Raw genomic sequence first — 54,913 nt, 5'->3', positions numbered from 1 at the left:
AGCTGCCCGGCCCGCTCGGGCCGGCCCTGACCAGCGCCAAACGGCAGCAGCCCGAGAACTTCGGGATCGAGGAGTTCTACCGCCGGGTGGCGGAGCGCACCGGTGCCCGGCCCCGTACCGCCGAGTGGGATGCCGGCGCCGTGCTGACCACTGTTGCCGAGGCCGTCTCCGGCGGCGAGCTCAACCAGATCATCAGCCAGCTCCCCTCCAGCTTCGCCGTCCTGTTCGGCAAGGCCGACGCGGACTGACACGGCAACGTGCGCACCCGGGGCACACCGTCGGCGACTCGCCCTGGCTCGGCCGCGGACCTCGGTGCTGATGAGCCGATCGAAGCAGTCCGCCGCATCGGCGAGATGCCGCAGAAGCTGCCGCAGTTCCGCCGCCACGTCGCCGGAGTACACGGGTTCTCGCTTCCGCGCGATTCGGCGAGCTCAGCAAAGGACGGCACAGGAGCGCATACCCACCGCGCAGTGCTCGAGGGTGTCCAGGCCGCGGCGCAGGATCAGCCTCGCCCCGAGCACTGGGCGTCCTCGTGGATTCAGCCGCAGGCTCTCCTCGGCCCTGGCCAGGGCCGCGTCCACGCTTTCGGCCAGCTGATCCAGCCGGCGCGCCTCCTCCACCCAGCGTGCCACCTGGGTGGAGGAGGCCCCCCGCACCAGCTCGTCGCCGATGCGCAGAAGTAGCCGGCGCAGCCGCGCGGCAAGGTCACCGATCGCTTCCCCTGCGGGCTGGACGTAGACGGGAGGGGCGACCACGACGTTCAGCAGGACGCCCACGGCGGCGCCGATCAGCGTCTCGACCACGCGCCCGACCGCCTGGGCCGGCTCTCCGCCGACACCGAGGACGAGAATGCCGGTGACGGCGAACCTCCTCCACCCAGGGAGCCAGGTGGAGCAGGTGGCCGATGGAGAGGCAGGCGAGGATGAGCAGGCCGAGGCTCCACCACGTCAGTCCCACGGCGTCGGCGAAACCGACGGCGATCAGCACGCCCGCGACCACGCTGGCGATCCGCCGGATCCCGACAGTCAGGGTCGCGTATTGACCTGTACGACCAACACCGCGGTCAGCGGGGCGAGGAGGGGCTGCGCATTGCCGGACAGCCACAGCCCGGCGAGGTAGGCGAGGACAGCGGCGAGGTCGAGCGCAGCGTGCGTACGACCACGGGTTCCTTGCGTCGCCTGACCAGGCCCACCACCGGGGGCGGGGATGCGGGCACCGTACCGACCCGTGCTTACAGGGTTCCGTCCCGGCGGCCCCCCGGTGTTCTGCCGGCTTCGTCGGTTCGGCCTGTCGGGGCGTAGACATCGTTCGGCAGGCGCCTCGCGCGACCGCCTCACGCAGGGCCCGGCGGAAGCGTCCGGGACCCCAGGACCGGCCGGCGACGGCCGTTTCGAGCCGGTCGCGGCTGGTCGGACCACTGTGTTCGAGCTCCTGGGCGACCTGTTCGATCTCGTCGTCGAGGCGCTGCTCGGCCATCGCGGACGTACGGCTCGCCGTACCCGTGGTGCCGACCATGCCCGGCGAGTAGAAGGAACTGCCCGCTCCGGTGCCCGGGCGGTACCGTCGTGCCCCGGCGCGCTCCTGCGGCCCGTAGGGGGCCGCACAGCAGCAGACCGCGGTGCACGGAGGTGACGGCCAGCCTTCATTTTATGGCCTTTGCCGTACATATGTAGAAATCTGCGGCCCGCCCGGCGTTGGCCTCGGAGGCCGAGGGAGAGAGCCGGTTCCACCTGGCAGGCGGAAGCACCCGAGCGAGCTGCTCGCCACGCTGGAAGGAGCGACACGACATGGGTGCGCTGCCTCTGGCCGGGGCGTCGGCATGGTGACGGTCAACCGCATCGCAGTCGGACGCGGAAGCCGACGGCCCGGTCAACAAGGGGCGACCAGGAACCCGGCATGCGTCGCGGCGCCATCGAACCAGCACGCCCCAGGCGAGGCTCCGAGCAGCGGGAACACGACACAGGCCGTCAGCAAAGTTGGCGCTGGGTCAGCAGAAGACCGGACAGCGCTGCACGCCTACAACTTGGCCGCGTGTCCCCCTGGGGCAGCTCCATGGCGTCCCAAGCCAGCATCGGACGCGCCGCCATCGAGCCAACACGCTCCAGACGGAGGTCCGAGCAGCGCACACACGACCCGAACACCACCTGATGGACCGTCAGCAAAGTCAGCATTGGGTCAGCATGAGGCTGGCCAGAGGTGCCCACAGATGCCCACATCCTGGAATCGCGGACATCTTCACTGATGCCCCGCGGAGGTCTACGGCCAGACGTCCTTCAACGATCGGAGGACTCACATGCAGGGCCGAGCGGCATATCTGATAGGAGCTGGCACTTGCCGAGACAACCTCAGGTCAGCGCACCCTTCCCCGTGGTTTCAGCGGTACGGGCGGCAGTTCGGGGGCGGGCAGCGGGTCGCCGTCGTAGCCCTTCACTTCGCCGAAACGGGTGCCTGTCATCCAGTCCGTACGAGCCTGCGCGATCTCTTCCTGGGACCGTCCGATGAAGTTCCAGAACATGATGAGCTCCTCCTCGAACGGCTCGCCACCCAGGAGCATCAGGCCCGCGTCCGACTCGGCGCGCAGCGGGAGTTCGGTGCGGCCGCAGCCGAGGTAGAGCATCGAGCCGGGCAGCACCGGCACGCCGTCGACGTGGGTCTCGCCGGACATGGACAGCACGGCGTACTCGAAGTCCGGCTCCAGGGGGAGGTTCAGGTCCGCACCGCGAGCCAGGGCCAGGTCGGCGCCCACGATGGGGGTGTACGTCGTTCCCGGCGAGGTCGCGCCGTCGAGGTCGCCGAGGATCAGCGTGGCCCTCAGGCCCGGCGCCGTGACGACCGGCAGCTCGGCGTGGTGTTCGAAGCGCGGGTCGGTGTGCCGGTGGCCGTCCGGGAGGGCCACCCACAACTGCGCCCCGTGCAGGAAACGGGCGTGCGGCCTGGGGCTCTCCTCGGAGTGGCTGATCGCCCGCCCGGACGTCATGAGCCCCAGCTCTCCGGGGCGGATGAGCTGCAGGCTGCCGGTCGAGTCGCGGTGCAGCACCTCGCCTTCGTGCAGCCAGCTCACCGTCTGCAGGCCCATGTGCGGGTGCGGCGGCACCTGCATGCCGGGCTCGTCGGCGATGTCGTCGGGACCGTAGTGATCGACGAAGCACCAGGCGCCCACCATGCGGCGGCCCAGGTTCGGCAGCAGCCGGCGGACCTCGGTGGACTCACCGAGCTGGACGTGTCGAGGACTCAGCAGCTCCCGCACGGGCTCGGCGACGACGAACCCCCGGCCGCCGCACACACTGGGCACCGCCTGGCGCTCAAGATTGCTCATGCTGCTCAACCTAGCCCCTGGTGCGGCGTCACTGGCAGCCCACGCCCGGCCCGGTCACACCGGCGAGGCAGCCCCAAGGACACGCGGGCACAAGGGGCAGGAAGAGGCAGGCACCCAACCGCCTCGGTTGTCATCCGCTGCCCTTCGCTGTCATCCGCCGAGCAAATAGTAGCCATGGACATAGCAGTCATGGACATAGTAGCCATGTACTGTATCTGCCATGAGTACGGCATCCGAGGGCGCGACGCCCGGTTTCCTGGTCTGGCGGCTGTCGATGAAATGGCGGGTCGCCGTCGACCGGGCGGTGGCCCCGCTCGGGCTGACGCACGCGCAGTATTCGCTGGTGGCGTCGCTGTACGGCATGCAGCGGTCCGGACACCGCCCCAGTCAGCGCCGGCTCGCCGACCACACCGGGCTCGAACCCCTCTACGTGTCCAAGCTGGCGCGCAGTCTCGAAGCCGCCGGACTCCTCGAACGCGCCCGGGATCCCCGCGATCCCCGCGCCGTGCAGCTCGCCCTCACCGAGCAGGGCCGGGACGTCACACGGCGCGCGATCAAGGTCGTCCAGGGGCTGCTCCAACAGCTGCTGGAGCCGCTCGGCGGGCTCGACAGCGCAGGGACGCGGGAATTCACCCGCAACCTCGCGACCCTGCTCGACGCACCTCTTGATCCCTTCAGCGAGCACGAATCGTTCAGCGACAGTGAGACGGAGCAGTCATGACCACCACCGCACCCCTTGTCGACGGCCGGGTCATCGGCCTGGCCCACTACGCCGGACGTGCGGTCCTCGAAAGCGTGCTGGCCCGCCACGGCGTCACCTTCCAGCAGTTCGTCACCCTTCGACTGGTTGTCGTCGCCGACGGGCCGGTCGAGCGTGAGCGGCTCGTCGACGGCGTCGTCGGCACGCTGAAGACCAATGCGCAGGACGTGCACCGCGTCATCGAGGAGCTGGTCGGCGCCCAGCTCCTCGCCCAGGAGGAGCCCTCCCGCCTGCGGGTCACGGACGCCGGACGGGAGCTGTACGACACCGGCTCCGCCGAGACCGGCGCCATCTCCGCCCGGATCTACGCCGGCATTCCGGCCGAGGACCTCGCCGTCGCCGGCCGTGTACTGACCCTCGTCACCGAGCGGGCCAACGCGGAGCTCGCCACCGCGGGAAAGTAGTGGAATATTCAACCACCGGGTTCTGTTGTCGGCCTCGAAGGAGGTCAGGAGTGGACACGACGTACTACGACCACGGAACCCCGGCGGAGCGCTGGGAGCGTGCGCGGATGTTCTTCGACGCCAAGGACTACGCCGCCGCGGCGCGCGTCCTGGGCGGACTGGTCGAGGAGGTGCCGGAGCAGACCGGACCGCGCCTGCTGCTGGCACGCGCCTACTACCACTCGGCCCAGCTGCGCCGCGCCGAGGCCGAGTTGCGCGTCATCGTCGAGCGCGACCCGGTGGAGCACTACGCCCGGCTGATGCTGGGGCGCACCCTCCAGCGGCAGGGACGCCACGACGAGGCCGAAACGCACCTGCGGATCGCCTCGGCGCTCGCGGGCGACTTCGAGCGCGTCTGAGACACGGCTGTCAAGGCCCGGTTCCTGACGACGGGGACCGGGCCCTGACGCATCCGAGGACATCGCCGCCACGAGCCCGTCGGCGTCAGCGCCTCACGGGGCGGCAACGCCCCGCGCGGTGACGCCGACCGCCGTCACTTCACCCCGGCGCCGCTCGCGTCGTCCGCCGCCCCCGCCGGTGGGCGATCTCGCCGAGCACGACGTCCACGGCGACGAACGCGGCGAGCGGAATGCCGAGCAGCGGCACGAAGTAGCCCAGGACGGCGGCCGCCGCCATCAGCGGGACCAGGAGCTGCGGGGGCACCTGCTGCCACGCGCCGCGCGGGATCGGCCGGCCGAAGGCGGAGCCGCGGCCGCGCTGCCACCACATGCGGTAGCCCCAGACGATCAGCAGGATGAGGGCGAGCAGCAGCATCAGCGCGATCTGGCTGACGAGGCCGAACAGGATCCCGGTGTGCAGGTCGATGCCCCAGCGGGTGAGCTTGGCGAGGGCCGGGTAGTCGGCGAACCGCAGGACGTCGGTGACCTCGCCGGAGGCCGGGTCGACGGCGACGGAGTCCTGCTTCTCGGGCCAGCTGCGCTGGATCTGCCTGACGACGTACGCCGACTGCGCGTCCGCGGGCGGCACGATCTCCACGGGGTCGCTCAGGCCCTCGGCGCGTGCCGCCGCCAGCACCGTGTCGAGGCCGACGTGCTCGGCGCCTGCGGCCGAGGCGGACGCGCCGTGACCCGCGTGCTCGCCGCCCGCCGCCGCGGACACCGACGGGGTGGCCTGGCCGAGCGAGGTGCGCAGCTCGCCGATGTTCGCCTCGGCGTACGTCGACCAGGTCAGGCCGGTCGCCGAGAGGAAGAACAGCCCGGCCGCGGCCCAGACGCCGACAGTGCCGTGCAGGCCGAGGGTGCGGCGCCGCCCGCCGGCCCCGCGCACCTTCCGCAGGGCCCGGCGCCGGGAGAACCACAGCACCAGGCCGCCGCCCGCGATCACCCACAGCCAGCTGGCGGCGAGCTCGCTGTAGAGCCGGCCGGTGTCGCCGAGGTGCAGGTCGCGGTGGAGTTCGTCGATCCAGGTGCGCAGCGGCAGCGCTCCGGTCGAGCCGTACTGCTCGAGGGCGCCGCGGACCTTGCCGGTGTACGGGTCGACGAACACGGCGAGGGTGTGGTCGGCCGCTGTGCCCTTGACCCCGGACAGCAGCACCCTGGTGGTCGCGTCGGGCTCCGGCGAGGGGCGTACGGCCGAGACGGTTCCCTCCGGGTGGGCCTTGCGGGCGGCGGCCACCTGCTCGGAGACGGGCAGCTTCGTGTCGCCGACGGGGACGGTCAGCTCATGGGCGTACACGATCTTCTCGGCCTGGAACGACGCGGCGTACAAAAAGCCGGTTCACGGCGGCAACGAGCAGGAAGGGCGCGACGAGGACGCCGGCGTAGAAGTGCAGGCGCAGGATCAGCGGGCGCAGCAGCGTCCATCTGCTCTGCGACGGCGCGGGAGCGGCGGGTTGCGGTGCCTCGTCCGTGGTGGTGGAGTCAGCGGTGGGCATCTCTGCTTCTCCGGGGTCGTTTCTCAGCGGTCGTGGTCCAGTGGTCGGGCCGCGCAGGTGCCGAGTTCCGGGAGACGCGAGAGTGGCCTGCGTCATGTGGGAGGGGCGGCAGGCCGTGGCATGCTGACGCGATGGCACCTCCGAGTGATCGCACGCCCCTTGCCGAGCAGGTCGAGGAACTCCTCGCCGCCGACGGCCCGTTGCCCATCGTTGCGGCCGGTGACCCGGTGCTGCGGCGCGGCGCCGAACCGTTCGACGGCCAGCTGGAGCCCGCGCTGCTGGCCCGGTTCGTCGAGGCCCTGCGCGTCACCATGCACGCGGCGCCGGGTGTGGGCCTGGCCGCGCCGCAGGTTGGTGTGCCGCTGCGGATCGCGGTCATCGAGGATCCGGCGCCGGTGCCGGAGGAGGTGCGGCTGGCGCGCGGGCGGGCGCCGCAGCCGTTCCGGGTGCTGGTCAATCCGTCGTACGAGCCCGTCGGCACCGCCCGGGCCGCGTTCTTCGAGGGCTGCCTGAGCGTGCCCGGCTGGCAGGCGGTGGTGGCGCGGCACGCGGAGGTGCGCCTGCGGGCGCACGACGAGCGCGGGCGCGCGGTGGACGAGGTGTTCACCGGCTGGCCCGCCCGGATCGTGCAGCACGAGACGGACCACCTCGACGGCATCCTCTACCTCGACCGCGCCGAGCTGCGTTCCCTGTCCTCGAACGAGGCGATGGCACAGCGCTGGGCGCAACCGACGCCTCAGGAGGCCGCGCAGGCCCTGGGCTTCGAGCTGCCGTAGCGAGGGGTGGCCGGGGCGACGTGCGCACGGGCGCGCGTCTGCTGCTGTCCGGCAGCTCCTTCCATGTCCTCCCCCGGCGACCGCGCCGGCCTGGTGGGCGGCCCGCAAGGCGCCGGGAAAGGCACCTTGTTGACACCCTGGCAGGCACGCTGCCTCCCGCCGCCGGGACGGTCACCCGCACCGACGCCGTCGGCCACCTGCCGCAGGACTCCCGCGCCGCCGACCAGACGGTCACCGTCACCGATCGGATTTCCGGGCGGGGCGTGGACACCGCCGTACGCGCCTGCGCCGTGCCGAGGCGGCGATGGCCGACGGGTCGGAACCGGGTGATGAACGCCTACGTGCGCGCCGAGGCCGAGTTCCAGGCGCGCGGCGGGTACGCGGCCGAAGCCCAGGCGGCCCGGATCGCCGCCGGTCTCGCGCTGCCCACCCGGGTGATGAACCGACCTGGCGGGAGCGGCTCGCGGTCGGCCGACTTGGCGTCACGCGTCCCGGTAGGCCTCCAGCAGCCGCAGCCACGCCTCGCTGATCGTCGGGTACGACGGGACCGCGTGCCACAGGCGGTGGACGGGGACCTGCCCGGCGATCGCGACGGACGCCGAGTGGATCAGTTCGCCGACGCCGGGGCCGACGAAGGTGACGCCGCGCAGGGTCTCCTCGTCGACGTCGACGACCATACGGGCGCGGCCACGGTGGCCCTCGCCGTACAGACCCGCCCCGGCGACCGAGGAGAGGTCCACGTCGACGGCGCGGACGCGGTACCCGGCCTGTTCGGCCTCCGCCAGGGACAGGCCCGCGGCGGCGGCCTCCGGGTCGGTGAAGACGACCTGGGGGACGGCGTGATGGTCGGCGGTGGCGGCGTGCGCGCCCCAGGGGTCGGATTCGAGGAGGGGAACCTTGGCGGCGCGGGCGGCGATGACGGCGCCCGCGATCCGCGCCTGGTACTTGCCCTGATGGGTGAGCAGGGCACGGTGGTTGACGTCGCCGACCGCGTACAGCCAGGTGCTGCCGGAGACCCGCAGGCTGTCGTCGACCGACAGCCAGGAGCCCGGCTCCAGGCCGACGGTCTCCAGGCCAATGTCGTCGGTGCGCGGGGCGCGTCCGGTGGCGAAAAGGATCTCGTCGCCCTCGATGCGGTCACCGGTGCCGGTGACGGCCACGACGGTGCCGTTCTGCCGGGTCACCGACTCCACCGAGGTGCCCGTACGGACTTCGGCGCCCGCCTCGGTCAGCGACTCGGCGACCAGCTCGCCAGCGAAGGGCTCCATGCGGGACAGCAGTCCCCTGCCGCGGACCAGGACGGTGACCTTCGAGCCGAGGGCTTGCCAGGCGGTGGCCATCTCGGTGGCGACCACGCCGCCGCCGACCACGATCAGCCGCCCCGGCACCTGTTTGGCGCTGGTGGCCTCGCGGCTGGTCCACGGCCTGACGTCGGCGAGGCCCGGCAGGTCGGGCAGCAGGGCACGGCTGCCGGTGCAGACGGCGACGGCGTGCCGGGCGGTCAGCACCTTCTGCATACCATCAGGGCCGGCCACCGTCACCGTGCGCGGGCCGGACAGGCGGCCGTGCCCGCGGTGGAGATCGGCGCCGATGCCGTCGAGCCACCGGACTTGGCCGTCGTCGTGCCAGTGGGAGGCGTACTCGTCCCGACGGGCGAGGACCGCGGCCGCGTCGAGGGGCCCCTGCACCGCCTGGCTCAGGCCCGGCAGGCGGCGGGCGTCGGCGCGCGCGATGACCGGGCGCAGCAGGGCCTTGCTGGGCATGCAGGCCCAGTACGAGCACTCACCGCCGACCAGCTCGCTCTCCACGACCGCGGTGGACAGGCCGGCCGCGCGGGTGCGGTCGGCCACGTTCTCCCCCACCGGGCCGGCACCGAGCACCACGACGTCGTACGCGATGGATTCCGTTTCCGTCATGGGGTCAGTCTGATGGGTGGTGTGCGTGGTGACCACACGGGTACGTGCGCGGAATACCCGTAGGGTCGGCCGTGTTGTGCCGACGGCTTCGCCCCGACACCAGGAAGAGGGAATACGCCATGAGCAGCACCGTGGAGCTCACCAAGGAGAACTTCGACCAGACGGTCATGGAGAACGACTTCGTTCTCATCGACTTCTGGGCGTCCTGGTGCGGGCCGTGCCGTCAGTTCGCCCCGGTCTACGAGAAGGCGGCCGAGGAGAACCCCGACCTGGTGTTCGGCAAGGTGGACACCGAGGCCCAGCCGGAGCTGGCCGCGGCCTTCGGGATCCAGTCCATTCCGACGCTGATGATCGTCCGTGAGCGGGTCGCCGTGTTCGCGCAGCCCGGCGCGCTGCCCGAGGCCGCCCTGGCGGACGTGATCGGGCAGGCCCGCAAGCTGGACATGGACGAGGTGCGCAAGGCGGTTTCCGAGCAGCAGGCGCAGGCGGAGCAGAACAGTCAGTAAGGCCCGTACGGCCGGCAAGGCCCGTGACCCGCAAGGCCCGTGACCCGCAAGGCCCGTATGCGAATAGAGCGTGGATAAAACCCCTGAGAGCGACAAAGCCCGTGAGGGCTTGGACCAGACGGACGCGGTGGGCCTCTTCCCGATGGCGGAAGGGGCCCGCGCTCTTGTCGGGCCAGGTCAGCTGGACTCGCGGGGGACCACCGTGGCGCCCAGGACCCTGTGCGTCTCAGGCACGGCGCCGGGGTTGCGCACGGCGCGGTCGACCAGTTCGGCGAGGTCACGGCCCGACGGCAGCTCGAGGTGGACCGTGCTCAGCCGGGGCCGCAGCAGCCGGCCGAGCATCAGGTCGTCGGCGCCGATCACGGCCGTCTCCTCGGGGATGCGGACGCCCTCGTCCTGCAGGGCGCGCATCAGGAGCATCGCGTACTCGTCGTTGTAGGCGAACACGGCGTCGAGGCCGAGGTCGCGCCAGTCGGCGGCGAGGCGGGCCGCGGCCTGCTCCTCGTAGGCGAGGGGCAGGTCGGTCACGGTGCCGTCGGTGCCGTGCAGGGCGCGCCGTACGCCGTCGAGGCGGGGCCTGGAGAAGACGTCCAGCCCGGGCTCCTCGGGCACGACCACGCCGATGCGGCGCCGGCCGCGGGCGTACAGGTGGGCGCCTGCGCAGTGGCCGACGCTCTCGTGGTCCATGAGCAGGGCGTGGGCGCCCTCGACCGACTCGGGACCCAGGGTGACCACGGCGCGGGTGCCGGAGCGCTTGAGTAGCGCCACCCCTTCCGGGCCGAGCCCGGAGCCGGGCACCAGGACCGCGACCGGCCGCAGTTCGGCCCAGGCCCGAGCGGCGTCGTCGCCGTGCAGGCCGATGGTGCCGTACTGCACGACGGTGTAGTCGAGGCGGCTGAGCGCCCACTGGAGTTCGTTGATGAACCGGCTGTACAGCGGGCCCACCGGGATGGCCGGCGCGGGCATGAGAACCATCAAGCTGTGCCCGGCGCGCAGACTGCGGGCCGCCGCGTGCGGCACGTACCCGAGCTCCTTGGCGGCCTCGTGGACCCGGCGGCGCGTGGGCTCGCTGATCCGGACGGCGCTGGTGTTGTTCAGGACGTAGGAGACGGTCGCGCGTGAGACGCCGGCCAGGCGCGCCACATCGGCGCTCGTGGGCACGGAGCGCGGTGCGGGCGACGAGGGCGCGGAGGGTTCCGGTATCTGCACCATGACGTACCGCATCTTGGCAGAAGCCGGGTCGGGCGGTCGGGGCGGGGGAAGCGGAGGATTCCGGCCTGTGTTGCGGCAGTTACGAACGCGTTCGTGACGAACTTGTTCGCAACGAACATGTCGTTAGGATGCGGCATGACCGCTCGTCCCACCACCCCGCGCAGCCGGCGCGAACGACCGGCCAAACCAGCCCTGACCAAGGAGGGCATCGTCGCCGCCGCCGTCTCCGTACTGCGCACCGAAGGGCTGGAGAAGGTGACCATGCGGCGTCTGGCCCAGGAGCTCGACACCGGTCCGGCCTCGCTGTACGTGTACGTGCGCAACACCGCGGAGCTGCACGCGGCCGTCCTGGACGAGCTGCTCGGCACGGTCGGACCGGCTCCCGCCGAGGGCACCTGGCGCGAGCGTCTGGAGCGGGTACTCACCGCGTACACGGCGATGCTCTTCGAGCACCCGAGCCTGGCCCGCTCCGCGCTGACCGCGCGGCCCAGCGGTCCGAACCACCTGAACCTGATCGAGACGCTGCTGGCGCTCCTCGACGAGGGCGGCGTCCCGCCCGCGCAGGCCGCGTGGGGCGTGGACCTGCTCCTGCAGCACGCCACGGCGACGGCCGCCGAGCACACGGCGCGGGACGCGTCCGCCACCAGTCAGGAGGAGTGGGACGCACTCACCCGCGCCCTGCACGGCGCGTCGGAGCGGGCCCACCCGCACATCGCCGCACTCGCCGGCCCGCTGTTGTCCGGAGCGCCCGAGGACCGGTTGTCGTGGGGTTTCCAGGCGCTGATCAACGGCATCGAACGGACCGCCGTTCCCGACTGACCCGAGGAGGGTCCCCATGACCACCCCCCATCACCCCGTAGCCGTGATCGGCGCCGGACTCGGCGGCCTCACCCTCGCCTGTGTCCTGCACGTGAACGGCATCGAGGCGGCCGTCTTCGACCTCGAAGCCAACCCCGCCGCCCGCACCCAGGGCGGCATGCTCGACATCCACGAGGACTCCGGCCAGGAGGCGCTGCGCGCCGCCGGTCTCCACGAGCGGTTCCGTGAGCTCGTCCTGCCGGGCGGCGAGGCCACGCGGATCGTCGACAAGGACGGCTTGATCCTGCTGGACGAGCCCGACGACGGCACCGGCGGGCGCCCCGAGGTCGACCGCGGCGAGCTGCGCGGTCTGCTGCTCGGCTCACTGCCCGAGGGCACCGTCCGCTGGGGCGCGAAGGCCACCGACGCACGCCCCCTGGGCGACGGCCGCTACGAGGTGACGCTCGCGGACGGCTCCATCTTCACCACGGACCTGCTGGTCGGGGCCGACGGCGCCTGGTCGCGGATCCGGCCGCTGGTCTCCGACGCGCGGCCCGCCTACACGGGCGTGTCGTTCGTCGAGGTGGACCTGCGGGAGGCGGCCGTGCGCCATCCGGTCGCCGCCGAGGTGGTCGGCGGCGGCTTCTTCTTCGCGCTCGGCCCGGGCAGGGGCCTCCTCGCCCACCGCGAGACCGACGGCAGCGTGCACGTGTACGTGGCGCTCGAGGCCGACGAGGACTGGCTGGACGGCATCGACTTCACCGACCCCGAGGCCGCCAGGACACGCCTCCTGGAGCACTTCGCCGACTGGGACACGAGCCTGCAGTCCCTCGTCGCCGAGGCCGACGGTGCCCTGGTGCCGCGGCGGATCCACGCCCTGCCGGTCGGCCACCGCTGGGACCGCGTTCCCGGCGTCACGCTGCTGGGCGACGCCGCCCACCTGATGTCCCCGTTCACGGGCGAGGGCGCCAACCTCGCCATGCTCGACGGCGCCGAGCTGGCCCAGTCCATCGCCGCCCGCCCGGACGACGTCGAGACCGCGCTGACCGCCTACGAGGAGAAGCTGTTCCCGCGCAGCAAGGCCTCCGCGGCCGCATCGGCCGGGAACGCGGCCCTGCTGTTCCGCGAGGACGCGCCACAGGGCCTGCTGGAGATGTTCGCCGCCCACGGCTGAGCCGGCCTCACCGGTGCCGGCCTCATCCCACCGGTCTCACCCGGCCGGTCTCACCGGGCCAGTCTCACCCCGCCGACCTGACCGGGCCGGTCTCATCGGGCCGGTCTCATCGGGCCGGTCTCATCGGGCCGGCCGGTACACGTCACGCGCGCGACCAGGTCGTGCCAGCCGGCCTGCAGCCGCTCCATGGGCATCTGGCACTGCTTGGTGAGGTGGTGGATCAGGGCGGGATCGAGATACCCCATCAGCGTGTGCGCGAGGAGCTCGCTGTCCGCGCCCGGAACCGCCTGCCGCAGCAGCATGGCCACATGGCCGTACCGGACGCGGCGGGGCGGCACGCTGAAGCGGCGGTCCGGTCCCGGTTCGGCCGCCAACTGCAGCTCCAGGTCATCGGCGGCGCGGCGCAGTGCGGCACAGCCGAACGCCCGCAGCCGCTCCACCGGCGGCGCGCCGGGGCCCAGCGGCGGCGGGCCGCTGAGGAAGGCGGCCTGGAACTTTTTCTCGGAGTGATCCAGCAGCGCCCTCAGCAGACCGGTGCGGTCCCCGAAGCGGCGGAAGACCGTGCCCTTGCCCACCTGGGCAGCCACGGCCACCGCCTCCATCGTGACGCCGGCCGCGCCGCGCTCCGCCACCAGGCGAGCCGCCGCGTCCAGCAGCCGGGCGCGGTTGCGCGCCGCGTCGGCCCGCAGGCACGGCTCGTCCTCACCGGTGCCGAGTTCGAGCAACACCGGCTCCTCTGCGGGCTCGTGAGGCTTGGGGAACGGCGGCAGAGCGCTGGACATGAAGACAGCGTAAAGCATCGGGAACAGAACTGGACCGCGGTCCGGTTATTCTGGTAGAAAATTAAACGGACCTCGGTCCGGATTGTAACGGCAGTGTTTCAGCCCCTTGGAGTCCCCCATGTCTGTTCGCATCCTCGCGCTCGTCGGCAGCCTTCGCGCCGGTTCGCACAACCGCCAGCTCGCCGAGGCGGCCGCCAAGCTCGCCCCCGAGGGTACCGAGGTGGAGCTGTTCGACGGCCTGGCCGACATCCCCTTCTACAACGAGGACATCGACGTCGAGGGGAGCGTCCCGGCCGCCGCCGTCAGGCTGCGCGAGGCCGCCCAGGCCGCCGACGCCTTCCTGCTCTTCTCGCCCGAGTACAACGGCACCATCCCGGCCGTCCTGAAGAACGCGATCGACTGGCTGTCCCGCCCGTACGGCGCCGGCGCCTTCGGCGGCAAGCCCGTCGCCGTGGTCGGCACCGCCTTCGGCCAGTACGGCGGCGTCTGGGCGCAGGACGACACCCGCAAGGCCGTGGGCATCGCCGGCGGCAAGGTGATCGAGGACATCAAGCTGTCCATCCCCGGTTCCGTGACCCGCTTCGCCGAGACCCACCCCGTCGACGACGCCGAGGTCGCCGCCCAGTTGACCGAGGTCGTCGCCCGCCTGCGCGGCCACGCCGACGAGGCGGCGGCCGCCTGATCACCGGTACGCGTCTGAAGGGGCCGGAGCTTTCGCAGCTCCGCCCCCTTCGCCGTCGTTGAGGCAGCGCCGTCCGCCTCAGTCCAGCTCGGCCAGACGCCTGACGGCCCGGGACGCGAAGCGCTCGATCCAGCCGGCCGGCTCCCCGACACGCGGGCCCAGGATCACGGTGTCGATGCCGAGCTTGGTGTAGCCGTCGATGTCCCGCAGGAAGGCGTCGAGGTCCTCGTCGGTGGCCGCCTCGTCCGTGTACACGATCGTCTTGCGGATGGCGTCGTAGTCGCGCCCCACGGTGTCGCAGTGGCCGCGCAGCACGTCGAGCTTGTGCGCGACCTCCTCGCGGGAGGTCGCGAACAGGTTGCAGGCGTCCGCGTACTGCGCGACCAGGCGCAGGGTCTTCTTCTCGCCACTGCCACCGACCATGATCTCCGGGTGCGGCGAGCTCACCGGCGGCGGCACGCACAGGGTCTCGGCGAGCCGGTAGTGCCGGCCCTCGAAGGGCCCGTTGGCGTCCGGGTCCCACATCTGCAGGCAGATCCGCAGGGCCTCCTCCAGCCGCTCGAAGCGCTCCGCGAGCGGCGGGAACGGCACGCCCAGGCCGTGGTGCTCACGCTCGTACCAGGCCGCCCCGATGCCCAGCGTGGCCCGGCCGCCGGACAGCACGTCGAGCGTGGTGGCGATCTTGGCGAGCAGTCCGGGATGGCGGTACGTCACTCCGGTCACCAGCGCGCCGAGTTGCACCGTGGAGGTGTGGCCCGCGAGGAAGCCCAGCGTCGTGTAGGCCTCCAGCATGGGGTCCTCGGCGCCACCGTTGAACTCCATCTGGAAGTAGTGGTCCATGACCGACAGCCAGCTCACGCCCGCCGCCTCGGCCGCCTGGCCCGCGGCGGCCAGTTCGGCACCGAGGGCGGAAGCGCCTCCCGCGTGGTTGAACCGGTTGATGTGCACACCGACCCGCATGTCCGTCTCCGTCCGCCCGGCTCGTCACCGTTCCCTCCGGCCTTCCCTCCGACGCTAGATCTTCGAGCGCGCTCGAAGTCAAGGTCTGCCGCCGTGTCCGGCCGGTCGGTCACCGAGCGGGCCGCGCCGGGTCAGCACGTACCGCCCGTCGCGCGCCCGGGTCGCACGGTGAACTCCGCGCGTGGGGAACGGGGTTCACCATCAGGTCGCCCCCGACTCCGACGAGGTTGTCCCTCGCGCCTGCGACACCTTCGATAGACGTACGCCGAGCCGTCAGCTCACTCCCACTCCGATCACTCCCCCTCCGAGCGCCGCCAGCAGCACCAGCACCAGCGTCGCGGCGCCCAGGAGGCCGTGGGCGGCGACCACGGGAACCGGCAGGGGGCGTTCGGCCGGGGCCGACTCGTCTCCCGTGGTGGCGGGACGGCGGTGCGGTACACGGGGACCCAGCGGGCGAACATGATGAAGCCGAGTAGGGCGACGGCGACGAGGATGACGAAGGCCGCCCACGCCAGGGCTTCCCGGTCGGCGGCGAGGTAGACGCCCCGCGACGCCTCCGCGTGACGCGGGACGGCCGGCCTGCGCGTCATGTGCGCGGGGCCGCAGTGCCGGCGAGCTGTCCCGCGCGGCTCGCCGACGTCGAGCGGCGGGTTGCACGTGCGCGTCGAGGCCGACGGCACACGCCGGGACTCGGCCGGGCCGCCGGAGCGGGCCGTCAGCCGCGGTGACGCCCGGCGGCGCGGCAGCCCTGTGGCTGGAGCGCGCCGAGGCGACCGCCGCCCAGTGAGACGCCGGATCGGCCCCCTGCCGGCATCCCGTCGGGGCGACCGGGTGTCACAGTCCGAGGGAGACGGCCAGTCTCGTCAGCTCCGCCGTGCTGCAGATGCCGAGTTTGGTCCGGATGCGGCGGAGATAGACGTCGACCGTATGTCGCGACCCCCCCATGTGGCGGGCGATCTGGAGGTAGGTGCGCCCTGCCGCGATGTGTCGCAGCGTCTCGAGCTCGCGCGGGGTCAGTTCGGCGCGGGCAGGAGCGGGGGCTCCGGTGTGCGGTGTGAGGGTGAAGCTCCTGGGACTTCCTCTTGTCTGGCGGCTCGGGGGTTTCGGTCGTCACTGCTCACACCGTCGGAAGCAGGAGGCAAATGCCCGAATGTTTACATTTGCTCCACTCCACGCATGAGGGCCGGGACTCGGTTGCGGCCGACGCAAACTTCTTCAGGGTTTCTTCGCCTCCCGGCCGGGCGTTCCGGCCGCGGCCGGAACCGGGGCCCGGGCGGTGCGTGCGATCGGCTCGAGGCCGCGGCGGGGCCCTCGCGGCAGCGCTGCGTTGGTGCTCCGGGCCCCTCGGGAAGATGCTTGTCAGTAGAGCCCTGGCCGTGCAGGTTCACGTGGGGACAGCGGCAAACGAACCAGCAAGGGCGAGATGAGCGGCGATGGAGCGACTTCCCACCCCTCCCGGTGAGCGCCCGGCCCGGCCGGACGCCTCGACGGAATCGACCTACACGGCCACGGCCACAATCAACGAGCAGGGCATCGTGACCGGGTGGAGCGAGGGTGCCCGGCGGCTGCTCGGCCACGAGCCCGCGGAGGTCGTCGGGCGGTCCGCCGCCGGACTGCTCGCCGATGAGGTCGGGGAGACGCCCCGGCGGGCCCTGGCCGGGCAGGAACGGTGGAGCGGCACCGTGACGCTGCGGCACCGGGACGGCCACCGGCTGGAGCTGGGGCCCCACCTGACCTCCGACGGTGGGATCCCCCAATGGCTCGTGGTGTCCGCGGTGGCGGGCAAGCCGCGCGGACCCGGAGGCGAAGCACTGGAGGAATGGGCGTTCCGCCAGTCCCCCTGCCTCCTGGCGCTCTTTGACACGGACCTGCGAGTGCTGCGGGCCAACATCGGCATGGAGCGCGCGCTCTCGCTCACGGAGGCCGAGATGCGCGGGCTGCGTCTGACGGACATCGCGCCCGGTCCCGCGAGCGACGAAGCCGACAGGAAGATGCACCTGGCGCTCGAGACCGGCGGGCCACAGCAGGTGGAGGTCTCCCTCAACGCCGCGGACGGCGGCCAAGAGCTCGGCCGGCCCGCCTCTGTCACCCCGCTGAAGGACGCGGACGGCCAGGTGCGCGCCCTGGGTCTGGCGGCGCACCACCGGTAGACTCCGCCGACCGGCAGCGGATGCCGCGGCTGACGGACGCCGGCGCACGTATTGGCACCACCCTGGACCTCGGACGTACCGCCCAGGAACTCGGCGACGTGGCCGTCCCCCTGCTCGCGGACTTCGCGGCGGTCGACCTGCTCGACTTCCCCCGGCTCCCGGACGAGTCGCCCCCTCACCGGCGACAGGACCGGTCGTCATGCGCCGCGCCGCGCTGCGGTCGGTCCCGGCGATCGGCGAGAAGGCCATGACCGCCACGGGAGAGACGACCACCTATCCGGCGGCCTCACCTCCGGCACAGTGCCTGGCCTCGGGCCGTCCCGCCCGGTACCAGGCGACCGACTCCGCCCTCGGCCGGTGGATGGCCCAGGACTCCGGTGCCGCATGGCTGCGCGCACACGGGACGCACTCGCTGATGGTGGTGCCGATGCTTGCCCACGGCACCACACTCGGTGTGGCCCTCTTCGGCCGTCACCGGTGCCGGGAGCCCTTCGGCCCGGAGGAGCTGCTGCTGGCCGAGGAGCTCACGGCCAGGGCTGCCGTCAGCATCCACAACGCCCGCAAACACACCCGGGCGCGCACTACCACCATGGCCCTGCAGCGCAGCCTGCTCCCGCAGACCCTGCCCGATCAGACGGCATTCGACATCGCCTCCCGCTACCTGCCCACCGGTACCCAGGCCGGCGTGGGCGGCGACTGGTTCGACGTGATCCCGTTGTCCGGTGCGCGGGTGGCGCTCGTCGTGGGCGACGTGGTCGGCCACGGCATGCGTGCCTCCGCCACCATGGGCCGGATGCGTACAGCGGTGCGCACCCTGGCCGACGTCGACCTGCCGGCCGACGAACTGCTCACCCACCTCGACGACCTGGTTCTCCATCTGTCCGTGGAAGAGGGCAGCGGCACGGACCCGGCCGCCGAAACCGCCGGGGGCATCGGCACCACCTGCCTGTACGCGATCTACGACCCGGTCTCCCGCCGGTGCACCCTCGCCCGGGCCGGCCACCCCCCGCCCGCCGTGGTCACCCCGGACGGCGTGGTCCGCTTCCTCGACGTCCCGGCCGGTCCACCCCTGGGTCTGGGCGGACTGCCCTTCGAGGCCATCGAGACCGAGCTGCCCGAAGGCAGCCTCCTCGTCCTCTACACGGACGGTCTGCTCGAACCCCGCGAGCACGACATCGACGAAGCGCTGGACAAGATGTTCGCCGCACTCGCCCGCCCCGCCGCGACGCTGGACACGGTCTGCGACAGGGTGCTCACGGACCTGCTGACCCACCGCCCCGATGACGACATCGCCCTGCTCATCGCTCGCACCCAGGCCCTGCACGCCGACCGAATCGCTGCCTGGGACCTGGACTTCGACCCCGTCATCGTCGCCGAGGCACGGCAGCACGCCAACGTCCAACTCGCGGCATGGGGGCTGGACGACGCCGCCTTCGTCACCGAACTGATGGTCAGCGAACTGGTCACCAATGCCATCCGCTACGGCCGGCCTCCCATCCAGCTGCGGCTGATTCACCAGAACAGCACCCTGATCTGCGAGGTCTTCGACACCAGCGGTACCACCCCGCACATGCGGCGCGCCCGGACCTTCGACCAAGGAGGGCGGGGCCTGCTGCTGGTCGCGCAGCTCGCCCAGCGCTGGGGCACCCGGCATGACCGCATCGGCAAGACCGTCTGGGCCGAGCAGTCCCTTGCCGGGACGTGAGAGCGGACCAGCGCCCGAGCCGGTGGCCGACCGGCCTGCCGTGCGCCGTCAGCCGGCGGACGGCGGCCGGCGGGGCACGGCCTGCGCGGCCCGACCGGGTCCGGCCGGCCGGGGGACCGTTGAAGACCTAGTACTCCAGCCGGACTTCGTGATCTCGCTCGGCGTGGCGGTCCCGGGCGGGCACGGCCACCGCTCGATCATCGTCAGTCGTGTCGACATCGGAAGATCACACGGTGGCCGCTCCGCCGCACCCAGCCTGGGAGCAGGCGGCTGAGCTCCTCGCGCGCACTCGCCCGCGGCGATGCCTCATCCACCCGGGCCGATCCGGGGTCGTAGCGCCGCCGGAACTCCACCGCGCAGATGTGCCGGACGCTCTTGTAGCCGTAGTGCACAGGCGTTACCAGTCGGGCGGGTCCAGCCCACCGGGCCTGAACCGGCCACTACCGACGCCGACCAGAGACCCGATCACGATCTACGGCTGGAGTACTAGCCGAGTACTAGCCGGGCGAACCATTGAAGACCGGCAGGGCCCAGGACGGGGGATTCGGTGGCGGCCCGGGGCCCAGGTCCCCCGAAGCTGCGGCGACCCGGGCGTCCACCTGGGTGGTACGACCGCGCTCGACGCCGTCGCTCGTGGCGGCGCGCAGGGCCGCCACGAACTCGAGGCAGGAGTCGTACCGGTCCTCCGGAACCTTCGCCAGAGCCTTCGCCAGGACCTCGTCGGCGGCCGGCGCGATGTCCGGCCGCTTCTCGGTCAGGGGAGGCGGCTGATCGTACTGGTGCGCCCAGAGCAGGGCGATGTCTTCGTCGCGCTGGAAGGGCGGTGCGCCGGTGAGGGTCTCGTAGACGACGCAGGCGAGGCTGTAGAGGTCGCACCTGCCGTCCACCGGACGGCCGGAGATCTGCTCCGGCGCCACGTAGTCGAGCGTGCCGACGAACTCGCCGGCGGTGGTGAACCCGGTGAGCGACAGGGACTTCTTCGTCAGTCCGAAGTCCGTGAGATACACGTGCTCCGGATGTTCGCGGTCCACGCCCTTGGCGACCAGGACGTTGCCGGGCTTGACGTCCCGGTGCACCAGGTTGTGTTCGTGGGCCGCGTCGAGTGCGGAGGCCAACTGGGCGGCGATGCGGAGGGCGGTCGCCACGGGAAGCGGGCCGTCCCGGTCGAGCAGGGCGCGCAGGTCCAGCCCGGAGACGTAGCGCATGGCGATGTACAGGACGCCCTCGGTCTCGCCGGCCTCGAAGACGGGCACGATGTGGGGATGCTCGATGGCGGCGGCCACCCGCGACTCGTAGGTGAAGCGGCGACGGAAGGTGTCGTTGCGGGCGAGCCCGGGGGCGAGCAGTTTGAGTGCGACCGTACGGCCCAGCCGCAGGTCCTTCGCACAGTAGACGACGGCCATGCCACCACGGCCGAGCTCGCGCTCCACCCGGTAGCCCGCGATCTCCGCGCCGATCAGGCCCGACTCCCGGCTCGAGTACGCGCGCTGGTCATCCGACGCCGTGTCCATCAGGCACCACCCTCACCCGGCCGGTCGTGCGGGAGGCTCGGACGGTCCACCGCGCGCACGGTGTACGTTCGGCGTGACGGGCGCTCTCCCGCGACCCAATTCTACCCGTTGCCCCATATTTGCGATCATCTGTCGTCAGCTCTCCGATCTTGAATGGCGGCCGGGTGAGGCGGATGGCGGCGGTGCCCGGTCTTCCCCGGACCGGCCGGACGCGCCCGGTGGCATCTGCCATCCGGGCCCGCCGCTCACGACCGCGGCATGGATGCCGTGGCCGACGACGTCACCCATCACGAGCGCGACCCGGGCGCCGGACAGCGGGATGACATCGAACCAGTCGCCGCCGACGCCGGCCTCGGCGTCGGTCGGCAGATAGCGGTATGGAAGCTCGACAGCGCTGTGATCGGGCAGGTCGGGAGGAAGCAGGCTGGTCTGGAGGGCGAGCGCCGCGTTGTGCTCGCGGGCAAAATGCCGGGCGTTGTCCACGCACACCGCCGCGCGGCCACCAGCTCCTCGACGAGCAGCAGGTCGTCCTCGTCGAAGGGGTTCGGGTTCTCCCAGCGCAGGAGGGTGACGACTCCCATGGTCACGCCCCGTGCCCGGAGCGGCACCACCAGGTGCGTGTGCACGCCGAGCCGTTCCAGTCTCGCCAGGCGCATCCGATCCCCGGTGAGCCACCACGTCGTCCGGTCCAGCACCGGATCGCGGATCGACCGCCCGGTGACCAGGCAGCGCCGTTGAGGGGACTTTTCCGGGTACCTGGTCGGCTCCCCGACAGCGACTACTACCTCCGGCAGATCCTCATGGATCGAAAGGTGGGCCGCCCGCTGCAGCGTGCCGCCGGTCACTGGTCCGGCCGTCAGTTCCTCTGCCGCAAGGACGCCCTGAAAGATTTCAGTGGGTGAACCGTGTGCTGGCCGACATGGAGGGCCTGCTGCCACAGGACGAGGCCGACCCCACGACAGCACCCGTGCGGCCGGACGACGGCGGCGGATGTGATCCCGAACGGATCGCCCCAGTGTTCGTACGCTGTGTCCCTGAGACCCATTGCTGCCGGTCCCATCAGCGGGCGGAGTTCCTGGCACTACGGTCTCATATCGACCCCCGTGTGTCTCCGCACCTTTCACCCGTCGGGCCTGCCTCAGCCCTGCGCCGCCTCACCCGGTCGGCAGTGGTGTGCCCCTGCGGCACGGGTGATCGGAACCGGGGCCGGCGCCGTCGGGCGGCCCAGCCCCGGCCCGGCCCGGCCCGGTCCAACTTCTCTGTCAAGTTCAGCGTGTCGATACCGGATCCCGTTGGTAGCTGACCCGGCTGGTAGCTGACCCGGCTGGTAGCTGACCCGGCTGGTAGCTGACCCGGCTGGTAGCTGACCCGGCGCCGGTAACCGGTGCATGATCAGTCGCGGGAAGGGAGGTCGTCCACGCCTACCGCTTACAGCCTTGAGGTGACCGGGCCGCGGGGCTGGTCTCGGCCTGCGGCGGGTGCTCGTTGGGGCGCTACCGGGGGCGGTGCATCAGGAGGCGAACCGTGGCGTCGGGGAGGGTTAAGAGCCTGAAGGTGCGCCAGCCACGGGACCGGTACGGGGCGAGGGCCGGTGCGGCGTGAGCGTGGGTGATCAGCCAGCGGGGCCCGGGCGGGGTGGCGGCGATGAGGGTGTCGTGGAGCGCGGCGCCGATGCCGTGGCCGCAGAAGACGGTGCCGCTGGCGGTGAGCGTGTCCAGCACAGACAGCCGGGCGGCGGTGCACCGCATCCCCCGCGCGCGCAGTTCCTGGCGGCAGCGGGCGCGGACGTGGCCGGCGGACGGGTTCACGGCGGGGCCTGCTCGCGCGGTGGGGGTGGTGCCCCATTGTTATTGCATGTGACTTGCAGCTACGAATCAGCCGCGTCTATTTTTGGTCTGGCCCCACAAGTGAAGGAAGACCGCTGATGACAGCCGCGCCTACGACCACCGACAGTCCCCGTTCCCGCTGGCGGCGCATATCCGGCTCGATGAGCCGCGCCGAGTGGAGCCGCGCCGCCGGTATGGCCGCCTTCATCGTCGCGCTGCATGTCATCGGCTGGTTCACGCTTGTTGCGATTGTTGCCCCGGAGCACTACAGCCTGGGTACCAAGAGTTTCGGCATCGGTATCGGGGTGACCGCCTACACCCTGGGGATGCGGCACGCCTTCGACGCCGACCATATCGCCGCGATCGACAACACCACCCGCAAGCTCATGGCGGACGGCCAGCGCCCGCTGTCGGTCGGCTTCTGGTTCTCCCTCGGCCATTCCAGCATCGTCTTCGGCCTGGCCTTCCTGCTCTCCCTGGGCGTCAAGACCCTCGCCGGACCGGTCGAGAACGACAACTCCGAGCTGCACAACGTCACCGGCCTGATCGGTACCACCGTCTCCGGCACCTTCCTCTACATCATCGCGATCATCAACATCGTCATCCTGGCCGGCATCTGGAAGGTCTTCCGCCAGATGCGCTCCGGCCACTTCGACGAGGCCGCCCTGGAGGAGCAGCTCAACAACCGAGGCTTCATGAACCGCCTGCTGGGCCGCGTGATGAAGTCGATCACCAAGCCCTGGCAGATGTACCCGCTCGGCCTGCTGTTCGGCCTCGGCTTCGACACCGCCACCGAGATCGCCCTGCTGGTTCTGGCAGGCTCCGGAGCCGCCTCCGGCCTGCCCTGGTACGCCATCCTCTGCCTGCCGGTGCTTTTCGCGGCCGGCATGAGCCTGCTGGACACCATCGACGGCTCGTTCATGAACTTCGCCTACGGCTGGGCCTTCTCCAAGCCGGTCCGCAAGGTCTACTACAACCTCACCATCACCGGCCTGTCCGTCGCCGCTGCCCTCATCATCGGCACCGTCGAGCTGCTGGGCCTGCTCGCCGAGAAACTCGGCCTGCACGGCATGTTCTGGGACTGGATCAGCGGTCTGGACCTGAACATCATCGGCTTCGTCATCGTCGGCCTGTTCTTCGTCACCTGGGCAATCGCCGTGGCGGTGTGGAAGTTCGGCCGGATCGAAGAGAAGTGGACCGCTGGACTGCGCCCCGCCGAGCAGCAAGCCGACTGACATCGGCATCGCGCAGCAGCCCTGAAAAGGGCTTCGGGGAACCCCGTAACAGCCATGGGCGCCAAGGGAACGATCTTGAACAGCGGAGGACGCCGGCGGTGACGTGACCGTCGGGGTCCTCCGCGGTGTTCGTCTCGGTCAGACGTCGACATCCACCAGCGGCGGGAGCTCCATGAGAGGTGGACAGGCAAGCTCCACCCCTGGATGGAGACAAGGGCTCCAGTGGATGGAGACAAGGGCTCCAGCCAACCGCGACGGCCCTCGAAAGCACCGTCTGCAGCGCCTCGCGGCGCGGTCTCGGTGAGGCCGGTCAGTCCTGCCCCTATCGGATGATCGCAGGCAGCGATTACATGAGGTCGGGCGGCACTGGATGTGCTGGGTCTCCGATCTGCGACTGCGTCGGCAGCGTCCGGACCACGGCAGCACGGTCGGCCAGATGCCGGCGCAGCAGACGGTTTTCCACCATCGACTGATGCAGGGCGCCGACCAGCGCTTCGACGTCGGCTTTCAGCTGGGCGATCTCTTCGGTGTCCGAAGCGCACAGCTCCTTGAGCCGCCCGATCTGCCGGCGCAGCCGCTTCTCGCTGTCCGGCGTCTGCCCGCGGGCGCGGACCTTGTCGGAGAACTCGTTCTCCAGGTCCGTGTGGCGCTGGGTGTGATGATGCGCCCGGAGGAGTCGGCGCCGGAGTCGGTGAGATTGCGGGTCTCGAACCGGCCACGGTGCCCGGCGCGGCGCCGTTTCTCCAACTGCAACCGGTAGACGGGCACGCCGGCCTCCGCGGTGCCCGGCCGCTGGAAAACAGCCAAACCGGAAGCCGGCGAGTCCAGGGCGGGGTCGTCGTGCAGGATGGCGTGGTGCAGCCGCTGGAGGCGGTGCGAGGGCTCGATGCCGAGTTCGTTCACCAGCGACGCGCGCAGCCGCCGGAAGGCCTCCAGCGCCTCGCCGGAGCGGTGCAGGGACACGATCAGCAGGGCGTGCAGGCTCTCCTGCAGCGGGTAACGGGCCGTCATGGCGCTGAGGTCGCCGATGAGTTCGGCGTGCCGGCCCAGCATCAGGTACGCGCCGACCCGGTTCTCCAGGGCGCCGCGGCGCACCTCGTCCAGCCGGGCACGTCTCGGTCCTGAGCACCGGCCCGGTGCGTACGTCGGCGAGCGCGGGGCCACGCCACACCTCCAGGGCGCGGTCCAGCAGCGCCGCCGCCTCGGCGGCGTCCTGGCAGGCCAGCGCCCGCTGCCCGGCCACGGTCAGCCGCTCGAAGGCGCGGACGTCCGGCTCCACGCCCGGCAGGTCCAGGACGTAGCCGGTGTGGGTGCGGCTCAGCAGCTCCTTGGCGTCCGGACCCGGCCGCTGTTCGAAGCGACCGCGGCCACCCTGCGCTACGTGATGCGCTTCGACGCGTACGCGATGATGCTCACCTCGGCCTACCCCAAAAGGCTCTTCGGTGACCCGGCCGGCACGGCGGTCCGATCGGCGACGCGCCCGCTGCTCGTCTCCGGCGCCGGCAAGGCACTACTGGTCCTTTTCCTCCTCGTCGCCGTCGTCAGTGGCATCACCTCCAGCGTCACCGCGTCGTCCGACTCGGGCACGGCTCCCTCGCCGTCGTACTGACACCTGGTCGGACCCGGCCTCGCGCAACGTGGCCTGCGGGAGGCCGGATGCAGCCTCCGCACCTCGCATCCCGCACGACTCGAACTCGCCTCCTCCGCAGCGGTTGTTCCCCAGCCGCCCCTCCGGACGTTACCGTTCGGTAGACAACGCGCTCCCGGAGGTGTCCGCATGACGCTCGACCGTGCAGCAGGCCTGGCCGAGACCGCCCGCGCACTGGCCGACGGGGAGGTGTCGTCCCGCACGCTCGTCGAAGAGGCCCTGGCACGGATCGAGGCGACGCAGGGTTCCCTGAACGCCTTCCGGATCGTGCGGGCCGAGGCCGCGCTCGCCGAGGCCGACGCGGCGGACAAGGAGCTGGCCGCCGGGGTGCGGCGCCCGCTGCTCGGGGTGCCCGTGGCGGTGAAGGACGACATGGACGTGGCGGGTGAGCCGACCGCGTTCGGCTGCCGGGGGGAGTTCCCGCCGGTGGCGGAGGACGGCGAGGCGGTACGGCGGCTGCGTGCGGCCGGGGCCGTGATCGTCGGCAAGACCAACACCTGCGAACTCGGGCAGTGGCCCTTCACCGAGGGCCCGGCGTTCGGCGCGACCCGCAATCCGTGGGACACCGACCGCACCCCGGGCGGCTCGTCCGGCGGTTCGGCGGCCGCGGTCGCCGCAGGGCTCGTACCGGCCGCGCTCGGCTCGGACGGCGCCGGGTCGGTCAGGATCCCGGCCGCCTGGACGCACCTGGTCGGCATCAAACCGCAGCGCGGCCGCATCTCGACCTGGCCGCGCGGTGAGTCCTTCCAGGGCATCACGGTCAACGGCACCCTGGCCCGTACCGTCGAGGATGCTGCCCTGCTCCTGGACGCGGCCGGCGGCAACCACCCGCGGGACCCGCACCAGCCCCCCGCGCTAGACGTCTCCGCGGCGGTGGCGCGCAACCCCGGTCGGCTGCGCGTCGCGCTCGCGCTCAAGCCGCCGTTCACCGCCGTGCCCGCCCGCCTCGACCCGCAGGTGCGGGACCGAGTCGTCGAACTCGCCGAGAAACTCGGCGAGTTGGGGCACGTGGTCGAGGAGGCCGATCCGCCGTACGGGCAGATCGGGCTGACCTTCGTCCCCCGCGCCACCGCCGGGATCGCCGAGCGGGTGCGTGAGGCACCGGATCCCACGCTCCTCGACCCGCGCACCCACGGAGCCGCCCGGCTGGGCCGGCTGCTCGGCGGGGCTCCGCTGCGGGCGGCCCGGCGCGCCGAGGCGGCCCTGCACCGGCGTATCGGCCGCTTCTTCGAGTCGTACGACGTGGTGCTCGCGCCGACGACGGCCGCTCCCCCGCCCCGGATCGGCTCCATGCTGAAACTTGGCCATCTCGCCACCGACCGGGCGATGATCGCCGCCTGCCCGTACGCCTGGCCGTGGAACGTGCTGGGCTGGCCCGGCGTGAACGTCCCCGCGGGCTTCGTCACCGGCGGCCTGCCGGTCGGCGCCCAGCTCCTCGGCCCGGCGAACAGCGAGCCGCTGCTGGTCTCGCTGGCCGCGCAGCTGGAGGCGGAGCTGCGCTGGCACGAGCTGTGGCCGCCACGGACGGCCGCCGAGGATTCCCCCGCTTCCCCGGCGGCGTAAGCACTCGTCCGTTCGCGCATTACCTGTTCCCGCATCGCTGTTCCGGCATCGCCTGTTCCGGCATCGCCTGTTCCGGCATCACCTGTTCCGGCATCGCCTGTTCCGGCATCACCTGTTCCGGGCATGGCCCGCCACGGCCGGGGCCGGCTCGGCGCCCGACTTCCCCGGCGGCATGGCCGCGTTCGGCCCGTACGCTGTGGCCATGCACGATGTGTCGATGGTCGGGCTCATGGGGCGGGTCACCGGAACGGTCGGGCCCGGGCTCGTCGGTGAGGTGATCGTCCGCGTGCGCGGCGGCGCCGAGCACTTCCTCGCCTACCCGGCCGGCGGGTCGGGCCGTATCGAGCGGGGCACCGTGGTCATGGTCGTGGAGTACCTGCCGCCGAGGACCGTCTACGTCACCGAGGCGTACGACAGTTGAGCCCGCTCCGCCGCAGTTGAGAGCCGTACGCGTCAAGACTGCAACAAGGATTCGTCGGCGTCTTCACCCGGGGATCCCGCAGGAGCACACTCCCTTTCGTTCGGTGCCGAAAGGGCACCAGGCAAAGGGGGCGTATGCCGATGGTCGTCGGCGTCGTTGCGGGGGCGGTAGTCATAGCCGTCCTCGTTGTGATCGGTCTGTTCAAGATGATGTGGCGTGTCGCGGAACCGAACGAGGCACTGATCATCTCGGGCTCCAAGCACAGGACGGAGGGCCTCGAGGAGGGCATGGGATTCCGCATCGTCACCGGGCGCGGCACGCTGGTGCTGCCCGGGGTGCAGGCGGTGCGCAAGCTCTCGCTCGACCTGAACGAGACCGAACTGCACGTGGACTGCGTGACTCACCAGGGCATTCCGCTGAAGGTGCGGGGCGTGGTCATCTTCAAGGTGGGCGACGACTTCGTGTCGATCGCCAACGCGGCCCGCCGTTTCCTGGACCAGCAGAAGCTGATGGCGGAGCGGGTGCACAACGTCTTCGCCGGTCATCTGCGGTCCATCGTGGGCGGGTTGACGGTCGAGGACATGATCCGTGACCGGGAGAAGCTCACCGGGCAGACCCGGGCGGCCTGCGGTACGGAGATGGAGAAGCTCGGCCTGATCGTCGACTCCCTGCAGATCCACGAGATCGAGGACCCGACGGGTTACATCCAGAACCTGGCCGCCCCGCACGCGGCGGCCGTCCAGCGGGACGCGCGCATCGCGCAGGCGGAGGCGAACCGTCTCGCCACGGAGGCGGAACAGCAGTCGTTCGCGCGGATGGCGGAGGCCACGCGGGACAGCGAGATCCTGCAGGCCGGGTACCAGGCCGAGCGGGACAAGGCGGCGGCGAAGGCCCGGCAGGCCGGTCCGCTGGCCGATGCCGCCGCCCGGCAGGAGGTCGTCGTCCAGGAGACGCGGGTCGCCGAACTGGAAGCGCACCGGCGTGAGCAGCAGCTTCAGGCGGACGTCCGCAAGCCGGCGGACGCCAAGGCGTACGAGAAGCGCACGCTGGCCGAGGCCGAGCGCGACGCGCGGATCTCGGCGGCGCAGGCCAAGGCGAAGGAGACGGAGCTCGCGGCGGCGGCCGAGGCAACCCGGGTCAAGACGGCCGCGGGCGCCGAGGCCGAGGCCACCAAGACCCGGGGTGCGGCCACGGCCGCGGCGACCCGGGCCACCGGTGAGGCCGAGGCGGCGGCGGCACAGGCCAGGGGTCTGGCAGCGGCCGAGGCGACCAAGGCCCAGGGTCTCGCGGAGGCGGAGGCCATCAAGGCGCGGGCGGACGCCCTCGCCGAGAACCAGGAGGCCGTCGTCGCCCAGCAACTCGCCGAGAAGTGGCCGGAGATCGTCCAGGCCGGCGCGGCGGCCTTCGGCAACGTCGACAACATGGTGCTGCTCAACGGCGCCGACGGCATGTCCGAGTTGTTCGCCAAGGCGCTCACCATGGGCGGCACGGGTCTCGGCCTCGCCCGCCAACTGCTCGCCTCGATGCACCAGAACGGCCAAGTGCCGAACGGCACGTCACCGTCCCGCAACGGCCTCACGACACCTCAGGCCCAGAAGGTGCCGGTGGAGCGGGACGAGGGCCGGTAGCGCCCAAGGGCTCCGTGACCTGTCCTGACGCAGCGTGTGAGTCGCCTGGTGACCGCGGGCGGGTCCGTCAGCCCGCGGTCACGGCGCGGCGTCATCCGTCCACGGAACCGGACACAGCGGGAGCCCGGCGCTCAGCCGCCGTCGTCGGTGCGGTGCCCGCCGTGTCGCGGCGCGGCGGCAGTACCGCCACACACACCAGCGTCGCCGCCAGCAGGGCTGCCGCGCAGCCGAACAGGGTGGGGGTGTAGCTGCCGGTCAGGTCGTGCAGGAGGCCGGGGACGTAGGAGCCGAGGGCCGAGCGCACCTGGTGGACCATCGGCAGCAGGCCGAAGAGCACGCCGAGTTGGGAGGGGACGAAGTGGTGGGTGGCGATCACGTTGGTCGGGTAGACCGTCGCGAAGCCCACCAGGCCGAAGAGGAGGCCGAAGGCCAGCAGCCAGGTGCCGTGCGGGGCCAGGGCGAGCATGGCCCAGGCGGGGTTGATCAGGCGCTTCACCGCTGGTGCTCGTCCTTCCTGGCTCGCTTGTCGGGCCCGTCGGATCCCGCGTACCTCTCGGACTTCTCGGGCTCGTCCTTCCTCGCGATCGTGCGCAGGCGTGCCACCAGGTCCTCCGCCTCCGCCTCCCGGAACGCCCCGAGCACGTCGGCGTTGAGCTCGGTGGTCGTCCGCTGTACCTCGTCGCGCAGGGCCCTGCCCGCGTCCGTGAGACGAAGTCGTACGAGCCGGCGGTCTTGCGGTCGGGGGCGCGGGTGAGCAGGGCCGTTGCGTTCCAGGCGGTCGATCACCCCGGTGATCGTCGCGCTGTCCATCACCAGCCGCTCGCGCAGCTGCGCCGAACTGCGCCCGTCCTGCTCCCACAGGCCGAGCAGCACGGCGTACTGCGGCGCGGTCAGTCCGAAGGCGGCGAGGCGTGGTTTCAGCTCGGCGTGGACGCGCTGGTAGGCCTTGCTGAGCACGAACGCGATGCAGTCGTCGATCCGGGTCACGGATGGCCCTCCTGAAATCTCTCGCATACGAGAGACAAGTGCACGAGAGGTTCGTGTGCGAGAGGCTCGTGCGCACCCCCGGCTGCGTCACACCGCGAGCAGGCTGACGCCCAGGGCGATCAGGACGACGACCTTGGCGATTTCGACGACGACGTAGGCGAGGTGGCCGCGCGAGCGGGGCAGGTTCTCGCCGGCGAGGACGAGGTCGGACCTGCGGTTCAGGCGGGGGCGGACGACAGCCAGCTGGGCGAGGAGCAGAGCAGCCACGGCCACGGTCAGCACGGTGACCCGGGCCGGTGCGCCGCCCACTGAGATCGCGACGACCACGGCGCCGGCCAGGGCGATCTCCACGAGGTTCAGCGCCCGGAACACCAGTCGGCCGATGCCCAGGCCGATGGGGATGGTCACGCCCGGGGCGCGGAACTTCAGCGGCGCCTCCAGGAAGGAGATCGCCAGCACCATCCCGAGCCAGACGAAGGTGACCGCGCTCGCCGTGGCGGTTGACATGGTGTTCATCGCTGTGTGTGCCTTTCTCCCCAGGGCCGTCCCACGGCCCGTTCACTTCATTCGGCGGATGCCTCGGCCAAGTGGGCCAGACAGGAGTCGGGTTCGGCGAACGGTTCCAGACCGGTCGCGGTCAGCGGGGCCCGCAGTTCGGCCAACGCCCCCTGCATCAGGCCCAGATGGACCGAGCAGACCAACGGGCCGTACTCCTCGGCCAGTTCGAGGAAGGGGCAGTGCCGAAGGCGGATCGACTCCGGCGCCCCCGCGTCGCCGCTTTTCTCCAGGGCCGGGGCGAAGCCGAGGTCGTCCAGCAGGGCGACGAGCCGGGCCACCGACTGCTCGGCCGTCGGCTGCCGGAAGGGCGGCAGCGGATCGATCAGAAAACGGCCCCACGCCCGGCCGGCCTCCATCGCGGCCGGGCGCGCCTCCTCGCCGGTGGACGCCAACTGGCTGAGCAGGATCTGCGCCAGCAGGCGGTAGCTGCGCGTTCCCCCACGGTCCATGCCCGGTCGCGGCTCGTAGACGGTGCGCGGACGTCCGGGGCCGGACGGCTCCTCGACCCGCCGTTCGACCACTCCCTCGGCCACCAGGGCGTCCAGATGGAACCGCACGGTGTTGGGGTGGACCCCGATCCGCTCGGCGGCCTCCGCGACACCCAGCGGCTGCGCCGCAGCGCGCAGCACGTCCAGCACCTCGCGACGACGAGGGCTCTCCCGCAGGGTGGCCACGCCCGATCACCCTCCCTCACCTGCGGTGATTTTTTACGAATACTACATGTACTAATCTTACGGTTGCGAGGAGTGCCAGAAAGAGAGCAGCACAGGGACCGAGGGGGACACCATGACGCCGCCTTCCGCGATCGACGCCGAGCCGGCCGACCGAGCAGGGGCCGATCCGCGCGTCCTGTGCAACACCCGTTCGCTGACCGACGCGGCCGATCCGTCACCGGCGGGCGTGTGGTGGAAGCTGGCCGAGGCCGGCCGGCAACTCGACGCCAACGTCGTCCGTCTCGCCCCGGGCGGGCGCATCGCACCCCACTCCGAGCCCGACCTGGACGTCCTGCTTCTGGTCGTGTCCGGCTCCGGCGTTCTCGGCGCGGGCCCCGCGGATGAACCCCAGCCCCTGGCCGAGGGCGCGCTGCTCTGGCTGCCGCACGGCTCCACCCGCAGCATCACCGCGGGCGACGACGGCCTCGCCTACCTGACCGTCCACCGGCGCCGCCCCGGCATGCAGATCCGCCCTCGCGCCGACGTGTCACCGGCGTGACCCATGCACGCTTCGGGCGGACGGCAGTTGACCGCCGTACGCCCGGTGTCCATGCCCGGGGACGCACGCTCTAAGGTGCCCCCGTGACTGCGTTTGCCGATGAGAGCGTCCCCGGCCGCCACGGCCCCACCGCCACCACCGAGGCCGACCCCCGTGAGGTCGGCCGGGTGCGGACCGAGTACTCGCCCGCACACGACGGCGACCCCGACCCCGGGGAGATCGTCTGGACGTGGGTGCCCTTCGAGGAGAACGACGGCCGCGGAAAGGACCGGCCGGTGCTCGTCGTGGCCCGGGAGGCCGCGGGCACGTTCCTCGCCGTTCAGCTGTCCAGCAAGCGGCACGACGGCGACCGGGAGTGGGTGCCGATCGGGAACGGCCCCTGGGACCGTTCGGGGCGGGACTCCTGGGTGGACGTCGACCGGGTGCTGCGGCTGCACGAGGAGGGCATGCGGCGCGAGGCGTGCGCGCTGGACCGGATGCGGTTCAACCTCGTGGTGCACCGGCTGCGGGAGCGGTACGGCTGGAACTGAGGCGCCCGCGTCATGACCGGGCGCCGGCTCCCTCCACACCGAACCTCACGGCAAGCGCTGACGCTCCGGAAACGCCCGTACGAACGCCTCACGGACCACGTTCCCCGGGGTGCGGTCCAGCACCGCGAACACCACATGCGCGAAGGCCCCCGCGAACCGCCCGCCGAGCTCGAGCCGGAAGGCGCGCGCCACCTGCGCCGGGTTGTTGCGGAACACGCCGCAGCCCCAGGCGCCCAGCACCAGTCGCCGGCAGCCCTGTGCCGCGGCCGTCTCCAGCACTCGCTCGGCCCGGACGGCCAAGGCGCGCGGCAGTTCGGCGGCGCGCTCCGGTGCCCTACGCAGGACGATCCCGGCGTTCGGGGCCGCGGCGGTCAGGAAGCCGGCGGTGTACGGCTCGTCGAGCAGGCGGCCGCGGTCGTCGCGGAAGACGGGCACGGCGGGTGAGTGGACGACCCGGTCCGAGTAGAAGGGGTCGCGGTGGGCCCGGTGGTGGTCGTAGAACTGCCGCGCCCGCAGCAGGCACGTCTACAGCGCGGAGGCGCGGCACAGGGCCTCCTCCTGGGCCTGTGCGCCGTTCAGGAAGCCGCCTCCGGGGATGGGGGCACCCCTGCTCGAACGAAGCTGAGAGCTTGGGGAGGGCCGAGGCGAAGTTCAGTATGGCCACCGGGCCGGTGAGCCGGCGGGCGGCCTCCAGGCTGCTCTCACCTGTGACCTCGACGCATGTCTCCGCGGGAGCCCACGGCGGCACCGGTACCGGGTCCGGCCCGTACTTCCGCGTGCCCTCCCGCGCGGCCTCGACCGTCGCCGCGAGGGACACCTCGCGCCCATCGGCGGTGCGGTACGCCCCCGCCGCCACGATCTGCTCCGTCTGCTGCGCGATGCCGCGCAGGCGCGCACTCATGGCGCCACCCCCGTAGGCGCCATGATCGCGGGCCGCGCGGCCTCCCCCGTCGTGCTCATGAACGCATCGTGAGCGATCCTGGACATGCGGTGCAACGGAGTTTCCCGGCCCGGGACCTCACGGGTACATCACGGAAACGGAGATTGCGGACCAGGTTTGTCACGATCTGTACCCTTGTGCGAATCGGCCGGAGGGTCTTGGGTGGGACGGAACAATGCCGGTCCGAGCCCGCCAGCCCCAGGCCGGTGGCATGGTGGAATCTCAGGAGGATCCCGACATGTCCGATTCGTCAAGTGGCTGTACGGAGCCCCGTGCCGCCGTCACCGAAGCCGAGGTAGAGGCTCTGGTCCACGGCATCTGCTTCAAGACCGGACCGCCCCGCGCCCTCGGGGTCGAAGTGGAATGGCTCGTCCACGAGCTGCGTTCGCCGCAGCTCCCCGTGACACCCGAACGACTCGAAGCGGCCTATGCCGCGCTGCGGACCGTGCCCCTGAGGTCGGCGCTCACCGTCGAGCCCGGCGGCCAGCTGGAACTGAGCTCGCCGCCCGCCGCCTCCCTGATGGAGTGCATCGGTACCGTCTCCGCCGACCTCGACGCCGTCCGCGCCGTCCTCGCAAAGGACGACCTCGGCCTCGTCGGCCTCGGCCACGACCCCTGGCACACGCCCCGGCGGTTCCTGCGCGAGCGGCGCTACGACGCCATGGAGGCCTGTCTGGACCGCCGAGGTCCGGCCGGTCGCCACATGATGTGCACCTCGGCCTCCGTCCAGGTGTGCCTGGACGCGGGCCACGAGGAACCCGGGCCGCTCGGCCACGGGCGGCGCTGGTGGCTCGCCCACCAGCTGGGCCCGGTCCTGGTGGCCGCGTTCGCCAACTCCCCGCTGCTCGGGCGGCAGCCCACGGGCTGGCTCTCCACCCGGCAGCTGCTGTGGACGGAGATCGGCGCGGGCCGGGCGGGCGCTCCCCCGCTGGACGGCGATCCGCGCGCCGCCTGGGCCCGGCACGTGCTGGACGCGCCCGTGATGTGCGTCCGGCGCGACGACGGGCCGTGGGACGTGCCCGAGGAGCTGACCTTCCGGGAGTGGACCCGGTCGGCCGTCCCGAGGCCGCCGACCAGGGACGATCTCGTCTACCACCTCACGACCCTGTTCCCGCCGGTCAGGCCGCGCGGCCACCTCGAGCTCCGCATGATCGACGCGCAGCCCGGGGACGACGGGTGGATCGTGCCGCTCGCGGTGACGGCGGCGCTCTTCGACGACCCGGGAGCGGCCGAGACCACCTACCGGGCGGTGAAGCCACTTGCCGAGCGGGGCCTGGCCCTGCCCGCGCCGCACAATCCGCTGTGGATCGAGGCGGCCCGGTCCGGGCTCGCCGACCCCGAGCTGTACGACGCGGCCGTCGCCTGCTTCGCGGCGGCCCTGGAGGCCCTGCCGCGGCTCGGCGCCAGCCACCAGGTCACGGGCGCCGTCGCGGCGTACCTGGACCGCTACGTCCTGAAGCGCCGCTGTCCCGCCGACGACCTGCTCGACCCACTGCGCGGCACGGACCGTCGCGCCCACGGGAAGGACATCCGCACATGACCGACCCCGCCCACGATGCCGAGACGCTCCGCGAGCGGGCGCTGACCACGCTGACCACGGCCCGTGACCGCACCACGCTTCTGACCACTTGCGTCGACGAGCCCGACCTCACCGCCCAGCACTCACCGCTGATGTCCCCGCTGGTGTGGGACCTCGCGCACATCGGCAACCAGGAGGAGCTGTGGCTGCTGCGGGCGGTGGCCGGACGGGAGGCGATGCGCCCCGAGATCGACACTCTGTACGACGCCTTCGAGCACCCGCGCGCCGAACGGCCCTCACTGCCGCTGCTGCCGCCGGACGAGGCCCGCACGTACGCGGCGGAGGTGCGCGGCCGGGTGATGGACCTGCTGGAGAGCACCGCGTTCCACGGAACGCGGCTGACCGAGGCGGGCTTCGCCTTCGGGATGATCGCGCAACACGAACAGCAGCACGACGAAACGATGCTGATCACCCATCAGCTCCGTAAGGGCCCGCAGGCCCTGACGGCCCCGGACCCGGAACCGGCGGCGCTGTTCACCGGCCCGGCCGAAGTCCTCGTCCCCGGCGGTCCCTTCACCATGGGCACCTCCACCGAACCGTGGGCGCTGGACAATGAGCGGCCCGCGCACATACGCGAGGTGCCGCCGTTCCACATCGACACCACTCCGGTGACGAACGCCGCCTACCAGGCGTTCATCGAGGACGGCGGCTACGAGGACCCCCGCTGGTGGACACCGGAGGGCTGGGCCCACATACGGCAGCACGACATCGGCGCGCCGCTCTTCTGGCGCCGCGACGGCGGCCAGTGGCTCAGGCGCCGCTTCGGCGTCACCGAGGCCGTGCCGCCCGACGAGCCGGTGCTGCACGTGTGCTGGTACGAGGCCGACGCCTACGCCCGCTGGGCCGGGCGCCGGCTGCCCACCGAGGCCGAGTGGGAGAAGGCCGCCCGCCACGACCCCGCGGGCGACCGCACGATGCGCTACCCGTGGGGCGACGCCGACCCGACCCCACAGCACGCCAACCTGGGCCAGCAGCACCTGCGCCCGGCTCCCGCCGGCAGCTATCCGGCCGGTGAATCACCGCTCGGCGTACGGCAGTTGATCGGTGACGTGTGGGAGTGGACGGCGAGCGGCTTCCTGCCGTATCCGGGGTTCCAGGCGTTCCCGTACAAGGAGTACTCGGAGGTCTTCTTCGGGCCGGAGTACAAGGTGCTGCGCGGCGGTTCGTTCGCCGTGGACCCGGTGGCCTGCCGGGGCACGTTCCGCAACTGGGACCACCCGATCCGGCGGCAGATCTTCGCCGGGTTCCGCACGGCCCGCTCGGCGGACGTCTGATGTGCCGTCACCTGGCGTACCTGGGTACCGAGGAGCCGCTCGGCCGGCTCCTGGTGGAGCCCCCGCACGGGCTGTACCGCCAGTCGTGGGCGCCACGTCAGCAGCGGTACGGGACGGTCAACGCCGACGGTTTCGGGGTGGGCTGGTACGCCGAGGGGGACCCGGTGCCGGCGCGGTACCGCCGGGCCGGGCCCATCTGGGCCGACCTGTCCTTCGCCGACCTGGCCAGGGTCGTACGGACCACGGCGCTGCTCGCCGCGGTGCGGGACGCGACCCTGGCGGGCGCGGACGCGGAGGCCGCGGCGGCGCCGTTCGCCGCGGGCCGGTGGCTGTTCAGCCACAACGGCGCCGTGACCGGCTGGCCGGGCTCGCTCGCCGCGGTCGCCCGGACCCTGCCGCCGCAGGACCTGCTGTCGCTTCAGGCCCGCAACGACTCCGCCCTCGTGTGGGCGCTGGTGCTGGCCCGCCTGCGCGGTGGCGACGAGGAGGGCCAGGCGCTCGCCGACACCGTGCTGGAGGTCGCCGCGGCGGCCCCCGGATCCCGGCTCAACCTGCTGCTCACCAACGGCGAGACCATCGCCGCGACCACCTGGGGCGACACCCTCTGGTACCTCGCGGAGCCCGGCCGCCGCACGGTCGTGGCCTCCGAGCCGTACGACGACGACCCCCACTGGCGTCAGGTCCCCGATTGCACCCTGCTCGCGGCGAGCCGCACGGACGTCCTGCTCACCCCGCTCAAGGACCTCACCGAGGACCTGGCATCCGCACCATCCGAGGAGCCCCGTACGTGAGTCCGTTCCATCTCACCAGCATCCTGCCCGAGGACGCCATGGCCGCCGCGCTGCGCGCCGACGTCCTCCACGGCCTGACCTCCGACCCCAAGACGCTGCCGCCGAAGTGGTTCTACGACGCGCACGGCAGCGAGCTGTTCGAGCAGATCACCGAGCTGCCCGAGTACTACCCGACGCGCGCCGAGCGCGAGATCCTCATCACCCGCGCCGACGAGATCGCCGCCTCGATGCCCGCCCGCACCCTGATCGAACTGGGCTCCGGCTCCTCGGAGAAAACGCGCTACCTGATCGACGCGCTGACCGACCTCCACACCTACATCCCCGTCGACGTCAGCGACAGCGCCCTCACACAGGCCGGGCAGGCACTGGTCGCCGAGCGGCCGGGGCTGAACGTGCACGCGCTGATCGCCGACTTCACCGCGCGGCTGACGCTCCCCGACACGCCCGGACCACGGTTGCTGGCGTTCCTCGGCGGCACGATCGGGAACCTGCTGCCCGCCGAGCGCGCCACGTTCCTGGGCCGGGTCCGCGCCCTGCTCTCCCCCGGCGACGCCCTGCTGCTCGGCACGGACCTGGTCAAGGACGAACGGGTCCTGGTCAGGGCGTACGACGACGCGGCCGGGGTGACGGCCGCGTTCAACAAGAACGTCCTGGCCGTCGTCAACCGCGAGCTGGGTGCCGACTTCGATCTCGACGCCTTCGAGCACGTCGCGCTCTGGGACCCCGGCAACGAGTGGATCGAGATGCGGCTGCGCTCCCGGACGGCGCAGACCGTGAAGGTGCCCGCGCTCGATCTCGCCGTCTACTTCGCGGCGGGCGAGGAGCTGCGCACCGAGGTGTCGGCCAAGTTCAGGAAGGAGGGCGTGAGCGCGGAACTGGCCGCGGCCGGGCTGGAGTTGACACGGTGGTGGACCGACGGAGAGGGGCGCTTTGCGCTGTCGCTGAGCGTGGCGCGATGAGAGCCGGCAGGGACTTTCATCCCAGGTTCGGGGCGAGTGCCTGAGTGATCCGGCGGGAGGCGCGGCGGGCCTCGGTCACCGGACCGGATCCGGTGAGCACCTTCGTCATGTACTCCTTGATCGGGTTGTCGGCCTCGACCGCCGCCCACTGCGGCGTGCCGGGGGTCGCCAGGCCGTGCGCGGCGCCCGCCGCCATGGCCGCGCCCCCTCCTCGCCCGCGACCGCTCCGGCGAGTTACTCGAGCGTCGGATTGGTCAGCCGGCCGCCCTCGACGTACTGCGCGACCTGCGTGTTGCCGACCTCGATGACGTCGGGACCGTGCCCGGAGTCCGCCGTGAGCGCGGCCTGCACCTTTGGCCGATCCCGGTCCACTCCTGGATGCGGATGTCGAGGCGCAGATCCCCGTGGGTGCGCGCGAAGTCCTCGGTGAAGCGCCGCAGGAACTCCTTCGACGCGCTGTCCTTCATCAGCCACACGGTGACGGTGTGCTGCTCGCTTCCGCCGTGCGGCAGTACACCGCAGGCGCTCACGAGGGAGGCGGTCACACAGAGGAGGGCGAGGAGGCCACATCTCACGAGGGGTCCTGTTCTGTCTGGCGGACAGGCGGAGGGTCCCGACGTGGGGGGGCAAGCGAGGTTTCGCACGGGTGTGCAGGATTTTGGTATGGACCAATGCGGAGGTCATGGGCGCAGGGACCGTGGAGGCGTACGCCTCGCGCTCTGCCTCCGCATACGGCACGGTGGAGTGACGCGTGACACATGCGCCACGGGTGGACGTGATGTCCCCGTCCCGGCGGAGAGGAGCACCCGCATGACCGACCACACGTACCGGGTCACCGAGATCGTCGGCAGCTCGCACGAGGGCGTCGACCAGGCCATCCGCAACGCCATCACCCGCGCCTCGCAGACCCTGCGCAACCTGGACTGGTTCGAGGTGACCCAGGTCAGGGGCCAGATCGAGAACGGGCAGATCGAGCACTACCAGGTCGGCCTGAAGGTCGGCTTCCGGATCGAGGACGCGGACTGACCGGTCCGGAAGGTCCGAAAGCCGGATCTCTCCGAGGTCTCTCTCAGGTCCGTCCTTCGCGCTCCTGCGCGACCTTCAGTTCGGCGGACGGGGTCGCCCAGCGGGCCTGCAGGACGGGAAAACCCGCCCGTTCGGCGTCCTCGCACACCAGCTCGTCGTCGTCCACGAGGACACGGACCTCGCGGTCGCGGGCGAGGCGGCGGAGGACCTCCAGCTTGGTGCGCCGGGCGGGCCTGCGGTCGTCGTTGCGCCGCATGAAGACCCGCCCCTCGGGCATCCCGTGGGCGGCGAGCCAGTCGAGCGTGTCGCGGCGGCAGCGCTCGGGCCGCCCGGTGAGGTAGACGACCTCGCACTCCCGCGCGCTGTCCCGGGCGAGCCGCACGCCCTCTTCGAGCGGAGGGTCCTCGGGGGCGGCCGCGAAAAAGGCGTCCCAGTCCCGGGGCCGGCGCTCCAGGAACCGCTGCCGGTGCGCCGTGTCGGCAAGGGTGTTGTCCAGATCGAACACGGCGAGGGGCCGTTTGCTGCTGTCCGTCACGCCGCCCAGCCTAAACAGCCCCGCATCCGCCCCGCTCACCCCGGCAACCTTCCCGCTCCCGGCGGCCACTGCCCTGCGACGGAACAGGCAGACAGGGCCGGCAGTCGGAGCGTCGGAGCGGGAGGACGCATGCGTACCACGGGCAGGGCGAGCAGGCTGCGACGGCTGCACCGGCAACGTCTTCGCCCGCCTGTCCACGCACGACAACTACGAGACCGGCTTCCAGCTCCAGGGCACCTCCGGCGACAATCAGATCCTGAACCTGGACAGTTACGCCAACCGAGACCCCCGCAAGAACGGCGAGAGCGCCGACGGTCTGGCGATCAAGGAAGCCAGCGGAAGCGTCAACGTGGTGCGCGGCGCACGGCTGTGGAACAACGTCGACGACGGCTTCGACGCGTGGAAGTTCACCTCGCCGGTCCTCATCGAGGACACGATCGCGTACGGCAACGGCTTCATCCGCTGGGACTTCCCCGACTTCGCGGGCGACGGCAACGGCCTCAAGCTCGGCGGGGGCAGCCCGGCCCCGGCGGTGGCCCACACCGTGCGCAACAGCATCGCCTTCAAGAACGCGGCGCACGGCTTCACGGACAACGGCAACGCGGGCGCGCTCACCCTGACCCACGACACCACCTACGCCAACCAGGGCACCGGCTTCGACGTCGACACCGCGGGCGGAAAGGCCCTGCTCACCGCCGACCTGTCCGTCGCCGACACGCGCGCCGCCGCCCTCGGCGCCTCGACGGTCTCCACCGGCAACTCCTGGAATCCGGGCGGCACGTGGAACGAGTCGTCCGTCCTCAGCACGGACCCCACCCCCGTCACGGGCCCGCGTACCCAGGACGGCTCCCTGCCCACCGGCCCCGGGGTTCCTCGTCCCCCGCAACGGGGCGAACGTCCGGGCCCGGCTGTGACACGCCGTCCGGCTCCGGTTGCCTGTCCCCGCTTCGGCATCGACCCCGCCGCCGACGGCTCCGCGAGGGCCGGCGACGTGGCCGACAGTGTCCGCACCGACTGCCACGACCGGCTCGGCCTCACCGACCTGCTGAGCGCCCGGGTCGATTCCCGACCTCGGTCACAGCATCACAGCGGCGCCGTCGGGATGCGTGTCCGGGCCGTGCCCCCGATGCTGGAAACATGTCCGGACCACTGCCCGTGATCGTGCACCCGCCCTCCCCGACGGGCGGCCGGCGCGTCCGCGTGAACGGGGAGATCCTCGGGCTGGCGTACGGCGTCGCGGACGTCGCCGAGTTCCTCCGCCGCGCCGGGCTGGACGTCGACCCCTTGGAGGTCGCGGTGTCCCCGCTGATCGACTGGCGCGGGGGCGGGCCGGAGTACTGGGGTCCCGAGACGGACGCCCCCTCGCACTGACGGCCCGGGACGGCCGCGGGAATCCTGCGGGCCCCCGGCGTTGAACCCTGTGTGAGTTCAGTGATCGCTGCCACCCGCTTCTCCGTGCTCGACCGCTCCCGCACCCGCGAGGGTCACCCGGACGCCGAGGCGCTGCGGGACACCGTGCGGCTGGCGCAGGAGGCGGAGCGGCTGGGCTGTCACCGGTTCTGGGTGTCGGAGCACCACGGCGTGCCCGGTGTCGCCGGATCCGCCCCGACCGTACTGGCCGCGGCCGTCGCCGCCGCGACCCGCACGATCCGGGTCGGCACCGGCGGGGTGATGCTGCCCAACCACCGGCCCTTGGTCGTGGCCGAGCAGTTCGGCGTGCTGGAGTCGCTGTTCCCGGGCCGTATCGACATGGGGCTGGGCCGTTCCGTGGGCTTCACCGACGGCGTGCGCAAGGCCCTGGGACGCGACAAGGGCGACGTCGAGGACTTCGCGGCGCAGCTCGAGGAGCTGCTCGGCTGGTTCCGGGGCGAGATGCCCGCCGCACTCTCCACTCTGCACAACAGGCTCCGCGTCAGCGCCTCCGTGCGGCTGCGGGGCACGGCCCGCAGTTCCGCGGCGACGGTCTTCACTGACACGGGCCGCTCGGGGTGCAGGTCGTAGCTCTGCCACGCCTGGCCCATCACGCCTTGACCGAGCACCGACTTCAGCCGGTAGCGGTCGCGGAGCAGCATTCCCGGAGCAAATTCCTGCATTTCTCCCGTCCTCCACACTCCCCATACAGAAGCCGCGCGTGTTTGCAGGCGGGCGCGAGCCGGGACCCGACTGGGACGCTCTGGGCTCTTTCGTCCTCTCCGCGCTGGAAGCCCTCGACCGCCCGGACGACGATTTGCCGGAGAGCACCGTCCGCGTCCCCCTGCTCGACCTGCTGGACGACGAGGTGGACGTCACTCCGGGGCGCTACACCGCATCGAGCACAGAACCTTCCGGCACCGAACTCGCGGCTTCATGGAAGGAATTGAGTGTTCACTTGGCCATCCTGGCCGGCCACGTGCAGCACCTGTCGTTCGGGACGATCTACGCGGAGGCCCAGCGGCGGTACTTCGAGTCGGTCGCGCCGTACGCCCGCAGGCTGATCCACCAGGTCGGCGCTCCGAAGGTCGGGGAGATCACCGGGCTGCCGCCCGCCGTGTCGCTCCGGCAGCGTCGGTCGACGCCCACGTCCCGTTCGTCCGTCGGGACAGGGCAACTCGGTGTTCGTGGTGGAGCACCACCTGGACGTCGTGCGCGGCGCCGACTGGGTCGTGGACATCGGCCCGCGCGCCGGAGAGCACGGCGGGCGGGTGCTGCACAGCGGTCCGGTGGCCGACCTGGAGGGGGTCGCGGAGTCGGCGACGGCCCGCTTCCTGTTCGACCGTTCCCCCGCTCCGGTACGCGAAGTCCGCGAGCCCCGTGGGCAGGTGAAGGTCGGCCCGGTCACCCGCCACAACCTGCGCGGGGTGACGGCCGAGTTCCCGCTCGGTGCCTTCAGCGCGGTCACCGGTGTGTCAGGGTCGGGGAAGTCGACGCTCATCGGCGAGATCACGGAGGCTGGCGGGCGTCGGGAGGCTGGTCTCGGTGGACCAGAAGCCGATCGGCCGCACCCCGCGGTCGAACCTGGCCACGTACACCGGGCTCTTCGACACCGTACGGAAGGCGGCCACGGACGAGGCCCGTGAGCGCGGTTACGGCGTCGGGCGGTTCTCCTTCAACGTGGCGGGCGGGCGGTGCGAGACCTGTCAGGGCGAGGGGTTCGTGGGTGTGGAGCTGCTGTTCCTGCCGAGCACGTACGCGCCGTGCCCGGACTGCGGCGGGGCCCGCTACAACCCCGAGACACTCGAAGTGACGTACCGAAGTGACGTACCGGGGACGGAACATCGCGCAGGTCCTCGATCTGACGGTGGAGAGCGCGGCGGAGTTCTTCGCCGACACCCCGGCCGTCGCCCGCAGCCTCGGCACCCTCCTCGACGTCGGCCTCGGCTACCTGCGCCTGGGCCAGCCCGCGACCGAGCTCTCGGGCGGCGAGGCCCAGCGCATCAAGCTCGCGAGCGAACTGCAGCGCGGCCGCCGCGGCCACACGCTCTACCTCCTCGACGAGCCGACGACCGGCCTGCATCCGGCCGACGTCGAGGTGCTGATGCGCCAGCTGCACGGTCTCGTCGACGCCGGGCACACCGTGATCGTCGTCGAGCACGACATGTCCGTCGTCGCGGGCGCCGACTGGGTCATCGACCTGGGCCCGGGCGGCGGCGACGCGGGCGGGCGGATCGTGGCGGCAGGTCCGCCGGCGGAGGTCGCCCGGGCGGAGGGGAGCGCTACGGCTCCCTATCTCGCACGGGCGCTGCGGGGCGACGGATAGCTCTGCCGCGGCCCGGTCAGACCTGCGGTCAACCGGTCGTCCACGCCGGAGGGCGGCTGCTCCGTCCGTCCGGCCACCTGCCTCACCAGCGCCGCGTGTGTCCACCGCGGCTCGCCCGCCCTGTCCGGCTGGGCGGCCTCGGCGAGCGCGCGGCGGTCCGGGTGGGCGTCCGCCGGGATGGCCGGGCTCACCTCCACCTCGGCCACCAGGCCACGCGACGACACCACCCGCCACAGCGAGGCGAGCAGGGTGTCCTCGCCGACGAAGGCCGGGGTCGTGGTGGCCGCTCCCCCGGCCAGGCGGTAGCGGATGCGGACCGGCTGGACCGGGACCCGGGCGTCGAGGGCGGCCTGGAAGACGGCCCGGCGGAAGGGGCCCTGGGCGCGGCCGCACCAGGTGCTGCCCTCGGGGAAGGCCGCGACCGCGGCACCCTCGCGCAGCGCCCCGGTGATCCGCGCGACCGTGTCCGGCAGGGCGCGCAGCCGGTCCCGCTCGATGAACAGGGCGCCGCCGCGGGCCGCCAGCGCGCCCGCCACCGGCCACCGGCGGATCTCCGTCTTGGCCAGCATCCGGGCCGGGCGCACCGCCGCCAGCAGCGGGATGTCCAGCCACGAGATGTGGTTGGCCACCAGCAGCAGGCCACCGGCCGGCGGGGTGGTGCCGGTGATGCGGACCCGGACCCCCGAGGCCCGTACGATCGCCCGGCACCACCTTCGGACCAGCTCGGCGGGGATCCGCCCGCCGAGCGGCGACAGCGCGATCCCGGCCAGCACCAGGACCGCGACCGCCGTGAGCCGCAGCACGGCCCGCGGCAGGGCCGCCGCGGTCCCCGTCGGCTCCACGCACGCCCTCGGGGTGCAGGGCGCGCTGGGCAGCCAGACGCTCATCAGACCGGTACGAGGGAGAGGAAGTGCCGCAGATAGCGCGGGTTGACCCGGCGCATCGACAGCAGCACGTACAGGTCGGCGACCCCGAAGTCCGGGTCGTGGGCGGGCTCTCCGCACACCCAGGCACCCAGGCGGAGGTAGCCGCGCAGCAGGGCGGGCACGTCGGCGGGGGCGGCCGGGGCCTCGGTGTTCGGGACCCAGGGCAGCAGCGGTCGTACCCGGAACTCCTCCGGAGCCAGGTGCTTGGCGCGCACCCGGTCCCAGGTGGCGGACGCGAGCGCGCCGCCGTCGGCCAGCGGGATCGAGCAGCAGCCCGCCAGCCACTCGTGGCCGCGGTCCACCATGTAGCGCGCTATCCCGGCCCAGATCAGTCCGATCACCGCGCCGTCGCGGTGGTCGGGGTGCACGCAGGAGCGGCCCACCTCCACCATGCCGGGCCGGATCGCGTCCAGCTGTGCCAGGTCGAACTCGCCCTCCGAGTACAGGCGTCCGGCGATCGCGGCCCGCTCCGGCGGCAGCAGCCGGTAGGTGCCCACGACCTGCCCGGTGATCGTGTCGTGCACGAGGAGGTGGTCGCAGTACGCGTCGAAGGCGTCGATGTCCAACCCCGGCTGCGGGCTGGACAGCAGGGCGCCCATCTCCCCGGCGAAGACGTCGTGCCGCAGCCGCTGCGCGGCCCGCACGTCCGCTTCGTCGCGGGCGAGGCTGACGGTGTAGCGAGTGGGCGCCGCGGGCTGCGGGGGGCGATCGAGCGTGGTGACGCCGGTCATGGCTCTCTCCTGGTCATGGGCCGGGTTCGGCGAGGCGACGGGCGGAGGGGTCGTGCGGTCCGCCGCCCCTTGTTCTTCCGATGCCGGCTGACCTTCGCGTGACCAGTGCAGAGAGGCCGAGTGTGAGGTTGTTGAATGCCAGGGGTGCCTGGCGGGACCGGGGATGAGCACCACACTCCGGTCCCGCCCGTCCGCACCCTGTCGGCGAACGTCTCCTACCAAGGCGGCTCTACCGCTTGGCCACCTTCCGGGTCGCCCGCAGCCACTCCCTGTTCATGTGCGTGATGGAGGTCAGCGGGATGCCCTTCGGGCAGGCGGTGGCGCACTCGCCGGTGAGGGTGCAGCCGCCGAAGCCCTCCTCGTCCATCTGCGCCACCATGTCCAGCACGCGGGTCTCACGCTCGGGCGCGCCCTGCGGCAGGACGTTGAGGTGGTTGATCTTGGCGGAGGTGAAGAGCATCGCCGCGCCGTTCGGGCAGGCGGCCACGCAGGCGCCGCAGCCGATGCACTCGGCGTGCTCGAATGCGTAGTCGGCGTCCGGCTTGGGCACGGGCGTGGCGTGGGCCTCGGGTGCGGAGCCGGTGGGGGCGGTGATGTAGCCGCCGGCCTGGATGATCCGGTCGAAGGCCGAGCGGTCCACGACCAGGTCCTTGACCACCGGGAAGGCGGCCGCGCGCCACGGCTCGATGTCGATGGTGTCGCCGTCCTTGAAGGACCGCATGTGCAGCTGACAGGTGGTGGTGCGCTCGGGGCCGTGCGCCTCGCCGTTGATCACCAGGCTGCACGCGCCGCAGATGCCCTCGCGGCAGTCGTGGTCGAAGGCGACGGGTTCCTCACCGGAGAGGATGAGCTGTTCGTTGAGGACGTCCAGCATCTCCAGGAAGGACATGTCGGGCGAGATGCCGTCCACCTCGTAGGTGGACATGGCGCCGTCGGCGTCGGCGTTCTTCTGCCGCCAGACGCGCAGGGTGAGCTTCATGCGTAGCTCCGCTGGGTGGGGTGGACGTACTCGAAGACCAGGTCTTCCTTGTGCAGGACGGGCGCCTCGCCGGTGCCGGTGAACTCCCAGGCGGCCGCGTAGGAGAACTCGTCGTCCTTGCGGGCGGCCTCGCCGTCGGGGGTCTGGGACTCCTCGCGGAAGTGGCCGCCGCAGGACTCGGTGCGGTGCAGCGCGTCCAGGCACATCAGCTCGGCGAGCTCCAGGTAGTCGACGATGCGGTTGGCCTTCTCCAGGGACTGGTTGAGCTCCTCGCCGGTGCCGGGCACCTTGATGCGCCGCCAGAACTCCTCGCGGATCTGCGGGATGCGCTCCAGGGCCTTGCGCAGGCCGGCGTCGGTGCGGGCCATGCCGCAGAACTCCCACATCAGCTCGCCGACCTCGCGGTGGAAGGAGTCCGGGGTACGGTCGCCGTCGACGGAGAGGAGCAGGTTGAGCCGGTCCTCGGTCTCGGCCACGACCTCCTTGACGACGGGGTGGTCGTCGGTGACCGGGTCCTGGTGCGGGTTGCGGGCCAGGTAGTCGTTGATGGTGGCCGGCAGCACGAAGTAGCCGTCGGCCAGGCCCTGCATCAGCGCGGAGGCGCCGAGGCGGTTCGCGCCGTGGTCGGAGAAGTTGGCCTCGCCGATCGCGAACAGGCCCGGGATCGTGGTCTGCAGGTCGTAGTCGACCCACAGTCCGCCCATCGTGTAGTGCACGGCGGGGTAGATCCGCATCGGCACCTCGTACGGGTTCTCCGCGGTGATCCGCTCGTACATCTCGAAGAGGTTGCCGTACTTCTCCTCGACCTTCTTCCTGCCCATCCGCTTGATCGCATCGCCGAAGTCGAGGTAGACGCCCTGGCCGCCGGGGCCGACGCCGCGGCCCTCGTCGCAGACGTTCTTGGCGGCGCGGGAGGCGATGTCGCGGGGGACGAGGTTGCCGAAGGAGGGGTAGATGCGCTCCAGGTAGTAGTCGCGCTCGTCCTCGGGGATCTCGTTCGGCGGCCGGTTGTCGCCCCTGGCCTTCGGCACCCAGATCCGGCCGTCGTTGCGCAGCGACTCGCTCATCAGGGTGAGCTTGGACTGGTGGTCGCCGGTGCGCGGGATGCAGGTGGGGTGGATCTGCGTGAAGCAGGGGTTGGCGAAGTAGGCGCCGCGCCGGTGCGCCCGCCAGATGGCGGTCGCGTTGGAGTTCATGGCGTTCGTCGACAGGTAGAAGACGTTGCCGTAGCCGCCGGAGGCCAGTACGACGGCGTCCGCGAAGTACGTGTCGATCTTCCCGGTGATCAGGTCGCGGGCCACGATGCCCCGGGCCCGCCCGTCAATGACGATCAGGTCGAGCATCTCGGTGCGCGGGTGCATCTCGACGTTCCCGGCGGCGATCTGCCGGGACAGCGCCTGGTAGGCGCCGAGCAGGAGCTGCTGGCCCGTCTGGCCGCGGGCGTAGAACGTGCGGGAGACCTGGACGCCGCCGAAGGAGCGGGTGTCGAGCAGGCCGCCGTACTCGCGGGCGAAGGGCACGCCCTGCGCCACGCACTGGTCGATGATCTCCACCGAGATCTGGGCGAGCCGGTGGACGTTCGACTCCCGCGCCCGGAAGTCGCCGCCCTTGACGGTGTCGTAGAAGAGGCGGTGGATCGAGTCGCCGTCGTTGCGGTAGTTCTTCGCCGCGTTGATGCCGCCCTGCGCGGCGATCGAGTGGGCGCGGCGCGGGGAGTCCTGGTAGCAGAACTGGACGACGTGGTAGCCCTGTTCGGCGAGGGTGGCCCCCGCGGAGCCGCCGGCGAGTCCGGTGCCGACGACGATGATCGTGTGCTTGCGCCGGTTGGCGGGGTTGACCAGCTTCGCCTCGAAGCGGCGCTTGTCCCAGCGCTCGTGGATCGGGCCGGACGGGGCCTTGGTGTCGACGACCGGCGCGCCGGTCGTGTAGTCGGTGTACGAGGTCATGGTCAGCTCACCACTCCGGTCATGACGCCCACGGGTACGGCGATGAACCCGGCCGTGAGCAGCAGCGCGAGGACGTTGGCGATGGTCTTCAGAGCGCGGTCGCGGGTGCGGCTGCCGGCGCCGAGGGTCTGGGCGGCGCTCCAGAAGCCGTGCCGGATGTGCAGGCCGAGCGCGAGCATCGCGACGATGTAGATGACGTTGCCGTACCAGGTGGAGAAGGTGTCCACGACGTTCTGGTACGGGTGGCCGTCCTGGAAGCCGCCGGAGTGCACGGTGCCGGTGGTCAGGTCGAGGATGTGCCAGACGATGAACAGGCCGAGGATGATCCCGCCCCAGCGCATGGTGCGCGTGGCGTAGCTCGCCCGCGGCTTCTTGTGCACGTACTTGCTCGGGCGCGCCTTGATGTCGCGGCGGCTGAGCTGGTAGGCGGAGACGGCGTGGGCGACGACGGCGACGACGAGGACGATCCGGATGAGCCAGAGCGTCCACTCGTAGTGCATGAAGGGCTCGCCGATCGTGCGCAGCCAGTGGGCGTAGTGGTTGAACTCGCCCGCCCCGAAATAGATCTTCAGGTTCCCGATCATGTGGGCGACCAGATACAGCAGCATGATCAGGCCGCTGACCGCCATCACGGTCTTCTTGCCGACGGTCGAGTCCCACACGGTGCGCGCCATGGACGGCCGTCGGTCCGTCCGCGTTGCCAGAGCCATGTCACAGCACGCTACGGCCGAAGGGCCCGATCGGTCCAAGACATGGTCCGGCTTGATTCCATAGGCAGGAGCTATGGTGGGACCATGCAGTTCCAGCAGCTCCAGTACTTCGTGGCGGTCGCCGAGACCCGGCACTTCACCCGGGCCGCGGATCTGGTCCACGTCGCCCAGCCGTCGCTCTCGCAGCAGATCAAGGCGCTGGAGCGGGAGCTGGGGGCAGACCTGTTCCTGCGCGCCCGCGGCAACATCACGCTCACCGACGCCGGTGAGGCGCTGCTGCCACTGGCCCGGCGCATCCTCGCCGACGCGGACACGGCCCGGCACGAGGTGCAGGAGCTGGTACAGCTGCGCCGCGGCCGGGTGCGGCTGGGCGCGACACCGAGCCTGTGCACGGGCCTGCTGCCGGACGTCCTGCGCACCTTCCACGACCGCTATCCCGGCATCCGGCTGCTGATCGAGGAGGGCGGCTCGCACGACCTGGTACGGGAGCTGGCGCGCGGCGCCCTCGACCTCGCCCTGATCGTGCTCCCGCTGCCCACCCCCTCCCCCGCGCTGACCACGGTGGAGCTGCTGCGCGAGGACCTGGTGGTGGTGTCCTCACCCGACGCGCCGCGTCCCGGCCGCGGCCGGCGCACCGTGCGCATCGCGGACCTGGAGGGTGAGCGCCTGGTGATGTTCCGCCACGGCTACGACCTGCGGGAACTGACCGTGTCCGCGTGCCGCGCCGAGGGCTTCGAGCCGGACTTCGCGGTGGAGGGCGGCGAAATGGACGCGGTCCTCGGTTTCGTTCGGGCGGGACTGGGCGTCGCCGTCGTCCCGCGCATGGTCGCCACTCGGTCCGGGCACGGTCTGCGGGTGACCCCGCTGGCCCGGCCGGGACTGCACCGTACGATCGCGCTGGCCCATCGCAGCGATGTCGCCCCACCGCGGGCGGCCAGGGAGTTGCAGCGAATGCTGCTGGAGCGGTGAGCGCAGGCGGGTCCGTCGACCGGTGGGCGCCGCTCAGCCCGTCGCGTCCACCAGAGCCAGTTCGTGGAGCCGTTCCGGTGGGCCGGGACGGGCGTAGTACCAGCCCTGGGCCGTGTCGCAGCCCAGTATGCGCAGTTGTTCGGCCTGGGCGCCCGTCTCCACGCCTTCCACGGTGACCGCGAGGTCCAGGCTGTGGGCAAGGGAAACGATCCCCTCGACGATCTTGAGGTCGACGGGGTCGGCCGGGAACTGTTGCATGCCCTGCGTGAAGGATCGGTCCAGCTTGAGGACGCTGACCGGCAGCCGACGCAGATTGGCGAGGTTGGAGTAGCCGGTGCCGAAGTCGTCGAGGGCGATGTCCACGCCCATCTCCGCCAGTCGGCGCAGCGGTTTGAGCAGGTCGTCGTCCGCGCCGATCAGCGCCGACTCGGTGACCTCCAGGCACAGCGCGTCCGGCGCGACGCCCGCCCGCTCCAGGATGTCGACGGTGTCCTGCACCAACCCGGGGTGGGTGAGCTGGCACGGCGAGAGGTTGACGTTGATGCGCAGCGGGACCGCGCTCCCCTCACCGTGCCGTTCCCGCCACTCACGGGCCTGGCGCACCGACTGCTCCATCACCCAGCGGCCCAGCGGGACGATCAGCCCGGTGTGCTCGGCGAGCGGGATGAACCGGTCGGGCCCGAGGACGCCGTGCTGCGGGTGCAGCCAGCGCACCAGCGCCTCGGCGCCCCGCACGCTGCCGTCCCCGAGGTGCACCAGCGGCTGGTACTCGATGAAGAACTCGCCCCTGCCCAGGGCCGTCGGCAGCGCCGTGGTCAGCCCGTTCCGGGTGATGGCGCGGGCGTCGGCCTCCGGGTCCGCGAGCTCGAAGCGGTTGCCGCCGGCCGACTTGGCCCGGTACATCGTGATGTCGGCACTGCGCAGCACCTCCGCCGCGCTGCGCTCCCCCACCGGGCCCTCGACGACGCCGATGCTGCCGCGCACGGTCAGCTCCCGCCCGTCGATGCTGATCGGGGCGACGAGCGCGTTCATGATGCGGGCGGCGAGTTCTTCGACCTCGCGCTGGGTGTCGGGCCCGGTGGTCAGCGCCACGAACTCGTCTCCGCCGAGCCGGGCGACCATCTCGCCGGGCGCGGTCGCACACGACTGCAGCCGGTCGGCGACCTCGACGAGCAGTCGGTCGCCGGCCGCGTGGCCGAGGCTGTCGTTGATGGTCTTGAAGCCGTCGAGGTCGAGGTAGCACAGGCCGAAGCGCTGGCCCTCGCCCGCGTTCAGCGCCTTCTCCAGGCGTTCGAAGAACAGGGTGCGGTTGGGCAGGCCCGTCAGCGCGTCGTGCGTGGCCTCGTAGCGCAGCCGGAGGTTCAGCAGGCGCCGCTCGGTGGTGTCCTCCATGAGGGCGAGCTGGTACTGGGGCCGGCCGTCGGCGTCACGCAGCAGGGAGACGGTCAGGTTGGTCCACAGGACCGTTCCGTCGGGGCGGTAGAAGGCCTTCTCCACGTGGTAGTGCTCGCGTTCGCCGCGCACCAGCTCCTCGTACAGGCGCCAGACCTGCGGGGCGTCCTCGGCGTGCGTCCAGTCCCGGACGTTGCGGCCCCGCATGCTCTGCTCCGAGCCGCCGAACATGCGCAGCAGCGCGCTGTTGACCTGCAGGACGTTGCCCTCCAGGTCGGCGATGCCGATTCCTATGGCCGCGCCCTCGAACACCGCCCGGAAGCGGGCCTCGCTGGCGTGCAGCGCCTGCGCGACCACGCCCTGGGCCCGGAGCGCGGCCTGCGCGATCGCCTCCTGCTCGGCCAGGGTCCGCTCGCGCAGCGCCCGCGCGAACCCGGCGGCCATGGCGTGCTGCAGCCGCGAGGCCCGGGCGTGCAGGTCCTCCTGGGGACCGTCCTCGCCGCAGTAGAGCACGAGGTAGGCGTCGACGCAGTCCAGGGAGCGGCTGAGCGCCTCGGGAGCGGTGCAGTGCGCGTCGACCAGCGCGGCGCCGACCGCCTCACCCTCGTCGGTGTCGAAGGTCCTGGCCCGCAGCGCCCGGCTCAACCGGCGGGCGAGCGGCAGGAGTTGCGTTTCGAGCTCCGGCCGGGTCAGCGACGTCGAGGTCACCGGGAACACCGCCCGGCTCCAGATCATCGCGAACCGGCGCAGTCTGTCCTCCGGCCCGTCCGGTTCCGCGGTCACGCCGTACGCCCCACGCCGGCGAAACCGGAGAAGGCATAAGGATCCTCGTCCTCCGGTGCCGTCTCCGGCCGCCAGTGCGGCATCGGCACCAGTCCGGGCTCCACCATGTCGTACCCCTCGAAGAACCGCGCGATCTCCGCGCGCGAGCGCATGATCAGCGGGTTGCGAATGTCCTTGTATACGTCGACCGCGCCCTCGGTCCGCTCCGTCGGCAGCGGGATTCCCTCGTACGAGGCATGTGTGAGCACGAGCAGGCTGCCGGGCGCGAGCGCGTCACGCAACTCGGCCACCGCACCATACGGGTCGTCCGCGTCCTCCACGAAGTGCAGTATGGCAACGAGAAGCAGCGCCACTGGCCGATTCAGGTCGATCAGCCGCTCCAGTTGGGGGCTCGTCAGGATCTCCTGGGGCTTGCGCAGATCTGCCGCGACGACGTCCGCGTTCTCGTTGCCCGTCAGGACCGCGCGGCTGTGCGCCACCGCCACCGGGTCGTGGTCGACGTACACCACGCGCGCGCCGGGACGGGCGGCCTGGGCGACCTCGTGGACGTTGCCGAAGGTGGGGATGCCGGAGCCGATGTCCAGGAACTGGGTGATGCCCTCGTCCACGGCATGGCGCACGGCGCGGCGCATGAACGCCCGGTTCGCCTGCATGATCTTGGGCAGGCCCGGCATGAACTCCATCGCCTTGCGGGCCGCTTCCCGGTCGACCTCGAAGTTGTGCGAACCGCCCAGGTAGTAGTCGTAGATACGAGCGACGCTCGGCACCGAGATGTCGATGCTCCGGGGGGCCCAGGCGGGACGCTCCATCTATCTCTCCAAGGCTTAGGCGATCCGGTGTTCGAGCAGAGGCTACTGATCGCCCGCCAAAGGAGCGAGCAGAAACGGAAATTGACCATCCGTTCCCGGTCACCACCTGCGGCACATGCCCGGTCGACGCCCGCGTCACGGCGGATTGCGGCGATGTGACGGCACGGCGAACCGCCCCCTCCGTGCGGTGCGGAGGGGGCGGTCCGGTCCATGCGCGCCGTCGTGTTCGTCCGGCACTCTCGATTGTCTGTCATCCCTCCCTTCCGAGTCCCGACACCGATGGATGGGCGATCGACCCTGGGGAGGTGATCTCTACTTCGCCGGCGCGCCGACCGGCTTTCCGTCAGGGGCCACGGCGTACCAGGTACCGCCGACGCCCTGACCGTTGATGTCCCCGGGAACCTTGTCCCCGGAGAAGGTGTAGATCGGCCAGCAGTCCACGGTCATCTGCTTGACGCCGTCCGGCCGGGTGAAGCCCATCAGGCCCTTCTTCTCGACGCCCTTGGTGTCATTGGCCTTGACGGGCGCCACGGCCGGCCACTTCTCCAGGCAGGCGCCGGTGCAGGCCGACACCGACTTCGGCCACGCCTTGTCCTTCAGGAAGCGGTAGACCGTCATGCCGTTCTTGTCGACGACGATGTTTCCCAGCTCGGTGGTCTTCTTGACCGACAGGCCCGGCAGGCTCGTCAGCGACGCCTTCTTGCCGTCGGGGGCCAGGGCGTACCACTTGCCGCCCACGCCCTGGCCGTTGGTCTGGCCGGCCTTGGTGTCCTTCGCATAGCGGTACGCCGGCCAGCCGTTGATGGTCAGCTGCTTGGTGCCGTCGGAGCGGGTGACCTCACCCAGCAGGGCCTTGTCGATGCCGGCGCCGGCCGTGGCGTCGTCCGCCGGGACGGGCGGCCAGGTCTTGGCGCAGTCGCCGTCGCAGTTCGACTTGGGGGGCTCGGCCGTGTCCTGGTCGAAGCGGTACAGGGTCATGCCGGCGCTGTCCGTCAGCACCTTGCCCAGTTCCGCGTTGGCGGAGACCGCCAGTTGACCGGCGGACTTCGAACTGCCCGCGGCCTGCTGGCCGTCGGCGCCATAGCCGTTGCCGGTACCGGTTCCCGTACCCGTGCCGGTGCCGGTGCTGGAACCGCCGTACCCGGAGCTGCCGTAATCCCCGGCCGCAGCCGTCGCACCCACGTTCTGGCTGCCCGCCGACGGGGTGCCGCTTTCCTGACCGCACGCCGTCGTCAGCGCCAGCACGGCCGCGGCCGCCGCCACGAGTGAGGCGCTCCGCCAGGAGGTCTTCATCGTCAACTCCCCAAAATTCCAAGGGTGTTGCAGCGCCCTACTGCGCCGCCGCACGACACTGGGTACGCACGGGAGTGGCCGTTGTGTTCAACCGAAGCACAAATTTCTTTCCGAAACCTGTGACGCCTGTCCCGCCACCCCGTACGCACATGCGCATCCGCCGGGTCCCGGAACGCGGCCGATCAAACCGCCGGGCGCCGCCCGTCCCCCCTTCGGGGCAATCGCGGGTCACCATGGCGTGCCGGGGCGCACCAGAGCTCATGATCTCCGTCGTGCATCGACTCGTACCGACCCGATTCGCCCTCGTGCCACGGGTGTTGGCCCCGGTGACGCTGGCGTGGATGTGTGTGGGCGCCCCGGCGGCACCAGCCGTGGCCGACGCCTGCGCGTACGCCTCCACGGGGCCGGGCGGCACGGTGGCGGTGTCGTCGGCCGGCGGCGGCTCCTGGCCGTCTCCCACGCTCTTCGAGCAGGGGACGCCCCCACCCCCGCCGTGCCCGAAGCCGACGCCGACACCGACGCCGACCCGCCCGCCCTGCCCGAGTCCCACACCGACCCCGACTCCCACTCCTCCCCCTCCGCCACCGAAGAAACCCGCCCCCAAGCCGACCCCGCCGCCCACACCGAGGCCCACACCGAAGCCCGAGCCCCCGCCGCCCCCACGACCCGCCCCCGCGGCTCCCCTCCCGCGGCCGACACCCCCGCCCCCACCGCCGCCCGCTCCGACCCCGGCACCGTCCCCCAAGCCCCGTCCCCGTCCCTCGGTCTCGCCGGTGAGCTACCCGCGGTACCACCCCCAGTCACACCGGCCATCGCCCCGGCACGGCCCGTCGCCGATCACCTACGTCCTGCTCATCGCGGTGCCCGCATTGGCCGCCGTCGCTGCGCTCCGTCCGCGCTGATCCCTGGAGAAACCCGTTGTCGGAATGGCTTGTTCTCGTCCTCGCGATGCTGGCCGCTTGTGTGGTGGTCGTCATCGTCACCTTCCTACGGCACCGCACGGCGGCCGAGGACGAGGATCCCAGTGAGACCCCGGACGTCATCGAGTACATGACGATGTGGATCGGTGTGGTGTACGCCATCGTGCTGGGCCTGGCCATCGCCGGTGTCTGGGAGGCGCGCGTCGCCGCCCAGGACCACGTCCAGGCCGAGGCCCAGGCGCTGCACGAGATCTCCGAGCGTGTCCGCGTCTACCCGCCCGACGTCCGCGACCGCATTCGCTCCGATGTCAACGCCTATGTCGGACACGTCGTCACCACCGAGTGGAAGACGATGGCCGACCACGGCCGCGTCACCAAACAGGGCGACCAGCTGCTCGACCGGGTCCGTGCGGACGTCACCG

50 protein-coding genes and 8 pseudogenes (2 of these 58 cut by a window edge) are annotated in these 54,913 nt (G+C 71.7%); 29 read left to right on the top strand and 29 right to left on the bottom strand.

All coding sequences use genetic code 11. The features are described 5' to 3' along the window. A protein-coding gene (locus ABZV31_RS11895) for a DUF2267 domain-containing protein (RefSeq protein WP_355891547.1) crosses the window boundary here: on the top strand, positions 1 to 248 show its 3' portion. Its footprint begins 142 nt before the window's first position; the window shows 248 of its 390 coding nt (coding positions 143-390); its start codon lies beyond the left edge, outside the window; its stop codon occupies positions 246 to 248. A 183-nt stretch (positions 249 to 431) separates the two neighbouring features. Here the strand turns inward: ABZV31_RS11895 and ABZV31_RS11890 are convergent, their stop codons facing one another. After that, a complete protein-coding gene (locus ABZV31_RS11890; RefSeq protein ID WP_355891544.1) occupies positions 432 to 803 on the bottom strand; it encodes a hypothetical protein in 372 nt (123 codons plus the stop codon). 1,547 nt (positions 804 to 2,350) lie between these two features. After that, on the bottom strand, positions 2,351 to 3,316 hold the full coding sequence (locus tag ABZV31_RS11885; protein ID WP_355891542.1) for a pirin family protein: 966 nt from the start codon (positions 3,314 to 3,316) through the stop codon (positions 2,351 to 2,353). 220 nt (positions 3,317 to 3,536) lie between these two features. On the opposite strand from ABZV31_RS11885, the gene ABZV31_RS11880 reads away from it, so the two are divergent. From ABZV31_RS11880 to ABZV31_RS11870, 3 genes are read left to right on the top strand one after another with little or no spacing between them, the layout of a single operon-like run. Beyond that, on the top strand, positions 3,537 to 4,037 hold the full coding sequence (locus tag ABZV31_RS11880; RefSeq protein WP_355891539.1) for a MarR family transcriptional regulator: 501 nt from the start codon (positions 3,537 to 3,539) through the stop codon (positions 4,035 to 4,037). After that, positions 4,034 to 4,480: a MarR family transcriptional regulator gene (locus tag ABZV31_RS11875; protein ID WP_355891536.1), complete on the top strand. Its 447-nt coding sequence runs from the start codon at positions 4,034 to 4,036 to the stop codon at positions 4,478 to 4,480. Before ABZV31_RS11880 ends, ABZV31_RS11875 begins: the two co-directional genes overlap by 4 nt. Positions 4,481 to 4,530: 50 nt before the next feature. Then, entirely contained in the window at positions 4,531 to 4,878 is a 348-nt protein-coding gene (locus tag ABZV31_RS11870; protein WP_355891534.1) for a tetratricopeptide repeat protein, read from the top strand. A 139-nt stretch (positions 4,879 to 5,017) separates the two neighbouring features. On the opposite strand, the pseudogene ABZV31_RS11865 reads toward ABZV31_RS11870, so the two are convergent. Beyond that, positions 5,018 to 6,413 (bottom strand): annotated as a pseudogene (locus ABZV31_RS11865) (PepSY domain-containing protein). A 131-nt stretch (positions 6,414 to 6,544) separates the two neighbouring features. Between ABZV31_RS11865 and ABZV31_RS11860 the strand changes: the two are divergent. Next, positions 6,545 to 7,189, top strand: coding sequence for a peptide deformylase (locus tag ABZV31_RS11860; RefSeq protein WP_355891531.1), 645 nt, complete (start codon positions 6,545 to 6,547; stop codon positions 7,187 to 7,189). A 482-nt stretch (positions 7,190 to 7,671) separates the two neighbouring features. Here ABZV31_RS11860 and ABZV31_RS11855 read toward each other — a convergent pair whose 3' ends face one another. Beyond that, complete coding sequence (locus ABZV31_RS11855; protein ID WP_355891529.1) at positions 7,672 to 9,105, bottom strand: NAD(P)/FAD-dependent oxidoreductase; 1,434 nt, start codon at positions 9,103 to 9,105, stop codon at positions 7,672 to 7,674. 119 nt (positions 9,106 to 9,224) lie between these two features. On the opposite strand from ABZV31_RS11855, the gene trxA reads away from it, so the two are divergent. Continuing rightward, on the top strand, positions 9,225 to 9,611 hold the full coding sequence (gene trxA, locus ABZV31_RS11850) for a thioredoxin (protein WP_355891526.1): 387 nt from the start codon (positions 9,225 to 9,227) through the stop codon (positions 9,609 to 9,611). Between the two features lie 177 nt (positions 9,612 to 9,788). On the opposite strand, the gene ABZV31_RS11845 is transcribed toward trxA, so the two are convergent. Then, positions 9,789 to 10,823: a LacI family DNA-binding transcriptional regulator gene (locus tag ABZV31_RS11845; RefSeq protein WP_355891523.1), complete on the bottom strand. Its 1,035-nt coding sequence runs from the start codon at positions 10,821 to 10,823 to the stop codon at positions 9,789 to 9,791. Between the two features lie 135 nt (positions 10,824 to 10,958). Here ABZV31_RS11845 and ABZV31_RS11840 point away from each other — a divergent pair, with 135 nt between their 5' ends. Then, positions 10,959 to 11,642, top strand: a complete 684-nt coding sequence (locus ABZV31_RS11840) for a TetR/AcrR family transcriptional regulator (protein ID WP_355891520.1) — start codon at positions 10,959 to 10,961, stop codon at positions 11,640 to 11,642. 16 nt (positions 11,643 to 11,658) lie between these two features. Beyond that, on the top strand, positions 11,659 to 12,795 hold the full coding sequence (locus tag ABZV31_RS11835) for an NAD(P)/FAD-dependent oxidoreductase (RefSeq protein WP_355891518.1): 1,137 nt from the start codon (positions 11,659 to 11,661) through the stop codon (positions 12,793 to 12,795). Between the two features lie 92 nt (positions 12,796 to 12,887). Here ABZV31_RS11835 and ABZV31_RS11830 read toward each other — a convergent pair whose 3' ends face one another. Continuing rightward, positions 12,888 to 13,577 carry a helix-turn-helix domain-containing protein gene (locus ABZV31_RS11830; RefSeq protein WP_355891515.1) on the bottom strand — a complete coding sequence of 230 codons (690 nt, stop codon included), beginning with the start codon at positions 13,575 to 13,577 and terminating at the stop codon, positions 12,888 to 12,890. A gap of 118 nt (positions 13,578 to 13,695) precedes the next feature. Here ABZV31_RS11830 and ABZV31_RS11825 point away from each other — a divergent pair, with 118 nt between their 5' ends. Continuing rightward, the gene (locus ABZV31_RS11825) at positions 13,696 to 14,259 is read left to right on the top strand and encodes an NAD(P)H-dependent oxidoreductase (protein ID WP_355891512.1); all 564 of its coding nucleotides are present in this window, start codon (positions 13,696 to 13,698) and stop codon (positions 14,257 to 14,259) included. 78 nt (positions 14,260 to 14,337) lie between these two features. On the opposite strand, the gene ABZV31_RS11820 is transcribed toward ABZV31_RS11825, so the two are convergent. The 3 genes from ABZV31_RS11820 to ABZV31_RS11810 form a co-directional block, all read right to left on the bottom strand. Next, a complete protein-coding gene (locus ABZV31_RS11820) occupies positions 14,338 to 15,219 on the bottom strand; it encodes an LLM class F420-dependent oxidoreductase (protein ID WP_355891509.1) in 882 nt (293 codons plus the stop codon). 293 nt (positions 15,220 to 15,512) lie between these two features. Further along, positions 15,513 to 15,809: a hypothetical protein gene (locus ABZV31_RS11815; protein WP_355891506.1), complete on the bottom strand. Its 297-nt coding sequence runs from the start codon at positions 15,807 to 15,809 to the stop codon at positions 15,513 to 15,515. A 244-nt stretch (positions 15,810 to 16,053) separates the two neighbouring features. Further along, positions 16,054 to 16,236, bottom strand: a complete 183-nt coding sequence (locus ABZV31_RS11810) for a helix-turn-helix transcriptional regulator (RefSeq protein ID WP_355891859.1) — start codon at positions 16,234 to 16,236, stop codon at positions 16,054 to 16,056. A 416-nt stretch (positions 16,237 to 16,652) separates the two neighbouring features. Here ABZV31_RS11810 and ABZV31_RS11805 point away from each other — a divergent pair, with 416 nt between their 5' ends. Next, positions 16,653 to 17,369 (top strand): PAS domain-containing protein, encoded by a 717-nt coding sequence (locus ABZV31_RS11805; RefSeq protein WP_355891503.1) that lies wholly within the window; start codon positions 16,653 to 16,655, stop codon positions 17,367 to 17,369. 199 nt (positions 17,370 to 17,568) lie between these two features. After that, positions 17,569 to 19,074 (top strand): ATP-binding SpoIIE family protein phosphatase, encoded by a 1,506-nt coding sequence (locus tag ABZV31_RS11800; RefSeq protein ID WP_355891501.1) that lies wholly within the window; start codon positions 17,569 to 17,571, stop codon positions 19,072 to 19,074. 497 nt (positions 19,075 to 19,571) lie between these two features. Here ABZV31_RS11800 and ABZV31_RS11795 read toward each other — a convergent pair whose 3' ends face one another. Then, entirely contained in the window at positions 19,572 to 20,585 is a 1,014-nt protein-coding gene (locus tag ABZV31_RS11795) for a serine/threonine-protein kinase (RefSeq protein ID WP_355891498.1), read from the bottom strand. Between the two features lie 252 nt (positions 20,586 to 20,837). After that, a pseudogene (locus ABZV31_RS11790) lies at positions 20,838 to 21,328 on the bottom strand (GAF domain-containing protein); the annotation flags it as partial. A 1,244-nt stretch (positions 21,329 to 22,572) separates the two neighbouring features. Here ABZV31_RS11790 and ABZV31_RS11785 point away from each other — a divergent pair. Beyond that, positions 22,573 to 23,646: a HoxN/HupN/NixA family nickel/cobalt transporter gene (locus ABZV31_RS11785; RefSeq protein ID WP_355891857.1), complete on the top strand. Its 1,074-nt coding sequence runs from the start codon at positions 22,573 to 22,575 to the stop codon at positions 23,644 to 23,646. Between the two features lie 507 nt (positions 23,647 to 24,153). Here the strand turns inward: ABZV31_RS11785 and ABZV31_RS11780 are convergent. Together ABZV31_RS11780 and ABZV31_RS11775 are read right to left on the bottom strand one after the other, a co-directional pair. Beyond that, positions 24,154 to 24,810, bottom strand: a complete 657-nt coding sequence (locus ABZV31_RS11780) for an AfsR/SARP family transcriptional regulator (RefSeq protein ID WP_355891495.1) — start codon at positions 24,808 to 24,810, stop codon at positions 24,154 to 24,156. Positions 24,811 to 24,841: 31 nt separating this feature from the next. Further along, a pseudogene (locus tag ABZV31_RS11775) lies at positions 24,842 to 24,889 on the bottom strand (hypothetical protein); the annotation flags it as partial. 99 nt (positions 24,890 to 24,988) lie between these two features. Between ABZV31_RS11775 and ABZV31_RS11770 the strand changes: the two are divergent. From ABZV31_RS11770 to ABZV31_RS11755, 4 genes and pseudogenes are all read left to right on the top strand, one after another. Next, positions 24,989 to 25,255, top strand: a pseudogene (locus ABZV31_RS11770) (DUF4389 domain-containing protein); the annotation flags it as partial. Between the two features lie 168 nt (positions 25,256 to 25,423). After that, positions 25,424 to 26,857 (top strand): amidase, encoded by a 1,434-nt coding sequence (locus ABZV31_RS11765; protein WP_355891493.1) that lies wholly within the window; start codon positions 25,424 to 25,426, stop codon positions 26,855 to 26,857. 202 nt (positions 26,858 to 27,059) lie between these two features. Then, positions 27,060 to 27,278: a hypothetical protein gene (locus tag ABZV31_RS11760; RefSeq protein WP_355891490.1), complete on the top strand. Its 219-nt coding sequence runs from the start codon at positions 27,060 to 27,062 to the stop codon at positions 27,276 to 27,278. A gap of 134 nt (positions 27,279 to 27,412) precedes the next feature. Further along, positions 27,413 to 28,906 carry an SPFH domain-containing protein gene (locus ABZV31_RS11755; protein WP_355891487.1) on the top strand — a complete coding sequence of 498 codons (1,494 nt, stop codon included), beginning with the start codon at positions 27,413 to 27,415 and terminating at the stop codon, positions 28,904 to 28,906. Between the two features lie 91 nt (positions 28,907 to 28,997). Here the strand turns inward: ABZV31_RS11755 and ABZV31_RS11750 are convergent, their stop codons facing one another. From ABZV31_RS11750 to ABZV31_RS11735, 4 genes are all read right to left on the bottom strand, one after another. After that, positions 28,998 to 29,402: a hypothetical protein gene (locus ABZV31_RS11750; protein ID WP_355891485.1), complete on the bottom strand. Its 405-nt coding sequence runs from the start codon at positions 29,400 to 29,402 to the stop codon at positions 28,998 to 29,000. Beyond that, the gene (locus ABZV31_RS11745) at positions 29,399 to 29,893 is read right to left on the bottom strand and encodes a MarR family transcriptional regulator (RefSeq protein WP_355891482.1); all 495 of its coding nucleotides are present in this window, start codon (positions 29,891 to 29,893) and stop codon (positions 29,399 to 29,401) included. The genes ABZV31_RS11750 and ABZV31_RS11745 overlap by 4 nt, the downstream gene beginning before the upstream one ends. Before the next feature lie 87 nt (positions 29,894 to 29,980). Further along, the gene (locus ABZV31_RS11740) at positions 29,981 to 30,409 is read right to left on the bottom strand and encodes a hypothetical protein (RefSeq protein ID WP_355891480.1); all 429 of its coding nucleotides are present in this window, start codon (positions 30,407 to 30,409) and stop codon (positions 29,981 to 29,983) included. Between the two features lie 47 nt (positions 30,410 to 30,456). Continuing rightward, positions 30,457 to 31,125: a helix-turn-helix domain-containing protein gene (locus ABZV31_RS11735; protein ID WP_355891477.1), complete on the bottom strand. Its 669-nt coding sequence runs from the start codon at positions 31,123 to 31,125 to the stop codon at positions 30,457 to 30,459. A gap of 112 nt (positions 31,126 to 31,237) precedes the next feature. Between ABZV31_RS11735 and ABZV31_RS11730 the strand changes: the two genes are divergently transcribed. Both ABZV31_RS11730 and ABZV31_RS11725 read left to right on the top strand, forming a co-directional pair. Next, the gene (locus ABZV31_RS11730) at positions 31,238 to 31,663 is read left to right on the top strand and encodes a hypothetical protein (protein ID WP_355891475.1); all 426 of its coding nucleotides are present in this window, start codon (positions 31,238 to 31,240) and stop codon (positions 31,661 to 31,663) included. A gap of 83 nt (positions 31,664 to 31,746) precedes the next feature. Further along, positions 31,747 to 32,193, top strand: coding sequence for a type II toxin-antitoxin system PemK/MazF family toxin (locus ABZV31_RS11725; protein WP_355891473.1), 447 nt, complete (start codon positions 31,747 to 31,749; stop codon positions 32,191 to 32,193). Between the two features lie 45 nt (positions 32,194 to 32,238). On the opposite strand, the pseudogene ABZV31_RS11720 reads toward ABZV31_RS11725, so the two are convergent. After that, positions 32,239 to 33,094: pseudogene (locus ABZV31_RS11720) on the bottom strand (TIGR02452 family protein). 277 nt (positions 33,095 to 33,371) lie between these two features. On the opposite strand from ABZV31_RS11720, the gene egtA reads away from it, so the two are divergent. Genes egtA through egtD form a run of 4 tightly spaced genes read left to right on the top strand, consistent with a single transcriptional unit; the run spans position 33,372 to position 37,736 of the window. After that, positions 33,372 to 34,673 carry an ergothioneine biosynthesis glutamate--cysteine ligase EgtA gene (gene egtA / locus ABZV31_RS11715; protein ID WP_355891471.1) on the top strand — a complete coding sequence of 434 codons (1,302 nt, stop codon included), beginning with the start codon at positions 33,372 to 33,374 and terminating at the stop codon, positions 34,671 to 34,673. Then, positions 34,670 to 35,986 carry an ergothioneine biosynthesis protein EgtB gene (gene egtB / locus ABZV31_RS11710; RefSeq protein ID WP_355891468.1) on the top strand — a complete coding sequence of 439 codons (1,317 nt, stop codon included), beginning with the start codon at positions 34,670 to 34,672 and terminating at the stop codon, positions 35,984 to 35,986. Before egtA ends, egtB begins: the two co-directional genes overlap by 4 nt. Next, complete coding sequence (gene egtC, locus ABZV31_RS11705) at positions 35,986 to 36,777, top strand: ergothioneine biosynthesis protein EgtC (RefSeq protein WP_355891465.1); 792 nt, start codon at positions 35,986 to 35,988, stop codon at positions 36,775 to 36,777. Before egtB ends, egtC begins: the two co-directional genes overlap by 1 nt. Then, a complete protein-coding gene (gene egtD / locus ABZV31_RS11700) occupies positions 36,774 to 37,736 on the top strand; it encodes an L-histidine N(alpha)-methyltransferase (RefSeq protein WP_355891463.1) in 963 nt (320 codons plus the stop codon). The genes egtC and egtD overlap by 4 nt, the downstream gene beginning before the upstream one ends. Positions 37,737 to 37,752: 16 nt before the next feature. Here the strand turns inward: egtD and ABZV31_RS11695 are convergent. After that, positions 37,753 to 38,311, bottom strand: a pseudogene (locus ABZV31_RS11695) (hypothetical protein). Positions 38,312 to 38,546: 235 nt separating this feature from the next. Between ABZV31_RS11695 and ABZV31_RS11690 the strand changes: the two are divergent. Then, positions 38,547 to 38,762, top strand: a complete 216-nt coding sequence (locus ABZV31_RS11690) for a dodecin (protein ID WP_355891460.1) — start codon at positions 38,547 to 38,549, stop codon at positions 38,760 to 38,762. 43 nt (positions 38,763 to 38,805) lie between these two features. On the opposite strand, the gene ABZV31_RS11685 is transcribed toward ABZV31_RS11690, so the two are convergent. Next, entirely contained in the window at positions 38,806 to 39,297 is a 492-nt protein-coding gene (locus tag ABZV31_RS11685; protein ID WP_355891457.1) for a hypothetical protein, read from the bottom strand. Between ABZV31_RS11685 and ABZV31_RS11680 the strand changes: the two genes are divergently transcribed. The 3 genes and pseudogenes from ABZV31_RS11680 to ABZV31_RS11670 form a co-directional block, all read left to right on the top strand. Beyond that, positions 39,281 to 40,456 (top strand): right-handed parallel beta-helix repeat-containing protein, encoded by a 1,176-nt coding sequence (locus ABZV31_RS11680; RefSeq protein ID WP_355891454.1) that lies wholly within the window; start codon positions 39,281 to 39,283, stop codon positions 40,454 to 40,456. The two genes, ABZV31_RS11685 and ABZV31_RS11680, sit on opposite strands and share 17 nt — an antisense overlap. Then, positions 40,435 to 40,668, top strand: a complete 234-nt coding sequence (locus tag ABZV31_RS11675) for a hypothetical protein (protein ID WP_355891451.1) — start codon at positions 40,435 to 40,437, stop codon at positions 40,666 to 40,668. Before ABZV31_RS11680 ends, ABZV31_RS11675 begins: the two co-directional genes overlap by 22 nt. Positions 40,669 to 40,719: 51 nt before the next feature. Further along, a pseudogene (locus ABZV31_RS11670) lies at positions 40,720 to 41,160 on the top strand (MsnO8 family LLM class oxidoreductase); the annotation flags it as partial. A gap of 552 nt (positions 41,161 to 41,712) precedes the next feature. Here ABZV31_RS11670 and ABZV31_RS11665 read toward each other — a convergent pair. Next, on the bottom strand, positions 41,713 to 41,856 hold the full coding sequence (locus ABZV31_RS11665) for a hypothetical protein (RefSeq protein WP_355891448.1): 144 nt from the start codon (positions 41,854 to 41,856) through the stop codon (positions 41,713 to 41,715). A gap of 23 nt (positions 41,857 to 41,879) precedes the next feature. Between ABZV31_RS11665 and ABZV31_RS11660 the strand changes: the two are divergent. After that, a pseudogene (locus ABZV31_RS11660) lies at positions 41,880 to 43,033 on the top strand (ABC transporter); the annotation flags it as partial. Here ABZV31_RS11660 and ABZV31_RS11655 read toward each other — a convergent pair. The 5 genes from ABZV31_RS11655 to ABZV31_RS11635 form a co-directional block, all read right to left on the bottom strand. After that, entirely contained in the window at positions 43,000 to 43,920 is a 921-nt protein-coding gene (locus tag ABZV31_RS11655) for a lysophospholipid acyltransferase family protein (protein ID WP_355891445.1), read from the bottom strand. The pseudogene ABZV31_RS11660 and the gene ABZV31_RS11655 sit on opposite strands and share 34 nt — an antisense overlap. Beyond that, on the bottom strand, positions 43,920 to 44,690 hold the full coding sequence (locus ABZV31_RS11650; RefSeq protein ID WP_355891443.1) for a GNAT family N-acyltransferase: 771 nt from the start codon (positions 44,688 to 44,690) through the stop codon (positions 43,920 to 43,922). The genes ABZV31_RS11655 and ABZV31_RS11650 overlap by 1 nt, the downstream gene beginning before the upstream one ends. 229 nt (positions 44,691 to 44,919) lie before the next feature. Next, entirely contained in the window at positions 44,920 to 45,669 is a 750-nt protein-coding gene (locus ABZV31_RS11645) for a succinate dehydrogenase/fumarate reductase iron-sulfur subunit (protein WP_355891440.1), read from the bottom strand. Further along, complete coding sequence (locus ABZV31_RS11640) at positions 45,666 to 47,615, bottom strand: fumarate reductase/succinate dehydrogenase flavoprotein subunit (protein WP_355891437.1); 1,950 nt, start codon at positions 47,613 to 47,615, stop codon at positions 45,666 to 45,668. Before ABZV31_RS11640 ends, ABZV31_RS11645 begins: the two co-directional genes overlap by 4 nt. 2 nt (positions 47,616 to 47,617) lie before the next feature. Beyond that, on the bottom strand, positions 47,618 to 48,289 hold the full coding sequence (locus ABZV31_RS11635) for a succinate dehydrogenase (RefSeq protein ID WP_355891854.1): 672 nt from the start codon (positions 48,287 to 48,289) through the stop codon (positions 47,618 to 47,620). 120 nt (positions 48,290 to 48,409) lie between these two features. Between ABZV31_RS11635 and ABZV31_RS11630 the strand changes: the two genes are divergently transcribed. Then, positions 48,410 to 49,294 (top strand): LysR substrate-binding domain-containing protein, encoded by an 885-nt coding sequence (locus ABZV31_RS11630; RefSeq protein WP_355891434.1) that lies wholly within the window; start codon positions 48,410 to 48,412, stop codon positions 49,292 to 49,294. A gap of 33 nt (positions 49,295 to 49,327) precedes the next feature. On the opposite strand, the gene ABZV31_RS11625 is transcribed toward ABZV31_RS11630, so the two are convergent. The 3 genes from ABZV31_RS11625 to ABZV31_RS11615 all read right to left on the bottom strand — a co-directional run bounded on the left by ABZV31_RS11625 (position 49,328) and on the right by ABZV31_RS11615 (position 53,571). Continuing rightward, positions 49,328 to 51,469: an EAL domain-containing protein gene (locus ABZV31_RS11625; RefSeq protein ID WP_355891431.1), complete on the bottom strand. Its 2,142-nt coding sequence runs from the start codon at positions 51,467 to 51,469 to the stop codon at positions 49,328 to 49,330. Beyond that, complete coding sequence (locus ABZV31_RS11620) at positions 51,466 to 52,278, bottom strand: SAM-dependent methyltransferase (protein ID WP_355891428.1); 813 nt, start codon at positions 52,276 to 52,278, stop codon at positions 51,466 to 51,468. The genes ABZV31_RS11625 and ABZV31_RS11620 overlap by 4 nt, the downstream gene beginning before the upstream one ends. A gap of 312 nt (positions 52,279 to 52,590) precedes the next feature. Then, complete coding sequence (locus ABZV31_RS11615) at positions 52,591 to 53,571, bottom strand: SCO0930 family lipoprotein (protein ID WP_355891425.1); 981 nt, start codon at positions 53,569 to 53,571, stop codon at positions 52,591 to 52,593. 948 nt (positions 53,572 to 54,519) lie between these two features. Here ABZV31_RS11615 and ABZV31_RS11610 point away from each other — a divergent pair. Further along, positions 54,520 to 54,913, top strand: the 5' portion of a protein-coding gene (locus tag ABZV31_RS11610; protein WP_355891851.1) for a DUF4239 domain-containing protein. Its footprint extends 341 nt past the window's final position; 394 of the gene's 735 nt are visible here — the first part of the coding sequence; its start codon is at positions 54,520 to 54,522; its stop codon lies beyond the right edge, outside the window.

The organism is Streptomyces sp. NPDC005202, assembly GCF_040608235.1.
GTDB lineage: Bacteria > Actinomycetota > Actinomycetes > Streptomycetales > Streptomycetaceae > Streptomyces.
The sequence above is the reverse complement of the archived record's forward strand: the minus strand, read 5'-3'. Positions and strand labels throughout refer to the sequence as shown.

Coding starts and splice junctions, on each gene's coding strand:
- ABZV31_RS11885 (WP_355891542.1), bottom strand. CDS start 3,316: ATGAGCAATCTTGAGCGCCAGGCGGTGCCCAGTGTGTGCGGCGGCCGG.
- ABZV31_RS11880 (WP_355891539.1), top strand. CDS start 3,537: ATGAGTACGGCATCCGAGGGCGCGACGCCCGGTTTCCTGGTCTGGCGG.
- ABZV31_RS11875 (WP_355891536.1), top strand. CDS start 4,034: ATGACCACCACCGCACCCCTTGTCGACGGCCGGGTCATCGGCCTGGCC.
- ABZV31_RS11860 (WP_355891531.1), top strand. CDS start 6,545: ATGGCACCTCCGAGTGATCGCACGCCCCTTGCCGAGCAGGTCGAGGAA.
- ABZV31_RS11855 (WP_355891529.1), bottom strand. CDS start 9,105: ATGACGGAAACGGAATCCATCGCGTACGACGTCGTGGTGCTCGGTGCC.
- trxA (WP_355891526.1), top strand. CDS start 9,225: ATGAGCAGCACCGTGGAGCTCACCAAGGAGAACTTCGACCAGACGGTC.
- ABZV31_RS11845 (WP_355891523.1), bottom strand. CDS start 10,823: ATGGTGCAGATACCGGAACCCTCCGCGCCCTCGTCGCCCGCACCGCGC.
- ABZV31_RS11840 (WP_355891520.1), top strand. CDS start 10,959: ATGACCGCTCGTCCCACCACCCCGCGCAGCCGGCGCGAACGACCGGCC.
- ABZV31_RS11835 (WP_355891518.1), top strand. CDS start 11,659: ATGACCACCCCCCATCACCCCGTAGCCGTGATCGGCGCCGGACTCGGC.
- ABZV31_RS11830 (WP_355891515.1), bottom strand. CDS start 13,577: ATGTCCAGCGCTCTGCCGCCGTTCCCCAAGCCTCACGAGCCCGCAGAG.
- ABZV31_RS11825 (WP_355891512.1), top strand. CDS start 13,696: ATGTCTGTTCGCATCCTCGCGCTCGTCGGCAGCCTTCGCGCCGGTTCG.
- ABZV31_RS11820 (WP_355891509.1), bottom strand. CDS start 15,219: ATGCGGGTCGGTGTGCACATCAACCGGTTCAACCACGCGGGAGGCGCT.
- ABZV31_RS11815 (WP_355891506.1), bottom strand. CDS start 15,809: ATGACGCGCAGGCCGGCCGTCCCGCGTCACGCGGAGGCGTCGCGGGGC.
- ABZV31_RS11805 (WP_355891503.1), top strand. CDS start 16,653: ATGGAGCGACTTCCCACCCCTCCCGGTGAGCGCCCGGCCCGGCCGGAC.
- ABZV31_RS11800 (WP_355891501.1), top strand. CDS start 17,569: ATGCGCCGCGCCGCGCTGCGGTCGGTCCCGGCGATCGGCGAGAAGGCC.
- ABZV31_RS11795 (WP_355891498.1), bottom strand. CDS start 20,585: ATGGACACGGCGTCGGATGACCAGCGCGCGTACTCGAGCCGGGAGTCG.
- ABZV31_RS11785 (WP_355891857.1), top strand. CDS start 22,573: ATGAGCCGCGCCGAGTGGAGCCGCGCCGCCGGTATGGCCGCCTTCATC.
- ABZV31_RS11765 (WP_355891493.1), top strand. CDS start 25,424: ATGACGCTCGACCGTGCAGCAGGCCTGGCCGAGACCGCCCGCGCACTG.
- ABZV31_RS11760 (WP_355891490.1), top strand. CDS start 27,060: ATGCACGATGTGTCGATGGTCGGGCTCATGGGGCGGGTCACCGGAACG.
- ABZV31_RS11755 (WP_355891487.1), top strand. CDS start 27,413: ATGCCGATGGTCGTCGGCGTCGTTGCGGGGGCGGTAGTCATAGCCGTC.
- ABZV31_RS11740 (WP_355891480.1), bottom strand. CDS start 30,409: ATGAACACCATGTCAACCGCCACGGCGAGCGCGGTCACCTTCGTCTGG.
- ABZV31_RS11730 (WP_355891475.1), top strand. CDS start 31,238: ATGACGCCGCCTTCCGCGATCGACGCCGAGCCGGCCGACCGAGCAGGG.
- egtA (WP_355891471.1), top strand. CDS start 33,372: ATGTCCGATTCGTCAAGTGGCTGTACGGAGCCCCGTGCCGCCGTCACC.
- egtB (WP_355891468.1), top strand. CDS start 34,670: ATGACCGACCCCGCCCACGATGCCGAGACGCTCCGCGAGCGGGCGCTG.
- egtC (WP_355891465.1), top strand. CDS start 35,986: ATGTGCCGTCACCTGGCGTACCTGGGTACCGAGGAGCCGCTCGGCCGG.
- ABZV31_RS11690 (WP_355891460.1), top strand. CDS start 38,547: ATGACCGACCACACGTACCGGGTCACCGAGATCGTCGGCAGCTCGCAC.
- ABZV31_RS11675 (WP_355891451.1), top strand. CDS start 40,435: ATGTCCGGACCACTGCCCGTGATCGTGCACCCGCCCTCCCCGACGGGC.
- ABZV31_RS11655 (WP_355891445.1), bottom strand. CDS start 43,920: ATGAGCGTCTGGCTGCCCAGCGCGCCCTGCACCCCGAGGGCGTGCGTG.
- ABZV31_RS11650 (WP_355891443.1), bottom strand. CDS start 44,690: ATGACCGGCGTCACCACGCTCGATCGCCCCCCGCAGCCCGCGGCGCCC.
- ABZV31_RS11645 (WP_355891440.1), bottom strand. CDS start 45,669: ATGAAGCTCACCCTGCGCGTCTGGCGGCAGAAGAACGCCGACGCCGAC.
- ABZV31_RS11640 (WP_355891437.1), bottom strand. CDS start 47,615: ATGACCTCGTACACCGACTACACGACCGGCGCGCCGGTCGTCGACACC.
- ABZV31_RS11635 (WP_355891854.1), bottom strand. CDS start 48,289: ATGGCGCGCACCGTGTGGGACTCGACCGTCGGCAAGAAGACCGTGATG.
- ABZV31_RS11630 (WP_355891434.1), top strand. CDS start 48,410: ATGCAGTTCCAGCAGCTCCAGTACTTCGTGGCGGTCGCCGAGACCCGG.
- ABZV31_RS11620 (WP_355891428.1), bottom strand. CDS start 52,278: ATGGAGCGTCCCGCCTGGGCCCCCCGGAGCATCGACATCTCGGTGCCG.
- ABZV31_RS11615 (WP_355891425.1), bottom strand. CDS start 53,571: ATGAAGACCTCCTGGCGGAGCGCCTCACTCGTGGCGGCGGCCGCGGCC.